This window comes from Alkalimonas amylolytica (genome assembly GCF_900107845.1).
Lineage (GTDB): Bacteria > Pseudomonadota > Gammaproteobacteria > Enterobacterales > Alteromonadaceae > Alkalimonas > Alkalimonas amylolytica.
This window is the reverse complement of the sequence record NZ_FNRM01000014.1, coordinates 1-56,675: the sequence shown is the minus strand read 5'-3', so window position 1 is coordinate 56,675 and position 56,675 is coordinate 1. Positions and strand designations below refer to the sequence as shown.

Genomic DNA, 56,675 nt, shown 5'->3' with positions numbered 1-56,675 from the left:
CAGCGGGTTGGCGTCCCAGCGACCGCAGGGAGCGAGTGGTGCGCCTTGTTAGGTGGCAACTGCTTAGTAAGCATTACTCTTCTCTATATTGAAATTTGTAAGATTTAGTAAGTACAAGCACATATCAACATAAGTTTCTGCTGCCTTCTCGCCACCAGGGCTCCAGAGGTTCCACGCTTGGTATCTATTACTGTTAGCCATTTCAAATATCCATTGAGCACCATCCATGCCGATAATTTCTTCATCGGGCTTATATACCCAATTATCGAGCCGCTCGGCGACACTTCTAAGTTTACTAGCCTCTTCTGTTGTAAGTTCACGCTTGTTTTTAAACTGTACATTCCCAGGCGAGTATCCACCTGCGCCAGATAACTGCTTAGCATTTAAAATACACTTCTCATTGCATTCGACTCGAACAATTATTGGTGCATGAAAACTTCGTAGCCAGGTAAACCTATATATTTCATTTTCAGTCGGTAGTGTTATCGGATTTTCTCGTGCTGCACGCAAATGTTCTGAAAACCACTCCCTTTTAAAGGAATCCAACTCCTTCCACTCAGGAAAATAGTCATTCTTTATCGCAGCGCAGCCGACTAAAAAAAGGCCCATACAGAACACTATGGTCAATTTCACATATCCACCTAACAGCTTAATAGTTTGGAAAATCCCTTCTTTTCACACGGGATTTTCCCTTCTATCTGTTTCCGATTGTTTCAATCTAACGAACACCTCTCGCTAAATCAACAACTTAATAACAGACTGGGGAATTGAAGGTGTAAAAAGCAGGGGTTTTCTTTGCTCGTCGCTTGATCACAGCAATTTAACCAACCGCAGTTTATTCATCAAAGTAGGTGGCGCCTGGCTTTGGCGCTGGTTACCCGGCCAGATGCAACTGCCACAACGAAATACTAAAAGCAGGCTGCTGGTACTGGCCGTGGTGCCGGTTGGCTGCTTGCAGCAAACCCTTATCGAGCGCGGTATCAAACAACAAACACCAGTCGCCCGCTGGCAGGCTGATCATTTGTTCATGCTGGGCGGCATTAAACACAAACAACAAGCTGGCACCATCACGCATATTGCGAATACTGAACAAACAGCAAAGCCGCTCCGGATCATGCCAGTCGTGGCTTTGTTTTAGCTCCCCGCTGGGCAAATACCATTGCACCTGATGCTTATCGCCATGCAATTGATACTGCTCATCCAGCAGCGACAGTTGCTGCAAACAGGGGTAGCGCTTACGCAGCGCCATCAGTTGCTGCACAAACTGCAGAAAATCCTTCTGCTCACTGTCCAGTTGCCAGCTCAGCCAGCTGATGTCGTTGTCCTGACAATAGGCATTGTTGTTGCCGCGCTGGCTGTGGCTAAGCTCATCCCCACCCAGCCAATGGATCATGCCCTGGCTCAGCAGCAAGGTCGCCGCCAGGTTGCGTTTGTGCTGATAACGCTTAGCCGTGATACTTGCCTCACGGCTTGGCCCTTCCACCCCATGATTGCAACTGAGGTTATGACCATGGCCATCGCGATTTTCTTCGCCGTTTAGCCAGTTGTGTTTCTTCTCATAGCTCACCAGGTCCTGCAAGGTAAAACCATCGTGGTAACACAGATAATTGACGCTGCAACTGGCCGGCATGCGGTGCTTTTGAAAGATATCGCGCGAGCCCAGCAGCCGGGTGGTAAATTCGGCCAGGCTGCCTTTATTGCCGCGCCAAAAAGCGCGGAAGCTGTCACGGCATTTGTCATTGAGCTCTGCCCAAATCGCCGGAAACTGCCCCAGGTGATAGCCAAAAGGCCCCACGTCCCAGGGTTCAGCGATTAACTTGGCTTCACTGATCACCGGATCTTGCGCAATGATTTGAAAAAAAGCGGCATACGGATTAAAGCGCTTGTGTTCACGCCCCAGCGTCACCGCCAAGTCAAAGCGAAAACCATCCACCTGCATTTCGGTCAGCCAGTAACGCAACGCATCCATCACCAGTTTCTGCATCACCGGCTGAGCCACATTCAACGTATTGCCGCAGCCGGTAAAGTTACAATAGCTCTGATAATCGGTGATATCGGCATGGTTATGAAACAGGTAATACTGCCGGTTGGCAAGGCCACGAAAGCTCAATATTGGGCCATCGTCGCCGGCTTCTGCACTGTGATTAAACACCACATCCAGAATGACTTCGATGCCATGCTGATGGAAGGTGCGCACCATGGTTTTAAATTCGCTGACCGCATCTTCCAGCTGATAGCGCGGATCAGGGGCAAAAAAATTGACCGGATTATAGCCCCAGTAATTGCTCAGCTGCATGGCTTCAAGTCGGGGTTCACTCATAAAACTGGCCACCGGCAACAACTGAATACTGGTAATGCCCAGTTGTTGTAAGTGCTTGATAATCGAAGGGTGACATAAACCAAGATAGGTACCGCGTAACTTTTCCGGCACATCAGGGTGCAGCATGGTTAAGCCTTTGACATGGGCTTCGTAGATGATAGTTTGTTCGGTCGGGATCTGCGGCTTAGCGACGCCTTGCCAGTCAAAGTCATGGTGTGCCAGCACCCCTTTGCTGATAAATAACGGGCTTTTTTGCTGATACAAGTGCGACTGAAAACGCTGGGGCCGGTTCAGGCGCTTGCAGTAAGGGTCTATCAGCAAGCGCTCTGCATCAAAGCGCAAGCCGTGCACCGGTTTGTTGTCACCGGACGCGGCCAGTGCATACAAGGTGCCCGCCGGAATACCGGCCACCGCCAGGTGCCAGATATCGCCGGTACGACCGGTAAACGCCAGTTCAGCGATGGGCTCTTCGGTGTCAGCCTGGAATAACCACAGGGTAAGGGCTGTCGCATCCGGGGCATAGACCGCAAAATTCCACTTGTTATTGGCCTGCAATGAAGGGCCGAGCGGTTTGGGCTGGCCAACCTGTGCTTTTAACAAAGGCACCTGGAGTCCCATCATCAACCCCGGCGCCGCAGATACAAAGTGGATAACGGCGGCAAGTCCAGCACCAAACTGGCGGGCTGCCCCTGATGAGACTGAGACACAGCCGGTATGACAGTGCCAACGGCAAAGTTGCTGCCCCAATAGTAGCTGCTGTCGGTATTTAGGATCACGTCAAAGTCTCCCTCTGTGGCAACACCTAACCGATATTGGTTACGCGGAACAGGCGTAAAGTTACTGACCACATAGATGCGCTCACCGGCTGCATCCTGCCGGTAAAAGCTTAGCACCGAATGCTCGGCATCGTTGTGATCCAGCCAGCCAAAGCCCCTGTTATCGTAATCCAGCTGATACAAGGGCGCACAGCGTTGGTAACTGAGGTTTAAATCGCGAAACAGTTGCTGAATGCCGCGGTGTTTGTCGTAATCCAGCAGGTGCCAGTCCAGGCTGCGCTGATGGCTCCACTCCGATGCCTGCGCAAACTCCATGCCCATAAAGTGCAGCTTTTTGCCAGGATGGGCAAACATATAAGCGATATAGGCCCGCAGGTTGGCGGCTTGCTGCCACTCATCGCCCGGCATCTTGTGCAGCAAACTGCCTTTGCCGTGCACCACTTCATCGTGCGATAACGACAGCACAAAATTTTCGTTGTAATGGTACACCATGGCAAAGGTCAAATCGTTGTGATGAAACTTACGATAAGCCGGGTCTTTGCTGATATAACGCAGGCTGTCGTTCATCCAGCCCATATTCCACTTAAAGCCAAAGCCAAGGCCGCCCTGATCCACCGGTTTGGACACACCGGCAAAGGAGGTCGACTCCTCCGCAATGGTGATGGCATTCGGGAACTGTCGGTAGACTTCGGTATTGAGCCATTGCAGTAAACTGATGGCTTCGTAGTTGTGATTGCCACCATCCACATTGGGGATCCACTCGCCCGCTTTTCGTGAGTAATCCCAGTACAGCATGGATGCCACAGCGTCGACCCGCAGGCCATCGATATGAAAGTGTTCCAGCCAGTACAAGGCGCTGGCAACCAGAAAATGCCGGACGGTGTCTTTGCCAAAATCGTAGATGCAGGAATTCCAATCCGGGTGCCAGCCCCGGCGTGGATCTTCGTATTCATACAGCGCGCTGCCATCAAACCGTGCCAGGCCATGGCCATCGTCCGGGAAATGCGCCGGCACCCAGTCGAGGATCACCCCGATACCAGCCTGATGGCAGGCGTCGACCAGGGCTTTAAGCTCATCCGGGCTGCCAAAACGCGAGCTGGGCGCAAACAAGCCCAGCGGTTGATAACCCCAGGAGCCATCGAAGGGATGCTCCATCACCGGCAGCAATTCAATGTGGGTGTAGCCCATATCCAGTAAGTACGGGATCAGCTGCTCTTTTAGCTCAAGGTAACTAAGCGGCTCGTTGTTGTCTTTGCGCCGCCAGGAGCCCAAATGCAGCTCATAAATACTCATCGGCGCCTGATAATGCGGTACTGGCTTCCGTTGTTGCCAATCCTGATCGTGCCACTGGTAACGACTATGGTCATACACCTGAGACGCATGGGATGGGTACTGATCGGCCAGAAAACCGACCGGATCGGCTTTATGCGGCAGCAGATGCCCTTGCCGGTCTTTGATTTCAAACTTATAACGCACCCCGGCAGCAATTTCCGGCATCACCAGCACCCAATGACCGCAGTCGGTTTTCTGCATCGGGTGGCAACGGCCATCCCAATCGTTCATATCGCCAATCAGGCTTACACTGCTTGCATTAGGCGCATAGACAGCAAAGCGGGTTGCCTTAAGCTGCTGCTTGCCCGGCTCCAGTTCAATCAGCTGCGCACCAAGCTGGCGGTACAGGTTTTGTGGCTGGCTGTGGACAAAATGCACCGCATGGTAGGCCTCCTGCTGAAACTGATAAGGGTCGACCAGACGGTACTGATGCTTACCCTGGGTTACCTGCAATTGGTAAGGCGTGGTTTTACGCTTGCGCGGCAGCACTAAGCTAAAGAGCCCTGCCACCTCGGGATCCGGCTGACAGACGCCAAGGGATTTCCCTGAGGCTAAATCCAGAACTTCTACCTGATCAGCCTTTGGCAGGTAACAGCGGATGAGCCAGCCTTTTTGCTGCTCTTGCTCCTTATTTGGCTGCCAGTTGGGCTGCCAGCCCAGTAAAGAAAATGGTTGTGCACAACGTACTGCTGCCAAGTCTAGCGCCTGAATCATCCTGCTTCCTTTTTCGTTATCCGTTATTCACATGGTTTACTGATAAAGCCAGTCACGCCGGGCCTGGCTAAGTTGTTGCATCAACGCCAGTTGGTCAGGCTGCTCTGCCAGCTGCTCGAGTGTCTGGCTGAGCTTACGCCGCCAGTTCGGGTACTCGTCGCTGGTGCCAGGTACATTCACCGGTTGGGTCATTTGCATCCAGTCTTCCAGCTGCAAACACAGTAACTGGCTCTGTCCTTTTGCCAGGTGTAATTGCAAGGCCCGGGCCAATACCGGCTCCATCCCCACCTGGTCGACTTGACTTGGATAATCCTGTGGTAAGACACCATGGCCGTGCAGAGAATCCAGAATGCGTTGCTTGTTGCGATGGCGCTGCTCAAACAACTGCTGCAATTGGGCCGAATCCGGATAGAGGCCAAGCTGCTCGCCAAGCTTTAAATCATCGCAATGCCAAAACCCTATCAGCGTTGGTAAGTCATGAGTACAAAGGGTGGCCATCGCCTGCTGTGGGTAATGGGCCGGGGAAATAAATCCGCCATCTTCGGCCTGCTCAAAGAAAAACACCCGGTACGAATAGACGCCGTGCTGCTGCAACAAATCGCGAATGCCATCCGGTACAGTGCCGAGATCCTCCCCTATCACCAGCACCTGATTGCGCTGACTCTCCAGTGCTAAAATGCCCAGCAAGTCCATGATCGGGTAATACAGATAAGCCCCGCCCCGCGCATCTTCAGCGACTTTGGGCACCCACCATAGTCGCAGCAAAGCCATCACATGATCGATGCGAAGTGCACCAGCATGCTGCATATTGCTCCGTAGCAGGTCAATAAATGGTTGGTAGCCTTGCTGAAACAACGGCAAGGGCGACATCGGCGGTAAGCCCCAGTTTTGGCCCTGCGGTCCCAACGGATCCGGAGGGGCTCCGATACTGGCATCACGGCAATACAGGTCCGGGTTAGCCCAAATGTCCATTGAGGCTTCACTGACTCCAACCGCCAAATCACGATAAATACCCAGCAACATACCTGCCTCTTTGGCCGCATGCTGGGCCGCTGCTAACTGCCGATCAGCACAAAACTGCAGGTACGCATAAAAATCCAGCGCACTGGCCTGCTCTTTCGCAAAGGCTTTGACCGCAGCAGAGGCTGGATCTTTGTACTCCTGCGGCCAACTCGGCCAACCCCAGTGCTGGCTACTTTGGGCATACAAATGGCCATGCAAAGCATCGTACAAGGACTGCTGGTACAAACTATCGCCGCCAGCCTGCTTAAAATCGGCAAATGCGGCTTGTTCATCCGCCTTGGCATGCTCAACAAACCACTGATACAAATCGTGCATCACCGGCAACTTTAACTGCATCACGGCGCTGTAATCGACCCAGTCGCGATTACGCTGTTCAGCCAGCTGCTCTTTAAAAGCAGGCGCATTGACCCGTTGCTGACATTCAGCAGATTCGGTATAACCTGGCATAGCAGTCACATCAAGATAAATGCAATTGAGCCAACGCCGGGAAGAAGGACTGTAAGGGCTGGCATGTTCCGGCATAGCCGGGTACAGCGCATGGATCGGATTCAGGCCAACAAAGTCTGCACCCTGCCCGGCCAACAATTGCAGCAGCTGTTGCAAATCACCAAAGTCGCCAATACCCCAGTTGCGCTCTGAGCGCAAACCATAAAGCTGGACACTGACCCCCCATTGCTTGTTATCAGCAAAAGCAGCTGGCTGAAAACAGCGGACCGGTGTCACAATGAGCGACTGCTCGCACTTCAGCGCTGCCGGACTGGTCACCCGCAGCCGGTGATAGCCTGGTTCAAGATGGACCGTGATGGCATGCTGGTAAAGATGGTATTCCTGTTCATCGTGCTGATAGACCTGCAGCAGCTCCCCATCGACCGGTGTGAGCGAAAAACGATGCTGCTTTCCCGCTTCAGTGATGAGATTCAGTTTCAGTACCTCATTGGCCAGCGCCAGCGGCACACGCAGCTCAAGATGCAGTGGCTGATCTTGCTGCTGCACCGAGACCGGCACTAAAAGTTGTTGCCACAGTGCTTGCTGTTGTTGCTGCAAACTCTGGCTCAGGCTTGCTTCATCCGAGACATCAAAGCCTTGCGCAGCCAGTAAGGCCAATAGATTGGCTTCAGTGACGTGAAGCAACTGGCCATAGGCATCGGTGTAACTGGCTTCAATGCCGGCAAATTCCAAAGCCTGCTGTACGAGCGCTTTATTCATGGCGTCCTTCCTGCTTATTTTCTTTGCTATGCTGAGAATACTCTGAATTCAGGCTTTTTGCGTTATTTAATTACAAGAATTCGTATGCAACTGCATTTATCGCTTGAATATTTCGCCAAATAATGTAATTTTACTACAAAATAACGTTTAACCAAGGGGTGCTCTATGACCATTCGTGTTGCTATTAACGGTTTTGGCCGTATCGGCCGTAATATCTTACGGGCTCTGTATGAAACGAATAAGTCGTACGACATTAAAATTGTCGCGATCAATGATTTAGGCGATGCCGCCATCAATGCGCACCTGCTGAAGTATGACACAGCTCATGGTATTTTTCCGGCTCAGGTTGAACATTCTGACAGCGCGATTTTCGTCAATAAAGATGAGATCCGTACTTTAAGTGAGCGTAACCCAGCTAATTTGCCATGGAAAGAACTACAGGTAGACGTGGTGCTGGAATGTACCGGCCTGTTCACAGATCGCAAGACCGCTGGGGCCCACCTGGAAGCCGGCGCCAAAAAAGTCATTATTTCAGCCCCGGCTAAAAATGTGGATGCAACCATTGTCTATGGGGTCAACCACGACATCATTACCCCGGATATGACCATTATTTCCAATGCATCCTGCACCACCAACTGCCTGGCTCCTATTGCCAAGCCGTTGAATGATGCACTTGGCATTGAATCCGGCCTGATGACCACCATCCATGCCTACACCAACGATCAACGGTTAAGCGATGTGTACCATACCGATGTCCGGCGTGCCCGGGCTGCGGCTATGTCGATGATCCCTACCAAAACCGGCGCCGCGGCAGCTGTTGGTTTGGTGGTACCTGAACTGCAGGGTAAATTTGATGGTTTGGCGGTACGGGTCCCTACCCTGAACGTTTCCCTGGTGGATTTATGCTTTATCGCCGGTCGCAACACCAGCATCGAGGAGGTCAACGATATCATCCGTAAGGCTGCGGCAACGTCGCCATTAAATGAAGCACTGGCAGTGAACGATTTACCACTGGTCTCAGTCGATTTTAACCACAATCCAATGTCGTCTATCTTTGATGCCAGCGAAACCCGGGTCAATGGTCGTCTGGTCAAAGTGATGTCCTGGTACGACAATGAGTGGGGCTTTAGCAACCGCATGCTGGACAACACCGTCCAGATGATGAAATAACAGGATAGCACTGATGCCAGGCAGCATCCGGCAACAGCATGGTTTTGCCCATCTGACCGACTTGCCTTGCTGGCAGTTGCAGTTTGGAGCTGCCAGTGCGGTTATCAGCAGCTATGGTGCCCAGCTGTTGTCTTACCAACCAAGTCCTGGCGATGAACTGTTATGGTTATCGCCCAAGGCAAACTGGCAGCAACAAGCCATTCGTGGTGGTATCCCGCTGTGCTGGCCCTGGTTTGGGCCGGCTGATCCCGCGGTTATTCCTGACGCTACTTCACAGCCAGCGCATGGCTTTGCCCGAACCCGCCACTGGCAACTGAAACAACAACAGTGTACCGAAACCTTCGCTTCACTCACACTGCACTGCCTTTTTACTGACTTACCGCACTGTGCTACCCCAACCGAACTGCGACTTAACGTCTGTTTGAACCAGGATACGCTGCAGATCACGTTAAGCTGTGACCAGGCACTGCCGCAACAGGCGGCTTTGCACAGTTACTTTCGCCTCAATCAGCTGGAGCAATTGAGCGTTCGTGGTCTTGGTACTCATTATCTGGATAAAGTCAGCCAGCAAACGCGCAAAGATGGCTGCGAGCCGGCCCGCCTGGAGGGGGAAACCGATCGCATCTACCTGCAAGCTGGAACAAAGCTGTTGCTGCAGGATGCTGGCCAAAGGGTCTATCTGCAGCAATCAGGCCATGACAGCTCGGTGCTGTGGAATCCTGCTGCAGCCAAAAGCCGTGCTTTAAAAGACGTAGCGGATGATGGTTATCAGCAGTTTGTTTGTGTGGAAACGACCCGGCTCGACTGGCAAGCGGCTCCTTTGCAGCTCAGACAAACCCTTTCTCGCAGCCCAGCAAGCCGCGGTTAACGCCAGCTGCTTTGAAACAGCTCCGTAATCAGCTGTTCACGACCATCCGTGTATTGTATGTGCAGCTCCAATCGCCACTTCATATTAGGATCGGTACAGGCCCCTAGTAAAAACTCTGCCTGCCATAAGCTTGCTTCGATTTGACGAAAGCGAATAGGCACTCGGCCCATGTACATGGAAACACCCGTCACCTCCGCTGTGATGGCAGCAATAGCTTCCACCGATTGCAGCTGTAAAGTAAGAATTGATTCGACAGGAATGCTGGCAGGGCTTATCGACAGCTGCTTTGCTGTGCTATCATAGAGCAAAAGCTCGGATTGATCAGTCACTTGCGCTGGTTGGCAGCCTATTGCATTTAAGATACAGCATAACAATATGCATACACGAAGCTGTGTGGCATTCACCATGGATGGTACCAAGCCCATTTGCTAAAGAAAGGCAGCTGATTCTACATCGAATACAGCAAGACGGCCAAGATAACCTACACTTGTTTACTTAGTAAACAAGGACTTTGTTCTAAATCATAAAAGCGGCGGATTCAACTATCTTTTGCAAAGTGAAAACTTTATCATCCGCACCCAGAATAGCCCAAAGTGGGTACTGCACAGTGACGTGTGTATCGGCTTTGAGTGATAAAAAAAGGGCCACTTCCCGCAAGTGGATATTTTGTAACCAGCGAAACTGCAGTGGAACTCGATATGAGCCAGACTAAATCGTTAGAAGTTGACTACAACTATAGCGTTGTCCGCCTCTTTACCCTTGCTACCATCCTTTGGGGCATTGTCGGTATGGCGGTAGGTGTACTGATTGCAGCCCAATTGTATTGGCCTGCCCTGAACTTTGACATTCCATGGCTGACTTACAGCCGTCTCCGTCCTCTTCATACCAATGCGGTCATTTTCGCTTTTGGTACCAGTGCCTTGATGGGGACTGCTTATTACATCGTGCAACGCACCTGTCAGGTCCGGCTCTTTGCGGAAAAGCTGGCTATGTTCACCTTCTGGGGCTGGCAAACGGTGATTGTACTGGCTGCCATCACCCTGCCACTTGGCATCACGCAATCAAAAGAATACGCTGAGCTGGAGTGGCCCATTGATATTCTGATTACCGTGGTTTGGGTATCGTTTGCAGTGGTATTTTTTGGCACCCTGGTAAAGCGTAAGACCAGCCATATTTATGTGGCCAACTGGTTCTATGGTGCTTTCATTATTACCGTGGCGGCACTGCATCTGGTGAATAATATGGTGATTCCACTGAACCTGGTGAAATCCTACTCCATTTATGCCGGTGCTGTCGATGCGATGATTCAGTGGTGGTACGGCCATAACGCCGTAGGCTTCCTGCTGACCGCGGGCTTCTTAGGGATGATGTACTACTTTGTGCCTAAACAAGCGGGTCGTCCGGTGTATTCGTACCGTTTGTCGATTGTGCACTTTTGGGCACTGATTGCGCTCTATATCTGGGCTGGCCCTCACCACCTGCACTACACCGCCTTGCCAGACTGGACGCAGTCGCTGGGTATGGTGATGTCTGTTATTCTGTTTGTGCCTAGCTGGGGTGGTATGATCAACGGGATCATGACGCTGTCAGGTGCCTGGCATAAACTGAAAACTGACCCGATTTTGCGTTTCCTGATTGTATCTCTGTCGTTCTACGGCATGTCGACCTTTGAAGGCCCAATGATGGCGATCAAGTCCGTGAATGCGTTGTCGCACTACACCGACTGGACTGTTGGGCACGTGCATTCCGGCGCTTTGGGCTGGGTTGCCATGATCACCATAGGTGCCACCTATTACCTGATCCCTACCCTGTTCAATCAAGGTCGGATGTACAGCATTAAACTGATCAATACGCATTTCTGGCTGCATACTATTGGCGTGGTGCTCTACATCGTTGCCATGTGGATCTCCGGTATTATGCAGGGCATGATGTGGCGTGCAGTGAATACCGACGGCACCCTGACTTACAGTTTCGTTGAGAGTGTTGAAGCCTCTATGCCGTTCTACCTGATGCGCTTTATAGGCGGTGTCTTTGTGCTGGTGGGTATGTTTGTTATGGCATACAACGCCTACAAAACCCTGCGTGCAGAGAACCACTCTCTGAAGCCTGTTGCTGAAGCTGTGGCCTAAGGAGCGAGCAATGTCGAATAAAAATCATCACGAAAAAATTGAGAAAAGTGTTGGCTTGCTGGGTATCTTTACCATCATCGCCATCAGCTTTGGTACCCTGGTACAGATTACACCCCTGATGTATCTGGAAGAAACCACCACCCCAGTGCATGGGCTACGTCCTTATACCGCACTGGAAATGGAAGGCAGGGATATTTATATCCGTGAAGGTTGTAATAACTGCCACAGCCAGATGATCCGACCTTTCCGTTCAGAAGTGGAGCGTTATGGCCACTATTCGGTTGCCGGTGAGCATGTCTGGGAACACCCACACTTGTGGGGTTCGAAGCGGACTGGCCCGGATCTGGCCCGTGTTGGTGGCCGCTACAGCGACGACTGGCACTATGCCCACATGATGGACCCACGCTCGGTAGTGCCTCAATCCAATATGCCGGCCTACCCTTGGTTAGCTGATCGTGTGCTGGATGGCCGCTATACCGCCCGTAAGCTCGAGATTTTCCGAAGCCTTGGCGTGCCCTACACCGACGAAGATATTGCCGGTGCAGCCGCAGCCGTTCAAGGTAAAACTGAAATGGATGCTCTGATTGCCTACCTGCAATCACTGGGCACACACTTGAAGTGATTACGATGGAATTTGCAACCTTACACAGCATTTTAACCGTCATTTTATTTGTAGGTTTTGTTGGCCTGATTATCTGGGCCTACGGCAAAGGCCGGAAAAAAGACTTCGATGAAGCAGCGAACCTGGTGTTCGATGATGAGCCGGAGCAAACAAAGCCAGAACAAAAACAAAAACAGGAGTCCGATCATGAGTAGCTTCTGGAGCGCTTGGATCATCATTTTCACGCTGGTTGTACTGGTTGGCTGCCTGGTGCTGCTGACCTGGAACCTGAAAAACTACGTCGGTGTGTCTGAAGATGAAACCACTGGCCATGAACACGATGGCATCTCGGAACTAAACAACCCTCTGCCGAAGTGGTGGACTTACATGTTCTACATCACTCTGGCGTGGTCGCTGCTCTATTTGGCGGCTTACCCAGGGCTTGGTAACTACAAAGGCTTTTTGAACTGGACCAGTTCGAATCAAGGCATTTTATCGCTGGAAGAGTCGGAACAAGCCACCATTGCAGCCCGCGAAGCTGGCATGAATGTGCAACTGGACCGCGAGATAGCCCGTGCCGATGAGGTCTATGGCCCGGTATTCCGCCAATTCGCTGAGCGCGATGTACTGGATCTGGCTTACGATCCGGAAGCACTGCGCATTGGTCAACGCTTGTTCCTGCAAAACTGTGCTCAGTGTCATGGTTCGGATGCGCGCGGTCAGCGGGGCTTCCCCAACCTGACCAACAACGACTGGCAATGGGGCGGCACGCCGGACAAAATCAAAGAAACCCTGTTGTATGGCCGTAAAGCCGCTATGCCTGGCTTTAAAGATGCGCTGGGTGAGCAAGGTATTCGTGAGATGACCGCTTTTGTGCTCAGCTTGTCTGGTCGTACTGTGAATCAGCGTGATGCCGAAGCCGGCCAGGCCAAGTTTGCCATGTGTGCAGCGTGCCACGGCAATGATGGTAAAGGCAGCGTGGCGCACAACCTACCATTCGGTGCGCCGAACCTGACCAACAACATCTGGCTGTATGGTGGCTCTGCTGCGGACGTGACGGAAACGCTGGTGCAAGGTCGCTACGGTGAAATGCCAGCCTTCCGCCATACCTTGGGCGAGGACAAGGTGCATATCCTAACGGCTTATGTCTATCGTTTATCGAACCCTGAGCCAAAACAGAACTGATCCATACCCTGGATTAGGATAGAATAAACCCCGGATTCGGGGTTTATTTTTACGAGGAGTCCCTTGATGCAAACCGATACCAAACCCTGGTATAAGCAACTCTGGCCGTGGATTTTGATTCTACTGCCAGCTATCGCCTTTGCTCGTGGTGGCTGGGCCTTTTACATCATGATGCAAAATCAGCCGGAAATGGTGGTCGATGATTATTACCGTGAAGGCCGTACCATCAACAACCGACTGGAAAAGTACCGTGAAGCTGCCCTGCGCAACCTGGAGGCGCATGTGCTGGTGATTGGTAACCGTGCTGTGGTGCGCTTTGCTGAAAATGCGGTGCTGGACGAGACCATCCACCTGGACTTCCACCATACCACCTTGGGCGCCAATGACTTCAAAGTTGAAGCTTCCCGCAGCGGTGAGTTGCTTTATGTCGCTACCCTGCCACATACACCGCGTGGACGCTTTCGACTGGTGGTATCGGACGACAGCCAGGAATGGCGTTTGCGTGTCACGCTGGATGTTCCTGCTGAGCAAGAAGTGAAATTGGGTTACTAAGCAGACCATGCCAACTGAACGCTGTTTTCACTGCCATGAGCCGATACTGACCGGCCAGCAGTTTGTGCTGGAATTTGAACAACAACAACGCACTTTCTGTTGTCTTGGCTGCCAGGCTGTAGCAGATACCATTATTCAACAAGGGCTCGGCGATTATTACCGCTTTCGGACCGAGCCTGCTACCAAAGCCGATGCCATGCCAGCGGATTTGGCAACAGAACTGGCCAGTTTTGACAGTCCGGATGTGCTGGCCGATTTGAGCAGCAAGCAAGGCGAACTCAGTAAAATTGAGCTGTCTGTCAGCGGCATCAGCTGCGCTGCCTGTGCCTGGCTGATAGAGCGGCGCTTAAAACAATTAACAGGAGTTGCCGGTATCACGGTGAACTCCGGTACTCAGCGAGCCCAAATTGAGTGGTTACCTGAGCAGCTGAAATTAAGCCGTATTCTGCAGGAAATCAGCAAGCTGGGTTATCAGGCCAGTCCCTTTGCTGCTGATCAGGAAGAAAAAATACACAAAGCAGAGCTTGGCCGCTACCTAAAGCGGCTGGCAGTGTCCGGTATCTTGTCAATGCAAGTGATGATGCTGGCAATCGCTCTCTATTTTGGTGAGTGGACTGGCATTGACCCTGAGCATCAGGATTACCTGCGCTGGATCAGCATGCTGCTCACCACTCCGGTAGCGTTTTACGCTGCCCTGCCCTTTGTCACCAGTGCCTGGCGCAGCATAGTTAACCGCAAAATGAACATGGATGTGCCGGTCAGTTTGGCCATCTACTACACCTACTTTGCATCGGCTTATGCCACCCTGACTGAGACCGGCGAAGTCTACTTTGAGTCGGTCTGTATGTTTGTGTTCTTTTTGCAGCTCGGCAAATTTTTTGAGTACAGGGCCAGAGCCAAAGCCAGGGATGCCACCAGCAACCTGTTAAAAATCATGCCGGTGACAGCAACCCAGCTGATCGACGGCCAACCGCAGAGCACTTCGGCCAGACGGCTGCTGCCAGGCGACCTGATTTTGGTGAAAGCCGGTGAAACCCTGCCAGCGGATGGTGAGGTTTTCGACGGCAACAGCAGTGTTGATGAGTCCATGCTAACCGGCGAATACCATCCCATTGCAAAAGCGCGTGGCGATGCCGTTCTGGCTGGCAGTGTGAATCATGATGGCGTGCTGCAGGTTAAGGTCAGCCAGCCGCTGGCTTTGTCCAGGCTGGGTCAGATCATTGCTTTGCAGCAAGATACGCTGAATCAAAAACCCAAACTGGCAGAGAAAACCGATGAGCTCGCGCAGTATTTTGTTGAGCGCTTGCTGCTGATCGCTTTGGCAACTTTTTTGGTTTGGTTCTTCTGGATTGATGCCAGCCGGGCTTTTTGGGTTACCTTATCCGTGCTGGTGGCCACCTGCCCTTGCGCACTGGCACTGGCCACCCCTACCGCCATCACTTGTTCACTGGCGCGCCTTAACCGTAAGCATATTCTGATTAAAAACAATCAGGTGCTGGACAGGCTACCCGACATTCAACAGATTGTGTTTGATAAAACCGGCACCCTGACACAGGGACGCTTTAGTGTACATCAAGTACATCTGCTGGCTACAGAGCACGATAACGCCAGCTTGCTGAACCTAATTGCCAATCTGGAGCGGCATTCCGAACACCCAATCGGCAAGGCTTTTCAGCCGTATTTACACCAGGCGCTGGAGCTCAGCGATGTACAAATTAGCATAGGCGCTGGTATTTCTGCCTTGTGGCAAGGTCAACGCGTTCAGGTAGGCAATGCTGCTTTTTGCCACGCCGAGCCCATCCCTGGCGCTATGGTCTATCTGAGCGTAGCAAACAAGGTTCTTGCGGCTATTGAGTTGCAGGATGATCTGCGGCCAGAGGTACCCGCCTTGCTGCAGGCACTCAAAGCCAAAGGTTATCAGTTGGGTTTGCTAACCGGTGACAGCTCCAGTCAGGCAGAACGGGTCGCGGAGCAGTTAGGGTTTGATTGGCTGGAAAAAGGCTGCAGCCCAGAGCAAAAGGTGACGGTGATCCAGCAACTGACCCGACAACAACAAAAAGTGATGATGATTGGTGATGGCATTAACGACAGCGCCTGCTTTCATGCCGCCGATGTTTCTGTCACCCTGCAAGGTAGTACCGATCTGGCCAAAAATCAGGCCGACGTGCTGATATTGCGCAATGATCTGAGCCTGTTGACCACCCTACTGAGCGGTGGCGAATTGGCAGCCCGTACCATCAAACAAAATCTGGCCTGGTCGGTTGGTTACAATGTGATCATCATCCCGCTGGCTGTGGTAGGCTTAGTATCACCCTACATCGCCGTGCTGGGTATGTCATTTAGCTCCTTGTTGGTGGTGTCCAACTCACTAAGGTTACTCAAGTCATGAGTGTGATTTATGTTTTGATCCCCATCGCCGTGCTTTTTGTGATGATAGGACTGGCCATATTTTTCTGGGCCGTCAAAAGCAAACAATTCGACGACCTGGATAAGCAGGGCTTTAGTATTTTATTTGATGATGAGCCTAAGGCTCCTGCCAACACAAAATTAACCGACCAGTCAGACGACACAACCAGCAACAGTGACCATGAACCCCGCTGATCTGATGGCAGCCCTGCTGATTGGCTTGATTGGCAGCAGTCACTGCCTGGTGATGTGTGGTGGTATTGTCGCTGCGCTGCAAATTTCTATGCCAGGTATGTCAGCACGACGCCGTTTTGCGTTCCAGTTGCTCCTGAGTCTTGGCCGTTTAACCAGCTATGCTTTTTTTGGTGCTCTGGTTGGCTACTTTGGCGTGGTTGCCATGCAAGTGGGCGGGGCTTCCATGGTCTGGCTGCGTTTGCTGGCAGGACTGCTTCTCATTGCCATGGCACTCTATATTGCCAGGCTGTCCACTGCCCTGGTGTATCTGGAGCGATTAGGGCAAGGCATTTGGCAGCGAATTCAACCTATCAGCACGAAGCTAATGCCGCTGAATACCCCCTACAAAGCCTTTGGTTATGGCTTATGCTGGGGCTGGTTACCCTGTGGTCTGGTCTACAGCACGCTCAGCTGGAGCCTGGCCAGTGGCAGCGCCACCGCCGGTGCTGGGATTATGCTGGCCTTTGGGCTGGGCACGCTCCCCGCGATTCTGCTCACTGCCACGCTAGCAGCGCGTCTGAATCAGCTAAAGCAACAAAGCTGGTTTCGCTACAGCACAGCCCTGCTGCTTGGCAGTTACGGTTTTTATACGGTTTATCTTGCCTTGGCGCGGCTAGTTTCTTAAGCTATCACCAATATAGCGACAACTATGGATGTCTTATGGCGCACTCTTCAATCAACTGTCAGGATTGTGGCTTCAGTCAGCTTTGTTTACCTTTTACACTGAATGACAATGAGCTGGATACGCTGGATGACATCATACAGCGCAAAAAGCCGTTGCATAAGGGCGACTTCTTATTCGAAGCTGGCCGGCCATTTCAAGCACTCTATGCCATCCGTACCGGGTCTTTTAAAACCTTTACACTGACGGAGCAAGGTGAAGAACAAATTACCGGCTTTCATTTGCCTGGTGATGTGCTGGGTTTTGAAGCCATCAACACCCAGCAGCATGTCAGTTATGCTCAAGCGCTGGAAACGGCCATGGTCTGTGAAATTCCCTACCACAATCTGGAGCAACTGCTGGGTGAGCTGCCGAAGCTTCGCCAACAAATGATGCGCTTGATGAGCCAGGATATTTCGGCCGATCAACAGCTGATGCTGCTGCTGAACCGAAAAAATGCTGAAGAAAAGCTGGCGGCATTTTTAACCAACCTGGCGCAGCGCTTTCAAAGCCGTGGGTTTTCCGGCAAAGAGTTTCGCCTAACCATGACCCGGGGGGAAATCGGCAACTACCTCGGCTTAACGGTTGAAACCATCAGCCGCTTACTGGGACGTTTTCATAAAGAAGAGCTGATCCATGTAGATGGTAAATTTATTACCATTGTCAACCACACAGCTTTAGCGGCGCTTGGTGGTATGGCAGCAATTGCCAGCTAGTATCCGATCTGAAACGGTACCTTACCGTTTCATTTTTATTTGCTTTCTGTTTGATACAACGCATGTTTTGAGTTCGGCAATGCTCTGAAAATTGACTACACTGATGAGTAGGCAATGCAGCAAAAGGAGCGATACTGTGTCCAAACCTCAACACATCATGGTGGTGATCGATCCCACCACTGAGCAACAAAAAGCCCTGCACCGGGCCGTCGAATATGCCCGCTATCAGGATTGCAGTCTGACCGCTTTTTTATCCATTTACGATTTCTCTTACGAAATGACCACCATGTTGTCCGGTGAAGAGCGCGAGTCGATGCGTCAGGCAGTGATTAAAGATCGCGAGCTTTGGATCAGTGAGCAGGTTGCACCCTATCGGGAAAAAGGCCTGGTAATTGATATTCATGTCGAGTGGCACAACCGGCCTTTTGAAGCCATGGTCAAAGCTGTACTCGAAGAAGGCTACGACATGGTATTTAAAGGTACACATGATCACGATGTGCTTAAATCAATGATCTTCACTCCGACTGATTGGCATCTGCTGCGCAAGTGCCCCTGCCCAGTCTTGCTGGTAAAAGATCATGACTGGCCTCAAGGTGGTAATGTGCTGGTGGCGGTGAATGCCGGCAGTGAACAGGACTACCATAAATCACTAAATAGTCGCTTGATTAACAAGGCAAAAGCCGTTGCTGGCATGCTGTCTGCGCAAGTGCACCTGGTCAATGCCTACCCAGGTACCCCGGTCAATATCGCCATTGAGATCCCGGAGTTTAATCCGGATGAGTACAACAGCACCATGAAACGCCACCATGTTGATGCTGTCAAAGAATTGGCTGGCCAGCATGGTATTGATGATGATCATACCCATGTACTGGAGGGCATGCCCGAGGATGTCATCCCAAAAGTTGCTCGCGAACTCGATGCAGAAATGGTGTTAATTGGCACCATAGGCCGCACCGGCTTTTCGGCTGCCATTATCGGCAATACCGCTGAGCATGTAATTGACCGGCTGGATTGTGATGTACTTGCAGTGAAACCTGAGAATTTTGTCAGCCCGCTGGAGAAATAACATTTAGCTAAACTCACCACTTTGGAAACGGCGCCGGATCCGCTATACTGAGCGCCGTTTTTTCCCAGGGTGGTGTTATGTCGCATTCTGCACAAGCCAAAGCACAGTACAGCCTAAATAAGCTGCACAAAAAACTCCGTCGCGGAGTCGGCCAGGCCATTGCCGACTTCAATATGATTGAAGCTGGCGATAAAGTTATGGTGTGTTTATCCGGTGGTAAAGACAGCTATACCTTGCTGGATATCCTGCTGAATTTACAATTATCAGCCCCAATCGATTTTTCCATTGTGGCAGTGAACTTGGATCAAAAGCAGCCCGGCTTCCCGGCCGAAGTGCTGCCGGGTTATCTTAGCCAGATCGGTGTCGATTTTAAAATCGTCACCGAAGACACCTACGCCATTGTGAAAGAAAAAATCCCGGAAGGGAAAACCACCTGCTCGCTCTGCTCCAGGCTTAGACGCGGTATCTTGTACCGCACCGCCAAAGAGCTGGGAGCTACCAAAATTGCCTTGGGCCACCACCGGGATGATATGCTGGAAACGCTGTTTCTGAACATGTTTTATGGTGGCAAAATGAAATCCATGCCACCAAAACTATTGAGTGATAATGGGGAGCATATGGTGATTCGGCCTCTGGCCTATTGCCGGGAAAAAGACATTGCCCGCTACGCAGAAGCCAAAGCCTTTCCGATTATTCCCTGCAACTTGTGCGGTTCGCAGGATGGCCTGCAACGTCAGGTGGTCAAAGAGATGCTGCAAGACTGGGATAAACGCTTTCCAGGCCGGATAGAGACCATGTTCCAGGCACTGCAAAATGTGGTACCTTCGCATTTAGCCGATGCCAACCTGTTTGATTTTAAGCAGTTGTCCAAAGCCGATGCAATTTACGCAGGTGATACGGCATTTGATCCTATCGCCCTACCTACACTCCCCCTGATGGTGGAAGATGACGAAACGACCACTGCATCAGGGAGCTTACAGATTGTGCAGCTAAGCTAAAAACCACAGCGCTGCTAGCAGCACCAGCAGCAACAAAAAAGCCAGCATTCGCTGGCTTTTGCTTTTTGGAGAGCTGTTTAGCAAGAAGGTGATATCGCCACCACTTGTTGAACTTCCAGCATAATGGGGCAGTTAAAGCGGATCATGCCGCTGATTTCAGCAATGTAATCCTCACCCCGCTCAGAATAGCGCAGCAACCCTTGAGCGAGATCCTCGCCCCGCACCGGCTTATTCCGACTACGCAATTGCGCCCGAATATCCCGTAGTTCTTCGTAACTGTGAAAAGTATTCAGATTGTAGAAATAACTACGAATGCTGGCAGCTGCAGATTCAAAGCGAGCCACTTCATGGAACTGATCTTCACCGCGGTACAAAGGTACCAAGCCGCAGCCTTCACGAAAGCACCACTGACCAAAGAAGTTAAGTCCTTCGACTGCAAAGCGGCTGGTACCCCAAGCCGATTCATTGGCTGCCTGCATCAATACCAAAGAAGCCGGTAGGACATCCACCCGGCGCAGCAGCTCGTTGAAACTGTCGTCATCGGTATGGGCTACGTCCATCCGAAACTCATCGTACAAGGCATACAAGAATGCATAATCCTGCACGGTAAGCGGCTGATGCTTTTCAATCTGGGCCTGCATTTCCAGCAGCTGCTTACGTAAAGCCCGTAAACGCGAATTCTCACGTGCTACATGAGGCCCAAGGTAAGCAAAAAACGCTTGTTTCTTTTCATTGATATCGGCAATAGCATCAAAATCCGGCAAGGGCTTTTTAGCAGGTGCTGGAGTTGGGTAAGCCAGCCGTTTGCGCACCTGCTCGGAGCGGACATACCCCATCACATCTGTTCGCAATGGATGTTCTAGTGGCTCATGCCAGACCAACGGCTCCTCTTCTGGTACTGCAGTATCCATAAAAGGAAAATACAGTGCATACAACACCAAGGCTGTTATTGCCATCAGTAAAGGGTACTTCAACAATCGCATCAATCACCTTTTCGCTGCTTAAATTTATCTGGCTGTTGCCTCTGGATACTAGCTTGTCAGCCAGGCCCTTTTGCTTTAACTTAAAAGCGTCAACAGCACTCTTGTGGTCTATTTTACCCTGAATTCATCAAATGCACGAACTATTCTGTACACTTGATGCGCAGTTTTCAGCCAAAAGTAGTACTACAGTGTTGATCTTAAATACAAATAAATTATTGGTATGATTCGTGCTTAAATGGTGTAAAACCATGCTTTTTTAAGCGCAAACCAAAGGAAATCACCATGAAAAGATTGCTGTTTATTACCTTGCTGCTGACTTTTTCAGTGACGCACACCGCCCTTGCTGATGAAAAACAACTTGAATTGGACATTGATGCCTCCGCTCTGACTCTGCTGGCTCTGGAGGTCGGTGTGGGCCAAATCCAAATTGATACCGCCAATACGGATCGCATCCAGCTTAAAGTCACGGTACGAGGTGAAAAGCGCTGGTGGTTTTTTAGCCATAAAGTCGGCGATGTTGAGCTTAAGCAGCAATGGCGTGATGATCGCTTGCATCTGAGTATTCCCAAAGATAACACCAAGCAACATTGGCAACTGACGCTGCCAGCCGAGTTGGCCGTTAAGGTAGAGCTTGGCGTTGGGCAGTTTTACGCCAACCGTATCCACAGCAGTTACGATGTGGATGTCGGTGTTGGTCAGATCAGCAGCAGCCTTAATGCGGAGCAGTTCCAACGTATTGAATTATCAGCTGGTGTCGGTAATGTTAATTTGCACAATGCTCCCAGCAGCTTTAAATCCGAGCGGCATCTGGTGGGGGGCAGCCTTGAATGGAGTGGTCCCGGTAGCACAGTTTTTAAGGCCAATGTTGGTGTGGGCGATATTAGTTTGACTCATAAGGATTAAAAAAACTTTTGCTTTACAGCCAAAAGCGATGCTTTTGGCTTTCTTTTGCCCTGCAACTTCAGGTAGTATCTGGCTATCCAGACGTATAAAAAACTGAAGCAAAAAGTCTATGAAGCCCATTCAGCGTTCAAGCAAACTTGAAGGTGTTTGTTACGATATCCGTGGTCCGGTGGCTCAAGAAGCTAAGCGGATGGAAGAAGAAGGTCACCGCATTTTAAAACTCAATATTGGCAACCCTGCTCCTTTTGGCTTTGAAGCACCGGATGAAATTTTAAAGCATGTGATCCACAATCTGCCAACCGCGCAGGGCTACTCCGACTCACAAGGCATCTACCCAGCACGGGTGGCTGTTGCTCAGTACTATCAACAGCGTGGCATTCGTGGTGCCGATGCCGATGATGTCTTTATTGGTAATGGTGTCTCTGAGCTCATACTGATGGCGCTGCAAGGCTTGCTGAATAACGATGATGAAGTCTTAATCCCCTCCCCCGATTACCCACTCTGGACTGCGGCCGTGAACCTGGCGGGAGGCAAAGCACGACATTATCGCTGCGATGAGCAACAGGACTGGGCACCAGATCTGGACGATTTGCGCAGTAAAATCAGCAAAAAAACCAAAGCTTTGGTACTCATCAACCCCAACAACCCAACCGGCGCAGTGTATTCCGATGAAGTACTGCTGGCCTTATTGGAAATTGCTCGACAGCACCAGTTGGTGGTGTTAAGCGACGAAATTTACGACAAAATTCTGTACGATGGTGCCCAGCATACCAGCACCGCATCCTTGTGTGATGATTTGCTACTGCTCACCTTTGGTGGTTTATCAAAAAACTACCGTATTGCCGGTTTTCGCGTTGGCTGGCTCTTTATCTCCGGCGCTAAGCGCCAGGCCCAGCATTATGTCGATGGTTTGCGCATTCTGGCTTCGATGCGTCTTTGTGCCAATGTACCCTGTCAGCATGCAGTACAGACTGCGCTGGGGGGTTACCAGAGTATTTTTGAACTGACCGCCCCGGGAGGCCGCCTGTACGAACAGATGGATGCTGCCTGGCAGCAAGTCAATCAAATACCAGGCTTAAGCTGCACCCGTCCCAAAGGGGCTATGTACCTGTTCCCGAAGATTGATCGCAGCAAAATAAAAGTGAAAGACGACGAATTGATGGTGCTGGATTTTTTACGCCAGCACAAAGTCTTGCTGGTGCATGGCCGGGCCTTTAACTGGCCCGAACCAGATCATTTTCGCATTGTGTTTTTGCCGCATAAAGAACAACTGGAGCAAGCCATCGGACGCCTGGCCCAGTTTTTAGGCAGCTATCAACAATAAGGCGTTAGCATGAATACTGAACCGGGATTTCGTCACGCCTTTGAGTGGTTTACCAACCAGTTATCCTCTGTGGTGTTCTATGCCATTCCGGTTGGTGGTGCCGAACTGCCGATGGTGGTGGTCTGGCTGATGGCGGGTGCCCTGTTCAGTACCTTTTATCTGGGTTTTATCAATGTGCGCGGCTTTGGTCATGCCCTCAAAGTGGTGTCCGGCCGCTACAAAGACCCACGCCAGCAAGGCGATATTACTCCGTTTCAGGCCTTATCGACTGCCCTCTCTGGTACGGTAGGTACCGGCAATATAGCCGGTGTAGCTGTGGCCATTACGCTGGGCGGTCCTGGTGCAACCTTCTGGATGATACTGGCCGGTATCCTCGGCATGTCACTGAAGTTTGTCGAGTGTACCCTGGCGGTCAAGTACCGCCATCAGGCTGCGGATGGCAGCTATTCCGGCGGTCCCATGTACTACATTGAAGTAGCGCTAAGCAAATTCAACTTGCCACGACTTGGCAAAGCCCTGGCGATTTTCTTTGCCATGGCCTGCGTCTTTGGCTCGGCCGGTTTTGTCCATGTGAACCAGGGCTATGCGCAGGTCAAAGGTGTGACCGGCTTTGATAATGCCTGGCTGTTTGGTGCTATCTATGCCCTGTTGGTCGCTGTGGTGATTATCGGCGGCATCAAAAGCATTGCCAATGTCACCAGCCGGCTGGTGCCTCTGATGTGCGCCATCTATCTGCTGGCGGCGCTTATCATCATTGGCAGCCATCTGGATGCGGTGCCTGCAGCCCTGATGACCATCGTCTATGGCGCCTTTGCCCCAGAAGCGGCCTATGGTGGTTTTATCGGTGTGCTGATTCAGGGCTTTCGCCGCGCCGCCTACTCCAATGAAGCCGGTATTGGCTCTTCCCCCATTGCCCATGCGGCGGCACAAACCCGGCATCCGGTCTCGCAAGGTTTTGTTGCCCTGCTGGAACCCTTTATTGATACCGTCGTGATTTGCACCATTACGGCTCTGGTGATCATTCTGACCGGCGCTTACCTTGGCAGTGATCTGGATGGCGTACGCCTTACCTCCAGCGCTTTTGCCAGCGTATTTGACTGGTTCCCGCTGGTGCTGATGGTAGCCTTACTGCTGTTTGGCTTTTCCACCGTGATCAGCTGGTCCTATTACGGCCTGAAATCCTGGAGCTATATCTTTGGTGAAACCAACCGGGTACAAAACCTGTTTAAAGTGCTGTTTTGTCTGGTGGTATCGATCGGGGCTGTGCCCAATATCCTGGCGGTGTTTGATTTTATCGACTCGATGATTTTCCTGATGGCGGTACCGAACATTCTGGCCATTTATCTGCTGATGCCCGAGGTAAAGCGCGACTTAAAGGAGTACTTGCGACAACTGAAATAATTCAGGCTCACTTTAAGTGAGCCCGGATTTTGGCCGATGCATAGTCCATCAGCCAGACAATGGCCGCAATCACAATCACCAACATGCCGACATCATTCCAGCGGGCCAGGCCCTGATACTGCATCAGCATGGTGCCGATGCCGCCGCCCCCAACCAAACCAATCACCGTCGCCATCCTGACATTAATATCCCAACGATAAATGGTATAAGACAAATACGGCAGCACAATTTGTGGCACCACACCGTACCAAATGATTTGGATCGGATGAGCTCCAGTCGCCGTCATAGCTTCAACCGGCCCATCCTGAATGGCTTCAATTTGTTCCGAATACAACTTAGTCAAAGAAGCAACCGAGTGCAGAAACAGAGCCAACATGCCTGAAAATGGCCCTATCCCCACCCACACTGAAAAAATAATAGCCCACACCAGCGGCTCGATAGAGCGGGTGAGATTCATTAGAAAGCGCAGTACTGCATAAATAGCAAAGCTTAAAGCCGAGTGTTTCATTAAGTTACGGGCGGCAAAAAAAGCCAGCACAAAGGCGACAGGAATAGCCAGAGCAGTGGCAATAAAAGCCATATACACCGTTTCAACAGCCGCAAACAGCGCCTCTTCAAGAATCGCAAAATTTGGGTTTAATAAGGCTGTAAAAATGCGTTGGGCACCAGCCAGGCCAGAGTCTGAAAAAAATTCCCGCATCGAAACCTGGGATACCTGCAAACCGGCAATAAAGGTCAACAACAGAAATAGCAGACCAAGCCGAACTGAAGCCGCACGAAATAAAGAGCGTCCTTCTTCAAAAGCAATCAGACCATAGCAAGCCTTGCCGACAGAGGCTTTGGTATAGCTCAACACGCTGGCTATCAGACCACCCAATAAAAGTGAATACAGTGGCTCAGACCAGGAAAAGTCGATATGGCGCAAGTCAAGCCACCAACTTTGATAACCTAGTTTGTAAAGCACCAGGAAGCTGTAGCTCCATAACAGCACATCAATGCACCAGGCTTTAATGCTGGCCTGGTAACGTTTGACCGGCATGGTCTGGGCCAATTGTTGTTCAGTGCTCATTGTATTATCCATCAGTTGATACTCACTTCGACGGCTTCTTCGCCATAAATGGTTTTAAACCATTGCTCATCGATATCTTCCGGCGCGCCCTGATACACTATCTTGCCATCTTTGAGCGCCAGCACCCGGCTGGCATAGGTGCGAACCAGGGATAGAAAATGCAGATTGCAAATCACCGTGACACCAAGCTCTCGATTGATTTTTTGCAGGTACTTCATCACCGAGTGGGAAGTAGACGGATCCAGACTAGCCACCGGCTCATCGGCCAACAGAATTTTCGGATTCTGCATCAATGCTCTGGCGATAGCGACGCGCTGCTGCTGCCCACCCGATAAATTGTCTGCCCGCACATAGGCTTTATGCTCCAACCCGACAATACGTAAATAAGCCAGGGCTTGCTGCTGTTGCTTTTTGCTGTACAGCCCCAATAAGGACTTCCAAATCGGGGTGGAAGCCAGGGCTCCGGCCAACACATTGGTCAGTACGCTTTTACGAGGGATTAAATTAAACTGCTGAAAGATCATGCCTATGCGACTTCGCTGCTGACGTAAAGCCCGGCCATGCAACTGATCCAGGCGTTGTTGTTCAAAGTGAATGGCACCACTGTTGATCGGATGCAGTTGATTAATGCAGCGCAGCAAGGTGGATTTTCCAGAGCCGGATAAGCCAATCACCACCAGAAACTCCCCTTCTTCGACACTGAAATTAATCTGACTCAGGGCCTGCGTGCCATTCGGATAGGTTTTGCAAAGATTTTCGCCACGAAGTAATGTCATGCCTGGCTCCTAAAGCAGCAGTCGGTTGGTATCAAGCTCAATGGCTCGGATCATCTCTCTGAGCGGATCGTAATCGGCATCCGAGGCATCCACTAAGCCCTCGACACTGTAGATATTGCGAAAGATGTCCTGCCCCTCGTCGCTGGCCAGAAACTTCTTAACTGCTGAAATAAAACGATCCCGGATCTCATCCGGTAAGTCTTTGCGAAAGACAAAGGGATCATTGGGGATTTTTTCAGTGACCGCTAAAATCCGTACCTGCTGCTCGACATCGGGAAATTGTGTCAGTACCCGCTGGCGTGCATCACGGATACTGCCATCAGCAGCCGGTGCCGAGTAATAGGCTGAGCCAGCATCTACCTGGCCCTGGTACACCATGGTAATTACATTGTCGTGCTTCATGGCAAAAGTTTCATTGCCCAAACGGATGCCGGCATCACGCAGCATTTTTAATGGGAAGAAGTAGCCGGAGGTGGAAGCCGGGTCGGTGAAAGCAAAGCGTCTGCCCTCCAAATCGGCCAGCGTCTCAATGCCACTGTCGGCCCGCACCACAATTTGCCCCTGATAATAATCAACCCCATGGCGGATCATTTTCAAATGCGCTCTGGCACCATAGCGCTCATTAGCCATCAGGTAACCAAAGGAATTCATGGCACCGATATCAGCCCGGCCAGATCCAAATGCTTCCACCACAGCAATGTAGCTGGTTGGAATGCCTGTGACATAATAATCACCGGTTTCTTGCTCCAGAAAGCGGATAAACTCCCGTGAATTGCTGGCAATCGTATCCGCATCGACCGAAGGGGTGAAATACAACCGAACCGGGTTATCCCGGCTGCCCAGCTCTCCCTTCGGCTGGCAGCCTGCCAGCAGCAGCATGGTACTTAACCAGAACAATGAAGATGCCATCCTGACTTTGAGCCCAGATCTCATTCAATTCATCCCTTATTTATCCGTTTCGGGCACTGTTGTAACAAGCGAATATGACCTGAAGATGACAATACCGTCATCCTTTTGTCTTAATTGGCGTGAAAAATGGCCATAGCTTGCTCGATCCAAAGTAGGCTTTGACGTAAGATAATCGCCTCAACATAAGGAAGATGGCATGAGTACATCCTGGCTGGAGCGGCGCTCCGACCGCTCGCTGAACCGGCAAGACGATCAACGCACCCCCTGGCAGCGCGATCGCGCCCGTATTCTGCACTCAGCAGCTTTTCGCCGCTTGCAGGCCAAAACCCAGATCATGGGGGTGGGCCAGAATGACTTCTACCGTACCCGCCTGACCCATTCACTGGAAGCTGCGCAAATAGGCACCGGTTTAGTGAATCAGCTAAAACGCCGCTATCAGCAACAGCCTGAGTTGGCCAATCACCTGCCGGAAGAAAGCCTGATGGAAGCTTTGTGCCTGGCTCATGATATCGGCCATCCTCCTTTTGGTCATGGCGGCGAAACGGCGCTGAACTACAAAATGTTGCATGCCGGAGGCTTTGAAGGCAATGGCCAGACCTTTCGTATTGTCAGCAAACTGGAGCCCTACACCGAACACCATGGCATGGATCTGACCCGCCGTACTCTGTTGGGTTTACTGAAATATCCGGTACTGCCGCCTGAGCAGCTGGGGGATAACAGCGAACCGTCACCGCTGAGCCTGATCCCTTGGAAGGCAGTCAAATCGGTCTTTCATGAAGATGCCGATGTACTGGATTGGGTGTTGGCTCCGCTTAGCACCACTGATCGCGCCTTATTTCAACAACTTGAACGGCTTGAACAAAGCCCCTGGCAAAAGTCGTGCTATAAATCGCTGGATGCCTCCATTATGGAGCTGGCCGACGACATCGCTTACGGTGTGCACGATTTGGAAGATGCCATTGTCACCGGCTATGCCACCGAAGAGCAGTGGCGTGCTCAAATTCCGGCGGCGGTTGATGCCCTGCCTGAAAATATGCAGCAGTTGATGCAGCCTGTGACGAAAGCGCTGTTTCGCCCTGAGCATCATCTGCGCAAAAATGCCATTGGCGCTTTGGTCAATGCCTTTATTACCTCAGCAGAGCTGTATGAATGCCTGCCGGATGCGAGCGCCCCCCTGATCCGCTTTAATGCCCAGCTGCCAGCACCACAGCAACGACTGCTGGAGTTGCTGAAAGGTTTCGTGTTTCGTAATGTCATCAGCCAACCCGATATTCAACAAGCACGTTTTCGCTGCCAAAACATGCTGCTGAAAATGTTTGACGCCTTTGCTTCAGATCCCAACCGTTTGCTACCGCAAAATACTCAGCAGCGCTGGCAACAGGCTCAAAGCGATGGTCTTGGCTTGCGGGTCATTTGCGATTACTTGTCTGGCATGACCGATGAGTATGCCGAAACTATGTATCAAAAGTTGTTCGGAGCTTTATGAGGTTACGCGTTCTTGCCGGACCAACGGCTCTGGCCCATATCCAGCAGCATGGGCTGACTGCCAGCGACATTCATACGCTGGTCGGTGCCAGCGGTGGCCCTAAATGGTTTAGTTTGTTTGGGCTGGATCAGTATTTAGCCGGTGAGTTTTTTAAAGGCCGTCAGCAGCCGCTGCAATTGCTGGGCAGCTCGGCCGGTGCCTGGCGTTTTGCCTGTTACGCTCAGCAGGATCCGGTAGCCGCCAGTCAGCGCTTTTGTGATGCCTACTCCACTTTGTGTTACCCGGCTAACGCCAGTAGCAAACAAATCACCACCATTTCAATGACGGTGATTGAACGCGTTTTTCCGGATGCTAACACCATCCAACAAGTCATCAGCAACCCGGTGTTTAAGCTGAATTTTACCGTTGCCCGCGCCAGAACCCTGACCCGTTCACGCCATAAACTCGGCCAACTAGCGGGTCTGAGCCTGACTGCGGCAGCAAATTTGGCCAACCGCCGCCATCTGCGTTTCTTCTTTGAGCGCTGTGTCTTTCATGCGCCTGGCAGTCAGCTGGTGCAAACGCCGCTGACTGACTTACCAAGCCGCTTGATAGAACTCACCGAGCACAACCTGCTGCCGGCCTTGCAAGCCAGTGGCTCGATCCCGCTGGTGCTGGATGCGGTGCAAAACATCCCGGGGGCCGGCAAAGGAGTGTTTTACGATGGCGGTGTTACCGATTACCATTTTGACTGGCCTTTTAGTCAGCAAGGCTTGGTGCTCTACCCGCACTTTTACCCGCACATAGCTCCTGGTTGGTTCGATAAATCGCTGCCATGGCGACGAACGTTTTCTGCGAATTACCACAATGTGGTGTTGCTGTGCCCTTCGCAAAGCTGGATAGCTTCACTCCCGGGCGGCAAGATCCCGGATCGCAAAGATTTCAGGCAGCCAGATGCAACACGGATCCGGCACTGGCAGGAAGTAATTGGCCGCTCATTCGAGCTGGCCGAGGATTTTAAAACCGGCAATTACCAATTGGAGCCACTGTACTGATTCTGACCAGGCTATAGCCTGGCTCCGACTTTGTGGCTCCAACTGAGCACCACGCTTTACCGGCTTTCCGGGCCAAGCTCTGTGATGCTGAAACGGCTTGGCACTACATCAAGCACAACAAAAGCAGCGCTGCTGTTGTCTTTCATGCCATCCAGATACTGCCAGTAGCCCTGGGTCTTCTCATCCTGACGAAAGCGCAGGGTAAAGCCTAAACCTTCGCCCTGATGAAAGTAACTGACTACTTCGCTTGCCCCTTTGTTATCCACCAGGTCAAAACCAATCAGATCTTTCAATCGGCTGTTGCGGCTAAACACACCGGAAACAACCACAGGTTCCGCAATGTTCAGATACTCCTGGCCAATGGTGGCTGATTTAGCCGGGTGCGGCGTGAAGCGATGTTCTGTTACATGGTAGCGATCACCCCCCTGAATAAAGCTGATACGGACATCCTTGATATGATAGCCATGAGGGTTGTTTATTTTGCGGGCTTCCCGCACATCGATAATGGTAACCCCACCATAGCCCAAGGCTTCAATTTCCTGTCGCTGTGGGTAGTACACCAAAGCGGCATCTTCATCAATACCATAGCCTACCGGGAATTGTTCTTTGTGTTGCTGTACCGCTACCAACAAGCGGCCGAAGCGCGATTTACGGTCAAAGTGCTGATCAATGATGCCATCTTTGAAAAAACCAAGCCCCTGACGCACGATCAAAGGGCCAACTTCCTGATCCTGCATGCCGTCGTACCGGTCACGTGGTGGTGCTGTTAGAGCATGCCAGGAGTCACCACCGGCAATCATCACTTCGCTCATCATAGCAGCACCGGCACTGGTGCCGGCCACCACGCCACCTCGCTGATACAAATCCCTCACCGCCGTTAAGACCGGGGTCGGCTTATTATCCGGCAATAAGGTGCGGGTAATGTTGGTTTGATCGCCACCTAAAAACCAGACGGCGGTGTATTGCGCTAATGATTGGGCCAACTGCTCATCATGGCCACCGAGTGCCCATTCACTTTCATCCACATCCGGCGTACTGCGATCATTGTTGACAGCAATCGGCAGCAAGGTGACCTGATCTTTGGTCAGGCCATAATGCACCATGTCGTCACGAAATTGCTCAAAATAACGCACTGGCTGACCACTGGCAGCAGGGATCACCGCTATCCGGGCCTGAATAGGCCCGCCGGCCAGCTCAATAAAACGCTGGTAAACAGCGGCATTTGAGGTGCTAAGCGAGCCACCAACCATCACCAGGGCGCCTTTTTCGTTGCTTCGAGGCTCTGGATCTTTTTTAGAACATCCGGCCACTGCCAGGCAGGCAGCCAGTATCAGGATTGAATACTTCACGTTTTTTGCTCCATTGTTATCTTTATGATTTAGCTACCCTGTTGCTTTTATTAGTGGGTATCGGCCTTTAGCCAGTCAAAATCTTAGCAAAAAAAACGGTGCACTTGCAGAAAAATCACGGTGCTCTTTTTGTGCGGATCTGATCAATACCCTTGCAAAGTGCTTTCGCACCAACCAGGCTGCGTCGACTAAAGCGGTACATCAAATCAGCGTCTACCGTCAGAAACTGCTGTTTTTGTACAGCTTCCAAGCTGGAAAACTGCTGCCATTGTCCAGTGGCTATAGGTCGAGCTCCTGTGGTTGGCTGAATGATTAACTCTGGATTGGCCAGTAGCAACTGTTCAGGCCCAAGCTGCGGATAATCATTGCGATTAACGGCAAAAGGGTTGTCCGCGCCACAGAGATCCAGCATCTGCTGGGGCCAGGCTTTATTCGCAATGGTTGACAGTGGCTGCTGCGACATGGCAAAAAACACCCGCACTGGCGCTTGCTGCTGATAACGACTACGAAGTGCAGCCAGCTCTTTCTCATAACGCTGGGCCAGTGCTTCTGCTTGCTGCAGATGGCCGGTTAAAGCTCCCAATTGTCGAAGCTCTTTCGCAACGTCCTCCAGCTGCAAAGGATCAGAATACACCACCGTGACACCCAGTTGTTGTAAGCGCAGCAGATCAGCCTGCGGATTGCCGGTACGCCAGGCAATCACCAGATCAGGCTTAAGTGCCAGTACGGCTTCCAATTGGATGTGCGCATAATTGGCGACACTGGGCAGAGCTTTGGCCGCTTCAGGGTAATCACTGAAATCACTCACTGCCACCAGTTGCTCACCTGCACCAATATCAAACAGCAGCTCGGTAATATGTGGCGCCAGTGCGATAATCCGCTCTGGCTTGGCCAGGACAGGTGTTGCCAGACCGATGGTCAGTAAGACCAATAAGAGCCGCATCACCAATCTACGCCCTGCTGCGCTCGAATGCCGGCATCAAATGCATGCTTGACCACCTGGATATCACTGACCGTATCGGCCATATCCAGCAAGCGCCGATGGCAGTTGCGGCCTGTTACCACCACATGCTGGCCTGCGGGACGCTGGCGAATGGAGGCCAGCACGTCGTCCAGATCCAGATAATGATAACTGAGCATATAGGTCAATTCATCCAGTAACACCAAGTCGATACGCTCATCGGCCAAAAATGCCTTCGCTTGCTGCCAAACACTTTGTGCAGCTGCCATATCTGCGGCTTTATCCTGCGTATCCCAAGTAAAGCCGGTAGCCATCACCACAAAGGGTACCCCATGTTGCTGCAACAAATTACGTTCACCACAGGCCCAGTCCCCTTTGATAAACTGCACTACCGCAGCTTTGTAACCATGGCCGACTGCGCGGGTAACGGTGCCAAAACCAGCGGTGGACTTGCCTTTGCCATTGCCGGTCAGCACCAACAACAAACCTTTATCGTCGGTTGCTTTGGCTACCGCCTGATCGACTTGTTCTTTTAATTGCTGCTGGCGTTGTTGATGGCGCTTTGCCTTGTAATCTTCCGTCATGATTTATCCAGGTTGTTGTCGTCTAAGTAACAGCAGAAAAAACACACTGCCGAGCATCGAAGTAATCACACCGAGCGGAATTTCCTGTTGCATCAGCAAACTACGGGCGAAATTATCCACCCAGATTAGAAAAATGCCTCCGACCAAGGCCGATCCTAGCAACAAAGGTAGCATGGTTACGCCAAACCATTGGCGAACCAGGTGCGGGATCATCAAGCCAACAAAGGCGATACCACCACACTGTGCCACGATAAAAGCCGTCACTGCCGAAGTACAAAGCAAAAACAGCAAACGGATCCGGTCTACAGATACCCCAAGCGTACGGGCACTTTCGTCATGCAACAGCATGGCATCCAACTGGCGACGAAACGCCAACGCCAGCAGTAGCAAAGCCAGCACGGCTGGGGCGACGATGGCCACGCCCTGCCAATCGCTGCGGCTTAAGCTACCCATCAGCCAAAAAATCACCCGGTTCGCTGCAAAAGGCTCCGCGAAGTACAAAATAAAACTACTGATGGCACTTAGCATAAAGGACACCGCCACCCCAGCCAGAAGCATCACCTGCAGCTGCTGCCAGCCATGACGAATACACACCAGTACCACTAAAAATACCGCCAGACTGGCGCCAGCAAAAGCCGACAACGCAAGCGGCAGTTGCTGCTCGGGAAAAACAATCATGGCTAAACTGGCACCAAGGCCTGCCCCGGCAGTCAGTCCAAATAAATAGGGGTCGGCCAGCGGGTTGCGACTCATGTTTTGCAGCAAAGCGCCACAGATCGCCAGCCCGGCTCCGGCAAAAAATGCCATAGCAATGCGTGGCAAGCGAATTTGCCATACAATTGCGTCAAAAGTTGGGTCCGCTGCAGTCCCGCTCAGCAGCTGCCAAAGTTGGCCATAGGAAATAGCAGCACTGCCCAGACGAATGCTCATTAACAGGGTTATGATCAGCAGCATCAACGCCAGCAACCAGCGCCAGGGGCTTTGCTTAGTCATGGCCATCTCCCCGCAGCTTCGGGTAAAAGTGAATAACCGGTCGAGCTAACTCGTCGTGTGCTAACAGCAAGCAAGGCTGCTGAAATACCCGCGTTAATCGCTTCGGTGTTAACACCTGCTCAGCAGGGCCAAAGGCTTGTACCCTGCCCTGATCCAGCAACAGAATATCGTCGCAATAACTGGCCGCCAGGTTCAAATCATGCAGACAGCAGACAATGGTCAAATTGAGCTGTCTTATCAATTGCAGAATTTGGTGCTGGTAATGCACATCCAAATGATTGGTGGGCTCGTCCAGTAGCAGCACCTTGGCGTTTTGCACCAGTGCCCGGGCAATAAAAGCTCGTTGTAGCTCACCACCTGACAGCTCAGCTAGCTTTTTGCTTCGAAGCGCCAGTAGACCGGTCTTTTCCAACGCCAGTTGCAACTGATGATGATCCTGACTGGTGGTTGGATCAAACCAACGCTTGTGGGGCACCAGCCCGAGCATCACCATTTGCTCAGTGGTTAAGTTAAACACCGGCACAGGGCTTTGCATCACCACCGCCATCTGACGTGCCAGCTCGGCCCGGCGATAGGTGTTGATCACTTTGTTATGAAACAGCACCTGACCTTGGCTCGCCTGGATCTCACCATACAATAACCGCAATAAGGAGCTCTTGCCGGCACCATTGGGTCCAACAATACCAAGCGTTCTGCCTGTTGTAACGCTGCAGCTCACCTGTTCGAGCACGGTACGCTGCCCCAGCTGCAAGGATACATTGTGCAATTGCAACACTGCCGCCACAGTAGGATCCATGATTGAGTTAAGTTGACGGATTGTAACAGAAAACAGTTGAAACAGGGTGTCGTTTTCAGAAACGAAAAAACCAGCCGAAGCTGGTTTTGTTATAAAAAACGCGGTTCATTAATTCAATACAGACAACAGCGTTTCATCCAAGCCTTCAGTGCTTAGAATTTGCACAATAGCCTGGCAATGATCGACAGTGAAATCATTGTCTTCAATCTGTTCATTGAGCATGGCACGTCGACGCATCACGATACCCGACAACATGGCTGAATCAAAATCATTCGATGCCTCGATTCGGGTTTGTAGTTTTTCCAACCAGGGGTAAAGCTGTGCTTCAGCCTGATAAGCCGATTGCCGTACGGCTGGGTGGAAATCCTGACAAGCATTTAAATTCAGCAAATAAAAATTAAGGTACCCTGCTACTGTAAGCAACCGGTAATCCTTCGTCGAGGCTTCGACCTGCCAGCTTGCTGCAGCCATTGCTCCGAACACCATCGCTATCAACCATCTTTTCATCGTACGTCATCCCTTGCTTATTGCTGTAGATTCAATCTAAACAGAAATCCGCACTTTTTCAATGTTGCCGGCTAAATAACCATATTTTTTATAACTCAAGCCGTGATTTAGATCATCCCAAGGCAAAATATCGTAAATTTTTCAATACAGTACATTTAACAATGTTGCCGCCACTTTATTGCCTTATTCTTACCTTTCACTATTATTTTCCTTGATGCGCTATTTTTAGTGACATTAATTTATTCATTAAATTTATAACAACAAACAACGATAACAATTCGGAGGAATCATGCGTTATAAGTACAGTGGTGTCTTTATGGCATTAGCGGCTTTAGCCGCTATACCAAGCAGTGTTCTGGCCCAGGAAAGCGTTCAGGCTGCTGATGTTGAGCGTATTCAGGTAACCGGTAGCCGCATCCGGCAATCTGAGCTCGAAGGGCAAAATCCAGTCCAAGTACTGGATCGTGATTACATTGATCGTTCCGGTATGAGCTCTATCGGTGACTTGCTGCAGTCCATCACCGCATCCGGCTCAGCCTTGAATACCCGCTTTAACTCCAGCGGTAACTTTGGCTTTCCACCCGATGGTGGTGGCGTTGGCGCTGGAGCCACCACCGTTGATTTAAGGCACCTGGGTACCCAACGGGTACTGGTATTGGTGGATGGACTACGCTGGGTCAATGAAAGCTCTGCTTCCGGTGTCGGTGGTGTCGTGGATTTGAATACCATTCCAATGGCCATCGTAGAGCGCATTGAAGTGCTGGAAGATGGTGCCTCCTCGATTTATGGTTCTGATGCCATTGCCGGAGTGGTCAATATCATTACCAAACAAGCACAGACCGGAGCAACCTTAAATGCCCGCTATGGTCAATTTACCAAAGGCGATGGTGATCAAAGTCAGGTTGAGCTGAGCTTTGGTGGCGAGTCGGACCGTCACAGCTTCTTTATTTCTGCCAGCTATTATGATCAAAAAACCGTGGCCTCCAATAGCCGCGAGCAGTCGAGTCTGCCAGTTCCCGGCACCGGCAGCGCTCTTGGCAGTGCCGCCATTCCGGCAGGTCTTATCAATTTTATCGATCCGAATACTGGCCAACAGCAAACCTTGTTTCCAAATGCTAGCAACCCAGTCTACAACCCGGCACTCACTGGCTGCGAACGCAGTGATGACTTTCGTTGTTTCAGCAACGACAGGCGCTTTAATTACGCCAACTACAACCTGCTACAAACCCCCAATAAGCGCGCATCCTTATTTGCCCAACAACAATACCGCTTAACCGACAGCACTCAGTGGTATCTGCGGGGATTGTACAACCAGCGTAAAAGCACCAACCAGGCTGCAGCCGAGCCATTCTTTATTGGTACTGCCGTTCCGACCAATTTCTGGGCCGATAATCTGACCATTGCAGCCGACAATCCTTATAACCCTTTTGGCTTTGACTTGGTTGCCGGTGGAGATAACCCTAACTTACTGATGCTGGCTTACCGACCATTAGAAGGTGGCCCACGCCGCTTTGAACAAACGGTGGACACTTTTTATATTGCCAGTGGATTTAGCGGCAACTTTAGCCATGGCGATCGCTGGTTTAATTGGGACATGAATGCCGCATACAGCACAAACCGCGCCGAGCAACTGAACTTTGGCAGCTACAACGCCAGACGACTGGCAACGGGCTTAGGCCCTTTAGCCACCTGTCAGGCGGAAGCTGGCTGTGTGCCGCTGAACCTGTTTGGTGCTAACAGCCTGACGCCTGAAATGCTGGCTTATATCCAGCCCGTTGTCAGGGATAACAGCGAAAACACGCTGAATCTGTTCTCTGCCAACCTGACTGGCGATCTGCTCTCTTTGCCAGCCGGTGAGCTGGCCTTTGCCACTGGCTGGGAGTACCGTAAATACCGTGGCAGCTATCGCCCCGATGGTCTGACCGTCGCTGGTGAATACAACGGTGTAGTGTCCTCGCCGACAGCAGGCAGCTACGATGTGAATGAAGTCTATGCAGAGTTCAGCATTCCGCTGCTACGCGATGTCGCGCTGGCAGAACAACTGGATTTGAGTGTGGCCAGCCGCTTCTCAGATTACTCCACGTTTGGTAGTGAGATCACCAGCAAAGCCGGCTTGCGCTGGCAAGTTTCCCGCGAGTTGTTGCTGCGAGGCAGTTGGGCTGAGGGCTTCCGTGCTCCTAATATTGGTGAGCTATTTGGCTCCGCCAGTGGTTTTGATGCGGTATTAAATGATCCCTGCTCCGAACCCAGTGATGCCAGCACGCAAGCCAACTGTAGCGCCCTCGGTGTACCAGCCAGCTATGTGCAACCCAACCCACAAATTGGTGTGATCACCGGCGGCAATCGGGAGCTGGAACCCGAAACATCGACCAGTCATAACCTCGGTTTTGTTTACAGCCCTGAGTTTGCCAGCCAAACCAGTTGGTCCGAGCGGATGGATTTTAGTGTCAGTTGGTATCAACATAAGTTAAAAGGTGCTATTCAGGCACTGGATGCTCAAACCCAGCTCAACCTGTGCGTACAAACATTGAGTGATGATTTCTGTGGTGGTATCCAGCGCAACGCTCTGGGGGCCATCGATAACTTCAGCAATGCACTGACCAATATCGGTCGCATCGATACCTCCGGCGTTGACTTTGATATCAGTTGGTTACAGCCGGCCACCGACATTGGTCAACTCAGTGTCAACTGGCGCACCACCATGATGAATTATCACCGGGTGTTTGATGCCAACAATGAACGCCAGCCAAGAACCGTTGGCGTAGAAGTGAACAACAGCGGTATCCCACGCTTTAGCAGCAATCTGAACCTTGCTTTTGGCAACGACAGTGTGCAAGCCAGCTGGACCATGCGTTATCTCAGTGAGCTGACAGAAAGCTGCGGCAGTGCCGCCAGCTTTGCTATCTGTCAGAATACCCCTGAAACCGGCCAAAACCGTCTGGGCTCAGTGGTGTATCATGATGTGCAGTTAAGCTGGCAAACCGACGCCATGCTGAATGGCGTGCAAATCGTTGTTGGTTTAAATAACCTCTTCAGCAAAGAGCCACCAATTTGTCTGTCTTGCACCTTAAATGGCTATGATCCATCGAACTACGAGATGCCAGGCAGCCGCTTCTGGTACTTGCAAACCCGTCTGCAGTTCTAAGCTTTATCAACCCAGGGGGCCATAGGCCCCCTTTTTAAAGCCGGTCAAACACCGAGCCCATATCCGGGCTAAACACTTTGTGGTACAACTTAATCGCATAACTGTCGGTCATACCGGATACGTAATCACAAATCACCCGCTCTTTGTATTCAGACTGCTGGTAGCGCTTTAGCACCGCAGGGGGCAATAAGCGTTCCGGATTATCCCTGAGCACCGCAAAGAGTTTCAGTACTAACTGCTGCCCTTTGTACTCCAGAGTCTGCACTTCTGGCCGGCGGATCACATGCTTGTAAACAAAGTCTTTTAGAATCTGCAATGTGGTTTGCGCTTCTGCTGATAGTTGCACCTGCAAGTCCAGCAAAGGTGTGGCAAACCGTTGCTGCGCTGCAATGGTTATTTCTGGCAAAAAATAACGGATTAACTTACTGATGGCATGTTTACGTTCGGTGCTCGACTCTGAGAACAGCTTACGGTTGTAGAAATCCAACGCGCGGGAAATCACATCATCGCCACTGAGTTTGCTAAGCACATCGTCCTGCCAGGCACGCTCAGTCACCAACCGAAGCGCCAGCACATCTTCTAAGTCATGCACGCCATAGGAGATATCATCAGCCAACTCCATAATGGCGGTATCAAAGCCTTTAAAAGCAGCTTTGCGTTTATCTCCCTGTTGCTGCGTGCTACGAAATAACTGGATATCTTCGTCAGGCAAACCAGATAGGATCCATGCCAGCACAGCTTCATCCTCATCATGGATGCACTTGGGTGGTTTATAGCTGTCAATATTACTGGTCGTTTCCGCCAACTCTATCGGATAGTTAGCGACTTCCCGGTGCAACACCGGGTATTTAAGTACGCCCAGCATGGTTCGCCGGGTTAGATCCAGCCCATGGTGCGGTGAGTACTCACCTAGATGCGCCATAATACGCAATGTCTGACCATTGCCTTCAAAGCCCCCCTGCGACTGCATGTAATAATTCAGTGCGACTTCACCGCCATGGCCAAAAGGTGGATGACCAATATCGTGCGCCAGACAAATTGCTTCAATCTGGCTCATACTGGGCAGCCACTTAAGATAATCCGTGTTGGCAGCATAACGTTCACGCAGCTGTTCACAAATACCGGAACCTATTTGTGCCACTTCCAGCGAGTGCGTTAGGCGGGTTCGGTAAAAATCGTGCTCGCCCACGCCGAGCACCTGGGTTTTTGCTTGCAAACGTCGAAAAGACTCGCAATGAATAATACGGGCTCGATCACGCTGCGCTGCGCTGTCACTGGCACCGGAGTGAAATTGACTGAGCTCATTGCCATCCGGCTGACTTCGCCTGGCTGTCCACATAATGTCGTCCATCCTGTTTTTTAAGCCATTTCCAGCCTGACACAGGCAACCAACTTTGGCAACTGCCGCTATTGCAACGGAAAGCTACCATCAGCCGGATTTATGCGGCCAGCTACCGCTTGCGATGATAGGCTTTATGCAGTTAATTTGTTAACCTTGCTAACAAACAACCACAATTGGAGTCCACCATTTTATGAAGTATGCCGTCCCTCTGCTTACTGCCGCACTGTTAACTGCTTGCGGTGGTGGCCAATCCGTCTCGACGGAACACCATCAGCAAGCGCGCAGCCACAACCTTACCTACCCAGACACAGCTCGTGGCACTGTGGTTGATAACTATTTTGGCCGGCAAATTGCCGACCCGTACCGCTGGCTGGAAGATGATCGCAGCAGCGAAACCGAAGCCTGGGTCAAAGCTCAAAATGAACTGACCTTCTCGTATTTGGAGCAGATCCCCTATCGCAGCACTATCCGGCAACGCTTGCAGGACTCCTGGAATTTCGAGCGGCTGGGTGCTCCTTTTAAAGAAGGTGATTACACCTATTTTTACCGCAACGATGGCTTGCAAAACCAGTTTGTGCTGTACCGGCAAAAAGATGGCGGCGAACCGGAAGTGTTTCTCGACCCCAACACCTTCAGTGCCGATGGCACCACCTCGATGGCGACCATTCGCTTCTCACGCGATGGTAGCCTGGCAGCCTACGCCATCTCCGAAGGTGGCAGCGACTGGCGCAAAATCATTGTCATTGATACCAAAACCGGCGAACAAATCGGTGATGTGCTGGTCGATATCAAGTTCAGTGGCATCAGTTGGTTCGGCAATGAAGGCTTCTATTACTCCAGTTACGACAAGCCGGATGGCAGCGAGCTATCGGCCATGACCGATCAGCACAAGCTGTATTACCACAAGCTCGGCACACCGCAATCGGAAGACCAGGTGATTTTCGGCGCTGCAGACGGTGAGCAGCACCGCTATGTCGGCGCCACCGTCACTGAGGACGACCGTTACCTGTTGGTCTCAGCCGCGGTATCAACCTCAGGCAATAAACTGTTTATCAAAGATCTAACCAAGCCGGATGCCGGTTTTACCACCATCGTGGATACCACCGCAAACGATGTCAACTTCCTGACATCCAAAGAGGATCAACTGTTTCTGGTCACCAACCGCGATGCACCCAATCGTCGGGTGGTTGTGGCCAATGCCGCCAAACCACAGCCAGAACACTGGCAGGAGCTGATCCCTCAAACGGAGCATGTGCTGCGTGCCAGTACCGGTGCCGGTTATATTTTTGCCAATTACATTGTCGATGCAGTGGCGAAGGTGAAGCAATTTGATTACAACGGCAAACTGGTTCGCCAAATCGATTTGCCAGGGGTAGGCAGTGCCGGTGGTTTTGGTGGTAAAACCGATGCCGACACCCTGTATTTTAGTTTTACCAACTACATCAGCCCGGGCAGTATTTATCAACTGGATCCGCACAGTGGTGAAACCGAGTTGTACAACCGGCCGGAAACCGGTTTTGATCCGGCCAACTACACCTCGGAGCAAGTGTTCTATACCTCCAAAGATGGTACTCGCATTCCGATGATCATCAGCTACCGCAATGATATCAAGCGTGATGGCAGCAACCCGACCATTTTGTATGGTTACGGAGGCTTTAATGTCAGCCTGACACCATCGTTCAGCGTCTCCAATGCGGTATGGATGGATATGGGCGGCATTTATGCCGTAGCCAACATCCGTGGTGGTGGTGAGTACGGCAAAGATTGGCACGATGCCGGCCGTCAGATGAACCGTCAAAATGTATTTGATGACTTCATAGCTGCCGCTGAGTACCTGATTGACAGCAACTACACCAGTGCAGAAAAGCTGGCCATTCGTGGTGGCTCCAACGGTGGCTTGCTGGTCGCGGCAGCCTCTACCCAGCGCCCTGAGCTGTTCCAGGTCGCCATCCCGGCTGTTGGGGTACTGGATATGCTGCGTTACCACACCTTCACCGCTGGTGCTGGCTGGGCCTACGATTACGGCACCGCTGATCAGAGTAAGGAAATGTTCGAGTACCTGCTTGGCTACTCGCCGGTACACAATGTACGTGAAGGCGTGAATCATCCGGCAACCATGGTAACCACCGCCGATCACGATGATCGGGTAGTGCCAGCACACTCGTTCAAATACGTGGCAGAACTGCAAGCCAAAGATGGTGGCAAGCATCCGCAACTTATCCGCATAGACGTAAGAGCAGGCCACGGTGCAGGTATGCCGGTATCGATGATCATTGATCAGGCGGCCGATGTGTTCTCTTTTATTCTGTACAACATGGGCTATGACGAACTGCCCAGGCAGTAACAGCTGACCCAGCTACAAGAAAATGGCGCCTGAAGGCGCCGTTTTTTTAGGTCAGCAGCAGCTGCCCCTGCAAATACGTCCGTGCCTGACCGGATAACTGTACCCGCTGCCCTTGCAGCGCACAGCGCACTTCACCACCCCGCTTAGAGAGCTGCCTTGCTAACAATTGCTGTTTTTGTAATCGTTCAGCCCAGTACGGTGCTAGTTGACAATGGGCTGAGCCGGTCACCGGATCCTCGTTCACGCCAAGCTTTGGCACAAAAAAACGGCTGACAAAATCCACACCATCGGTGCCTGGTGCTGTCACGATCACACCCCGTTTTTCCAGACGGGCTAATAAAGCAAAATCTGGAGTCAGGGCTGAAATAGCAGTCGCATCCGGATACACGACCAGATAATCTTCAGCAACCAGCACCTGTTCGGGCGTAGCCCCAAGCGCCTCTGCCAGAAGGGGTGGCTCATCGCTTATTTGTGGCATGCTGGATGGAAAATCCATCCGCAACCAGTCACCATCCTTTTGCACTCTCAGCTCACCACTTCGGGTGTGAAATAATATCTGTTCATTTGTATAGCCAAGGTGGGCAAATAGCACATGGGCACTGGCTAAGGTGGCATGGCCGCATAAATCCACTTCTGCCAGCGGGGTAAACCATCGCAGCTGATAGCCATCGGCTACGGGCACAAAGAAGGCGGTTTCCGATAAGTTATTTTCTGCTGCTATCTGTTGCAGCAAAACATCGTCCGCCCAGTATTCGAGTGGACAGACAGCAGCCGGATTACCTGTAAAAAGTCCGGCTGCAAAAGCATCGACGATAAATTGTGGTTGCATCTGATGTCCTGATTTGTGTTGAGTGAGGCTACCATACGAAGCCTGACGCAACAGCGCAAGCTCGGATCGCCAGCATGCCGGCAAAGGCAGTTTAACTGCGTTTGCAGTGGATCTACGACTGGCTTTACGGCATGCTAGCGGCCGTGAACAATCAGGATACCGGAACACCTGCATGCTGTACTTATGGGCCATTACCCTACTCTGGGCTTTTTCTTTTTCGCTGATTGGCGTTTACCTGGCCGGTCAGGTCGATGCTTATTTTGCCGTGCTAAGCCGGGTCGTGCTAGCCGCGGTGGTGTTTTTGCCCTGGTTGCTGCGGCATAAAGTCGCCCCAAAAATTGCCGCTCAACTGATGGGCATAGGTGCCATACAGCTCGGGCTAATGTATTTGTTCTACTATCAGTCGTTCTTGCTGTTGTCGGTACCTGAAGTGCTGATTTTCACCATTTTCACCCCGGTGTACATCACCCTGTTGCATGATCTGCTGGAGGGCCGCTTTCACCGCCGCTATTTATTCAGTGCATTGCTGGCCATAGCGGGTGCCGCCGTGATGCGCTGGAACAGCCTGAATGAAGACTTCTGGTTGGGCTTTTTGGTAGTGCAAGGAGCCAACCTCTGCTTTGCCAGCGGCCAGGTGCTGTACAAGTACCGGCTGGCGCACTGGCCTGCTGCAACACAACCAGCGCAACATGCCATTTTTGGTTGGTTTTATGTCGGTGCCCTGTTGATAGCCCTGCCGGCCTGGCTGCTGCTCGGTGCCCCTCAGTACCCTACCACAGAGCTGCAATGGGGCATCTTGCTCTGGCTGGGGGTGGTGGCATCAGGCCTTGGCTATTACCTGTGGAACCTGGGTGCAACCAAGGTCAACAGTGGCCAATTAGCCACCATGAACAACGCCCTGATCCCGGCAGGCCTCTTAGTCAATCTCGTGCTCTGGAACCGGGATACCGATTTGCTGCGCCTTTTGGTGGGAGCCAGTATAATGCTGTTTGCGCTCTGGTTGGTAAGCAGGAAGTAGCCTTACGATAGATCACAGTCCCTCACTAACACAGTCTGCTTTTTTGCGGAGCTAAACCTTGGCAAATGAGTCATTTGTCAGCATCTTTTTTGTCGATTTTTTTCTTCTGAGAGCGACCAAAAGCTATACCGATAGCTATTCCGACACCGATACCAACCGCTAAATTGCCAATGGCCAAACCAACCCCCGAACCAATTGCCAGCCCAATCCCCAAGCCAAAGGCCATGGGCTTTTTCACAGCCTCGTTTTTTTGCCATCCACGCATGCGTTTCCTCCCTCAAAGCAAACAACATTCAACCCGTATAATTTCATGCCTCAGAGTAGCACTCAACTTGTTGTGAACTCAACCAACGAGGCCACATGGGACTTTTCTTTGGGGTGAAAGTGATCACATACTCGTGGCTGCCTGGCGTCACCCTTACAACGAACCAGCGGCCGAAACATTATTTAACAGCAGCTCTGGTAAAGGCACGTAAAAGGATTTAGTGTATTTGTATGTTAAGGCCTTGTTCAGCCCTTGTCTTCAATGTCCGTTGACAACCGCTTCATCAGCCATAGAAACCCGGAGCAGATATGGGTTCCACGCTATACAGCAAATATTGGCCCCTTGCAGTCACGGCTCTGTTTGGATCTTTGTTGCCCCTGAGCGTTCAGCCGCAAGAACCGGTTCTCCCTTACCAAAACTGGACCGATGTAGTGCGCAGCAAGCCCTATGCCGAAAGCCAGGGTGTCTATGAGAATGTGATGAACGTCAGGCGCTGGATCCTGACCCGGTCGGGTCACTGCACTGAGCGCAATCGTCATCTCCTGTTTGATATGCGCGGTAACTTCCTGGAGTTTATTGAAGACGCAGCAGACTCAATGCAAACCCAGTTATTACTGAATCAAACCCGTCAGGGCATGGCACAACAAGGGCGGGTTCATGCCTGGGTGGAAGGCAACAGCCAGACCCTTGGCTACCCTTTTGCCATTCGCTGTCATCAACCCTCCGTTGATCTGCCGCTGGCTATAGCGCGCTATTTAGGGGAGCACCCGGACGGACGTCTGTCTGGCAACTGGGACGGCATCTCAGTCGGTAGTCCTAAACATCAAGCATCCCTGCATGACGCTCTGCGTCTAGTCTATGCCCGCAGGGCTCAGCAGAAGCGCATCAGCCTGCCAGACGACCTACTAGCGGATTTAGCTGGCATGTTGATTATTGAAAGTGGTGGTGTGCGCGAAGCTCACTCGAAAGCCAATGCCAGAGGCATCCTGCAGCTAACACCGCAGGCATTGAAAGATTGCGGAATACCGCACAATAGACAACTGCACCGTATTGCTCAGGTAGATTGCGCACTTTGGTTGTTTGAACGAAATCACCGCATGCTCCGGCCGGTGTTTCTGACGCGCTTTTCACATCTGCCTGATGAGAAGCAGGAACACATTTATCGGCTGTTACTGATCCAGGCTTATCATGGCGGTCCTGGCCGTGTACGATCACTGCTGATAGATGAAGAGCTCAGCAAGCCCGCAGCCTATTTTGCCGAACACCACCACGACTTTAGTGCCGGCGATATTGCCTTTGGCATGGTGTTCCATAACCTTGGCCGCAATCGCCTTGGCTTCGCCTCACTCTATTACACTGCCGATATTCGGATTGCACTACAGCTACTGGAGTCCAAACAGAGTCATTAAGGTGCTGCTATTAAACGTATTGGTTCGCTCTTATAGCCAAGTAGAAAACTGGCAGTTTGGATGCTGTAATCCGCGGCCGCTCATACCGACCTCTGATTCGGCTGGCACAGAATTTGGAACACCCTTGCGGAACGAAATTAAGCAATTTGTTATGCGTTACTTCCCGCTGCATAGATCCAACACTCTGCTCCAGACTTTAGGTTAGCCGCAACACGCACATAATCTTCAACTTCATAGTCATCCGCCTTTGCAAGCTCTAAATCAGTGATTTCGAAGACGGTACCGTCCACTGCATCCATAGAGTTACCAGTAAAGCGCAAAATTGGATGAATGGCCTTACCGCTCTCCCGGATGACGCGCTCATCAGTAATTTCGATTTCACCGACCACGTAGCACTCTAACGTGTCTTTGTTGCCCGTTAATGCACGACCGAAATTGGCGATCTGTACTTCCTCTTGCTGTAATGTTCCGTATGAAAATAATAGTGGCATTGTTACTCCAATCTTTGAACGCACTTAAGCGCGTAACGCCCACCACACGCGAGCAACTTGTTGCGAGTCGAGCGCCCAATGGGCGCGCTTTTGATGGCGATTGTTATGCGCAGCTAAACCCAAAACTGCCACCATTTTTTATTCGCCCTTTTTAGACGCTGTGTTGCAACGTAATTTGCAATATTTTGATTTACATCGCTTTGGTTTTCGAACTGTTCCGTATTTTTAGCTTCGTTTTTTTGGTCTAAGTATGCTCTTTGTGCCTTATGGTAATCACGAAACCAATACAACGGAGCCATATTAACAAAGGCAACAGGAATGATTAAGGTTTTGTATAGAACTTCAAAGTAAATGAGAACTACACAAATAAGCAGTGTCAGCACGAATATTACTGCGTAGTCCCTGTGATAATTTTTCGGTTTTTCAGGCTCGCTAATCATGGATTACCTTTAAGCAAAACGCATTGCTAATGGGCTGCCGCAGCGTAGCTTAGGCAGTCCCGTGGAGACCATGCTTTTTGTGGCCGGAACGGAATTAAGCAACTTGTTAGACTGTAGCTACACTGCACACTCATACGACAAAAGGTGTCCGATATAAAAGCAGACAAACAACAGATGCTCTTGAACCTATTCGAGTTTCGCTTTATGTAACATGGCTGCTCCTATCGCGACAAACGCAGCTCCAATACCAAAGAAGCCATAGAAAACAGACTCCTGGGCGATGACAACACCCACAAACCCGGCGATGAGAAAAATACCGCCAGCGGACATAAGTGTATAACCGCTAAGTTTCTTATTCTGAACAATTGACATATCTTGATGACTCCATTTTTTGTCTAACGCCCAAAGTAGCTGTGCGGCAGGCGTCAGACGCCTTTGCTTGTTAGAGTTTTACTCAACAGCTTCATATAACACGCCCAAGAAGGACTTGTTACCTACAACAGTATATTCACTTGTTTCACGCTCACTTCCTAACCCTCCGAGCCAAAAATATACTCTGTCGCCCTCTTTCATTTTTGATTTATAGCGAGTGGCATACCACGTGTCAGATTTGCCTATTTCTACGATTTTATCATCGCGGAGATCGTATCTGTCTACAACAGACTGAAATATCCAATAATTCAAAATAAGTCTCCTTTAACTCGACTTATGTGTAACGCCCCGCACATGGGCGACGAGCCGCACAGCGGGTTGGCGTCCCGGGGAGCGCAGGGAGCGAGTGCTGCGGTTTGTTATTTGCCATTATTTGCGATCTGCCGGATGGTTTACACCATCGTTAGTCGGTACATTTGGTATTTTCAATGGGTTAACTCCCTCAAGGCAAGCAACATTAAAGCCATACTGTGTTGGATTTGACCTGCGTTGATGGTGAGTATAAATACCACAGTTACTACAAAAATAATGCTTAGCTGTCTTTGTATTGAACTGATAAAGCTTTAAAAAGCTCTCACCTTTTAGAATTTTTATACCTGATAAAGGAATTGAAGCCGCTATTGCTCCACGCCTCCGGCAAAGCGAACAATCACAGCGCCGTAATTCAACCAAACCATCAGGCAAATCAAGCTCAAACTCAACAGAACCACAGTGACAGGTGGCTTTATGTTTAGCTTTGATTGGAACGCCATCAACTTCTTTCAAATTTAATGCCATACTTTGTTCCTTGCGAGCACATAACGCCTTGCTCACCGGAAAATTGCGAGCCCAGTGAGTAATTTTTCCGCGTGCTGTAACTTGTTAGCAGCCCACACCAAATTTGCGCAGCTTGCCGCCATGTAATGTTGAGCAACAACACCGTAATTAAATTAAAAAAGCCATCTAATTACAATATAAGCAAGCTCATTAAATCTCATTCTTTATTATAAGAACTGCAAAATAATTGATGCCGTAAAAATTGCTGCTCCTGACCAGAACAAGAAGTTGTTATCTCTAAATCTACCTAAGGCGACAATCAATAAGCCCATACTACCAGCTAGATATAGATAATCATGACTCCAAAAGAGAAAATACGCCAAAAATAAAATAGCCACGAAAACCCAGAAATATACAGAAAATTTAACGTCTTTTTTCATTGTGAAACTGTTCCCTTGTTAATGAAGCTGCTAACGCCGCAAGCAAAGGCGCGCGTTAGCGCGTCCAACCCGCAGGGCGATTTTGCCTTGCCTTGTTAAATGTTTGACTAGCACTTTGCTGCCACCATTGCGCCATTATCTTTGTCTATGTATTCCTCTAGCCAATTCTTGGGGTCACCAAGATAGCTGTATTGGAGAGACGGATATGACTTTTTATATTTATCTGTGAGTGGATTTTTAAACCACACATTTACTTCTGGCATAGGCCACTTGCTTGATATTTCTACCATCTTGTTGCCTGCTGCGATTTCGGCATCCAGGATTTCCCTCAGCGGGCCTTGAAGCCTTGGAAGGATTTCTTTTAAATCGTACTCGTAGATCATAGGCATTTAACGCCCGCCACAAACGCGAGCAACTTGTTGCGAGTCCAGCGGCTGAAAGCCGCGATGCTTTAGGCGTTTGTTAGGGAATATGTTACTACGCATGCTTAACAAAACTCGTACGCCACAGCAAATATGCTGACCCTAAACAAAACCCGAAAAACAATGTTTGAAGCTGCAATGACCAAGCATCCGAAATAACGCCTAGCGAGTAATAGGCGATAGAGTTAACTAGGACATTACTAAACATAATTGTTAGCGTAAGCAAAATCCCTTGCAACCGATACTTGAGTAGTAAAAAAACAGCTAGTAAATCCAAAACGCCTAACGCGGACCAGTAAATATTGAGCCATAACGGCGCAAATTTGTATGGCAGTAAACCAAAATAAACATTATCGAAAATGTGTGTAGCACCACCAACAATTAAACATGCGCACCAAATACCAAGGATAATTTTTACCACAGGTCTAACTTCCATATTCCCTAACGCAAAGCACACGGGTGACAGACCGCACAGCGGGTTGGCATCCCAGCGACCAACGGGAGCGAGTGATGCGTATTGTTATGTTTTTTTGAGCAATACATCCACGTCCTCTATTGCTTCTTTTAAATTTGCACCTGTGATTTTTCGATAAAGCCTAAGGCTTTTAATCTATGGCCTTCATCTAGCGCCTTACGCACTTCAGGAGGGACAAAAGTGGGGTCATTTAACTCAATACCAGAAAGCTTAATGAGTGCACCTAATGTGATCTCCAAGTAACGAATTCTTTTTTGATACTGCACAAATTGCCATAACAGCAGAAATAAACCTACAACCATCAGTACTGGGGCAAAAAAATCAAAAAATATAGACAAGCCGTCCTTCAATGCTGTGTAAAAAGATTCTAAATAAACAGCCAAATCGTCTATTCCTTAAAATACATAACGCCGCATTCACCGGCTTGTCCGGTGCAATGCCTTGTTCAGCTTATTCTGCACCTGCATTGACAAGCGCAATTCTTGCCTATAGCCTACGACACACACACACACACACAAATACAGGACCTGCTCAGATGGCCGGAAAAACATGTCCAAAATGCGGCAAACAAACTTTTTTTAAGACCCCTACTGGAAGGGAATGTACTCAATGCGGCTGCACGATGAGCCTCCCTGCTAATGGTGGTCGAGGAGGTCGCGGTTCACGATGCGCCAACTGCGACAAGCTGCAGGTATTTGGCGGAAAATGCAGGAACTGTGGTGCAACTTACTCATAGCCAGTTACTTTCCATCTGTCCACATTCAGCTGAACGCTCAAAGCAGCTGCGCCTGCTGTTTGGCGTCGGCTGCCTTTGCTTGTTATATTGTTTGCTCACTGTACAAAAACACCTTTTGCACGTTGTTAAAATATACTTCATTTACATCAAAGTTATTAATAAAAGGGTCGTCACTTCCCATTTTCTTATATAAGTAAACCATCTTGCAGATGGTTGCAGCGGCTAACTTGGAAATCGAGTCATAGAAAACCGAAGGGACATCTTTTTCATACCCATACCTCGTAGATACAAAGAAATTCCTGTTCTTTTCTAGAGTTTGGATATCACGTTCATTGAACAAATACTCCACGTACTTAGAGTCTACAAGGTTTAGAAGCTCAATTAAATCATGTGATTTTTTTCCGCCCAAGCTTTTTATATGCTTGTTAGGCTTGTAATTTTCGTTAATTTTTCCTTCGTTACCAGAAACCTCTGAGTTAAAACTTTTCAAAATAATTTCAATCGCGAGACAGCTTAAACTCGCTTGTATGTATCCTTTGTTTGAAACTCCATGATGTGCAACTTCATAGTAATCCCACGCAGTTTCAATCATATATTCCCGAAAATCAGGCTTCTCAAGTTCCTCAGAAATTTTTGGGCAAAATTCAAGCATATTGAAAAGTACTCTTGACTGATTAAACCAATATAACGCACCGCGCATGCGCGCGAACTTGTGAGCGTCGCAGGGGCCGTAGGCCCCGAATGGCGCGGTTTGTTATGCTCTCTTTGCATGGTTAAAAACTAACACCGGATGACAAAATTTAAAATCACCCAGTTTTGTCATTGAATATATTCTTTGCGAACAACATTTGATAATTTAGGCATCAAGCTTTGCTGTAATGGAGTATTAGTCACGTACATTAAAACCACACCGTCATCAATATAATTATATATATCCATATCAAAGAAATCGTTGGCGCCACCATGATTGATTATTCTTCGCGTACCAGCCTGATTCGCCCTAACCATCCAGCCATACCCATAAAATACTCCCGACGTCACCTCAACATACGGCGAATACAGTTTATCTTTTGAAGCTTCAGACAAAATCGAGTTGTTTGCAAGAGCCAAGTACCAAAGGTGGAGATCATTTAGAGTGGACAGTAAGCCACCGTTGCCATGCAGAGACCACCAAGGTCCATCTTTTGCCCAAGATTGCTCAACAGGCGTTCCCCACCGGTCGCTTATTCCAAAAACAGAACCGACACCAGCCAGCAATCGATGATGACGATAACGAGAGTCTCTTTGGTAACCAACAATGAAGTCTTGCTCACTCCATGAAGGAATTCGATAGCCTGTATCCTTCATACCTGCAGGTAAAAATAGATGTTCATGCAAAAAAGCCTCATAGCTTTGATTACTCGATTTCTCAATAACAAGAGCTAGCAAGCTGTAACCAATGTTTGAGTAATTAAAGGCTTCACCAGGCCTTGAACGAAGTCGCGAGTTAAGGGCATGCTGCTCAAGCTGTTGACGGGTTGCTGGTGTGTAATCGCTTTTGTAGTTTGCTTTTAAGCCTGCAGTATGAGTTAAAAGTTGATGCAGTGTAATACCTTGTTTTTCAGCAGGCACATTATGAAAGAACTGCTCAAGGGTATCATTCACTGACAGTGCACCTTGCTCTTCGAGCTTTAGAATGGCTGCTGCAGTAAACTGCTTCGTCATAGATAAGATATCGACAACAGTATCAGCAGTAAAAGGCCGTTTATCTTCCTTGTCGGCATACCCAATGCCTTGCTCAAACAACTTCGCTTGACCTTTAGCTACAAGGACCATACCAGAAAAACCAGAAGCCTTAGCTTCTTCATACCAGTCAATGAAAGGCTGGCGGGTGTCAACGTTTGATGGTGTGCTTGCAATCATTCGATCACTTTCGCGCTCATCAATCTTGCTTTTAGCTATAGAACACGAAGCAATTAGTGTTAGTGATAGCAGACCGATCACAATTCTCAATGCTGACTCCTTTTGCATAACGCTTTAGATAATAGGCGCCACACCGGCGTAAAAAAACACCCTTACTTCAGGATGCACCACAAAACCAGAAAGCGCCTTTTCATCGCCTTGTTGGACTGCCGCACTCCGCCCTGTGGAATACTAGCGATGCGCCAGAACTGCCAAGCCTTTTCGTTACGTTCATTTAAACGATTTTATTACCCTGTCGCAACCATTTTTTCTTTTCATCGCTATCATGGGCCTGTTTTACGCCCACACCTGTGCCCTCCAGCCCATAGAGCAAGAGTTGTCCCATCTTGTTAGTGCGTCATTTTTTGACGCTCAACTATAGGCTGTAGAGCGCATCCACACAGAGCACAGCGCGCTGGCTCACCAAAACGCCGAATAAAACTCAGCCAATCCAACGTAGCTGGCTCGCTAACCGGCGACTGCCCCAACTGCTCCCGCGCCTGATCCAGTGACGCCTGGCTACTTCCATGGTAAAGCCCATAGTAACGCAACATCGGCTTGCCCGGTGCTGGCAGGTGCAGCAACAGGCGGCGGATAAACTCATCCACTGCGCAGCTGGTGATTTCACGTTGCTGAGTCCGGTGATCACGATAACGAAATCGCACCCGACCATCATTCACACTCAGCAACTGGCTGTTACGAAAGGCACCGCCACTGACATAGCGTGCAAGGTATTTGGCAACACCACGTCCATGCTCGTACGGCTTGCAACAATGCACCACCCAGCTCATCCGGCCCAGTCGATTGCAAAGGTTCTGCCAGTGTTGCACACCCTGGACGTCGGGTAAGCGCAGTTGCCCTGCGGACAAGGCCTGCCGAAGTCGCGCCAATAACTTGCCCCGTACCAGTTGCGCCATCACCCGCGCTGGCAGAAAGCGGTCTCGCTTGGGCTTACGCCAGCGACCAGCCTCATCCAGGCCACCACCTGCTATCAGGCAATGCAGGTGCGGATGCAGATCCAGTTTACGGCCCCAACTGTGTAGAGCCAGCAGGAAGGCTGGTTTGGCACCAAGATAGACAGGATCTGCCACCAACTGCTTCACCGTTGTGCTCACCGAAGCAAATAACGCATCCTGAAACCAGCCCCGGTTGAATTGCCATCACGGGTTCAGTTGATGCGGCAAGGTGAAAATCCAGTGATGATGCACGCTATCAAGTAACATACTCTCTCGGGAAACAAGCCAACGCTCACGGCTTAGCGCCTGGCATTGCGGGCAGGCTCTGTGGTGGCAACTGTTGTAATACACGCCCTGCAAGTGCCCGGCTTCGCAGTACTGGGCATGGCTGCCCATCCGCGCCGTACGGCACTGCATCAGGCTTCGCACTGCCTTATGTTGGTGTAGCGTCATGCCGTGTTGCTGCCGGTAGCCATCAAGATGCTCCTGCAGCAGGCGCTGAATGCTCCATCTGCTCATGGAGATAAGCGTAGATAAGCACTGTTGATTTATCCAGTTCTATAATTAAAAAGATGAAGGACGGGAGGGCTTCTCCGGGCTCCGCCCGGCAGGTCCAACGCCCAAAGCAACCGCGCTGCTGTTTGGCGTCGATTGCCTTTGCTTGTTAGTGTTTGTCCAGCTTTTGCATCAGTACTAAAAGCTCATTTAAAACCAATTCTGGTTCATCAAACTGCACATAATGACCACTTTTTTCAGTCAACACAGATTTACCCTGTGGGAAAGCACTAGCCCACCCCTGCCATAGCTCACCCCACATTTGTCTGCCCTGATCCGTGAAAAACAAATTGGCCGGGCTATCTACTTTTCTTACAGAGGCAATCACCGTTACGGGCATATCTTTGATTTGTGGATAATCAGGTAGCGGCCTTTTACTCCAGAAATCCAGATATTGGTTCGACATACCATCGGCCATGTCATCCAGTTTGATCTGAGCAATTTCTCGATTACCTTTTTCTAAATCAATAGCACGCACTATATCAACATCATGTTCGGAGGACGGGTCTAACATTAACAGTGCTTTTATTTGTTTTGGGTAAGCTGCGGCGAACTCTCTCGCAACGCTGCCACCATATGAATGAGCAACTAAAATGACCGGCTGGTTAACATCTAATGCAACTAAAAGCTCGCTGGCGTATTCTGCATAATCACGCGATGTAAAATGCCTCTTAATCGCTGTGGAGTTGCCATTTCCAACTCTAGAATAACGAATAACCGTGACATGCTCGGCAATTTGGTTAAAAACTGGCTCCCAGTCAGACATGCCTGCACTACCACCAGCCTCCAAAAGAACTATATGCTTACCGTTACCTGCAACTTCATACTCAAGTTCAAATTCATTGACATTGATAAGTGCCGGTTGAGCTGAAACAGTAAAAGATAATGCAATACCAATAAACGCGATTAACTTCAAAATTACTCCTTAAAACACTAACGCCCCGCGCATGCGCGCGAACTTGTGAGCGTCGCAGGGGCCGTAGGCCCCGAATGACGCGGTTTGTTATGTTTGTGGTTGTTTATAAGCATAATATTTGAACAACACAGCCTGAATTAAAGCAAAGAATCCGTATATTGCCGCAACCTCAATCACCCCAAAAACCAAATAAATTAGGGCAGTAAATAGAACTGCGGCAGCAATATAGAAAAAGTAACTTCCACTACTGTACTTACAAATTAACCAGTGGACAGGAAAACCAATTAACAGCCAGCCAATAAGTGAAAATAAAAAATACACGCTAATAAACAACATGGCAAACATACCGAACCCAGCAAGACTATCGAAATCAGGTGGAAGGAGAATTTCGTAGATTGCATACAACAGCACTAAAAAAGCAGACATAAATACGCTTTTAAAAACTGCTGTGTCCCATCTTCCTAGACTCATCGGTTAATCTCAGAAAACATAACGCAAAGCACACGGGCGACGAACCGCGCAGCGGGTTGACGTCCCAGCGACCAACGGGAGCGAGTGATGCGTTTTGTTAGGGCGGTGTCTGCTCATCATCACTTGGCGGATCTCCTGATTCTTGTTTGCGTTTAACCTGCTCTTGCTTAATACGTTGTAACTTTTTTATTTCCGCTGGCGGTATCGGAAATAGTGAAATCAAGGGAAATAACGCCAATATAAGGTAAGCGCCAGCAGGCATTCTATTAGCCCAACGAACAAGCTTTGCCAACCCCCACAACAATAAAACAAAGACCACACCGGCAATAGAGTAAAGTAAAAGATACTCCAAGCCACCGAATTGAATACCGAAATCCATTTTCTTAACCCGTTAATTTAATGTGATAAGTTAATTGGGTGTTGAACTCGCAATATCAAGTAGCCTGTTCTTACCCATAAAAAGTAGACACTCGGTTATGCGCATTTGCGCTCAAACTCAGCCGGGCTGACATAGCCTATCGCTGAGTGCCTACGGACACGGTTATAAAATATCTCTATGTACTCGAAGATACCTGACTTAGCACGCTCAATCGAGTCGTAATTCTCGGCATAAATCAGTTCTACTTTTAGCCGACTGAAGAAGGCCTCCATCGCTGCATTGTCCCAACAATTTCCTTGTCGGCTCATACTCGGTACACAACCCGCATTCATCAATGCATCCTGATAAGCCGTCGAGCGGTATTGCACACCTCGGTCTGAATGCACTATCAAGCCTGGTTTCGGCTGCCTTCGGGCCAAGGCCATCTTCAAAGCCTGCGTTATCAACCGCTCAGTCATGCTTGTATCCAGCGACCAACCTACTATCGCTCTGGAGTATAAATCCATTACTGTTGCCAGATATAACCATCGGTCTTTTAGCCAGATGTAGGTGATATCTGTGGTCCAGCGCTGGTTAGGTTTCTTGGCTTCAAATCGTCTTCTAAGCAGATTATCCGCCACATTTGTCATCGCTTCGGTGCGTGGGCTGTAGCGAAACGCTTTGCCGTTACGTGCCCGTATACCTCTGGCTTTAAGGATTGTTGCCACTGTATTCTGGCAGCATTTCACCCCTAAAGCATTCAGCTCTTTGACCAATCGTGGCGCACCATAGCGCGCTTTGTAGCAGGCAAAGCTATCCAGCACCTGCTGCTCTAACTTCTCGTGCTTTAGACTGCTTTGGCTGGGTTTACGGCCTCGCCAGCGGTAAAAACCGGAGGCGGATACCTCCAACACCCGGCACATCAGCCGGACCGTATACTGCCCTACATACTCGCTGATCAGGGCGTACTTTACTCTTGCTGCTTGGCAAAGTACGCAGCTGCCTTCTTTAGAAATTCATTTTCCTTTTTCAGCGTATCCAGCTCGCGTTTCAACTGTCGGACTTTTTCGCTTTCATCCTTGGAATAATCCACCCCGTTCAGACTGTTAAACTGCTTATCTGACAAGCGGTTAAACTGCGCTCGCCAGTTGTAAATCTGATTGGGATGTATGCCCAGTTCCTGGGCAACAGACGTTGCTGTTTTATCGGGTAAATCAGACAGTCTTACGGCTTCTCGGCGAAACTCTTCGGAGTACGCTTGGGTTTTATGTCTGGCCATCTTGCACCTCAGTGTCAGGTACCATACCTAACTATAGAAGGTGTCTACTGATCATGGGTAACTCGGCCGGCTAACGCTCCGCGCATGCGCGCGAACGTGTGAGCGTCGCAGGGGCCGAAGACCCCGAATGCCGCGGCTTGTTATAACTGATTGCGCTCATGTTTCTTCCAGACTAAGTCTTTACTACCTTCTTTTTTGACACACTGCATAACGCTATCAGCCTGCTTCATGATAGCTCCTGCAGAATATTCAACGTCTGCGTAATAACAAAACTTGGTATGATCAACTGGCTTTTTTTCAGTAACTTCAGTTGCAGTCTCTGCGTTAACGCTTGTTACTACAAGTACTGATACAATGCCAAATAATAATCCTTTCATTATTCTATCTCCTTACTTATGTTTGATGTTTAAACTAATGCCTGATGAAGTTATAACGCCCGCCACAAACGCGAGCAACTCGTTGCGAGTCGAGCGCCCAACGGGCGCGTTTTTGATGGCGATTGTTAGCGCATCTGAACTCGAATACATACTAAGTAAACAAAGCCTCAAGCTGTGCTTTTTGTTCAGGGCTAAGCTCATTTAACGTCTTCAATGCATCTTTAAGTGCTGCTTTGGCATCTTCTG

57 protein-coding genes and 1 pseudogene are annotated in these 56,675 nt (G+C 50.2%); 22 read left to right on the top strand and 36 right to left on the bottom strand.

Features of this window, described 5'->3' with window-relative positions; genetic code table 11:
- Positions 1 to 63 precede the first annotated feature (63 nt).
- The 4 genes from BLW37_RS17870 to malQ all read right to left on the bottom strand — a co-directional run bounded on the left by BLW37_RS17870 (position 64) and on the right by malQ (position 7,371).
- Entirely contained in the window at positions 64 to 633 is a 570-nt protein-coding gene (locus BLW37_RS17870; RefSeq protein ID WP_139243632.1) for a hypothetical protein, read from the bottom strand.
- Between the two features lie 241 nt (positions 634 to 874).
- Positions 875 to 2,938 (bottom strand): glycogen debranching protein GlgX, encoded by a 2,064-nt coding sequence (gene glgX / locus BLW37_RS17865; RefSeq protein ID WP_091345359.1) that lies wholly within the window; start codon positions 2,936 to 2,938, stop codon positions 875 to 877.
- 2 nt (positions 2,939 to 2,940) lie between these two features.
- Positions 2,941 to 5,142: a 1,4-alpha-glucan branching protein GlgB gene (gene glgB, locus BLW37_RS17860; protein WP_091345357.1), complete on the bottom strand. Its 2,202-nt coding sequence runs from the start codon at positions 5,140 to 5,142 to the stop codon at positions 2,941 to 2,943.
- A gap of 36 nt (positions 5,143 to 5,178) precedes the next feature.
- The gene (gene malQ, locus BLW37_RS17855) at positions 5,179 to 7,371 is read right to left on the bottom strand and encodes a 4-alpha-glucanotransferase (RefSeq protein ID WP_091345355.1); all 2,193 of its coding nucleotides are present in this window, start codon (positions 7,369 to 7,371) and stop codon (positions 5,179 to 5,181) included.
- Between the two features lie 165 nt (positions 7,372 to 7,536).
- On the opposite strand from malQ, the gene gap reads away from it, so the two are divergent.
- Both gap and BLW37_RS17845 read left to right on the top strand, forming a co-directional pair.
- Entirely contained in the window at positions 7,537 to 8,541 is a 1,005-nt protein-coding gene (gene gap, locus BLW37_RS17850; protein WP_091345353.1) for a type I glyceraldehyde-3-phosphate dehydrogenase, read from the top strand.
- A gap of 13 nt (positions 8,542 to 8,554) precedes the next feature.
- A complete protein-coding gene (locus BLW37_RS17845; protein ID WP_091345352.1) occupies positions 8,555 to 9,409 on the top strand; it encodes a D-hexose-6-phosphate mutarotase in 855 nt (284 codons plus the stop codon).
- On the opposite strand, the gene BLW37_RS17840 is transcribed toward BLW37_RS17845, so the two are convergent.
- Positions 9,406 to 9,738: a hypothetical protein gene (locus tag BLW37_RS17840; RefSeq protein WP_139243752.1), complete on the bottom strand. Its 333-nt coding sequence runs from the start codon at positions 9,736 to 9,738 to the stop codon at positions 9,406 to 9,408. The two genes, BLW37_RS17845 and BLW37_RS17840, sit on opposite strands and share 4 nt — an antisense overlap.
- Positions 9,739 to 10,107: 369 nt before the next feature.
- Here BLW37_RS17840 and ccoN point away from each other — a divergent pair, with 369 nt between their 5' ends.
- From ccoN to ttcA, 11 genes are all read left to right on the top strand, one after another.
- On the top strand, positions 10,108 to 11,538 hold the full coding sequence (ccoN, locus tag BLW37_RS17835) for a cytochrome-c oxidase, cbb3-type subunit I (RefSeq protein ID WP_091345348.1): 1,431 nt from the start codon (positions 10,108 to 10,110) through the stop codon (positions 11,536 to 11,538).
- A gap of 10 nt (positions 11,539 to 11,548) precedes the next feature.
- Entirely contained in the window at positions 11,549 to 12,160 is a 612-nt protein-coding gene (gene ccoO / locus BLW37_RS17830) for a cytochrome-c oxidase, cbb3-type subunit II (RefSeq protein ID WP_091345347.1), read from the top strand.
- Between the two features lie 5 nt (positions 12,161 to 12,165).
- Positions 12,166 to 12,354: a cbb3-type cytochrome oxidase subunit 3 gene (locus tag BLW37_RS17825; protein ID WP_091345345.1), complete on the top strand. Its 189-nt coding sequence runs from the start codon at positions 12,166 to 12,168 to the stop codon at positions 12,352 to 12,354.
- Positions 12,347 to 13,324: a cytochrome-c oxidase, cbb3-type subunit III gene (ccoP, locus tag BLW37_RS17820; RefSeq protein ID WP_091345344.1), complete on the top strand. Its 978-nt coding sequence runs from the start codon at positions 12,347 to 12,349 to the stop codon at positions 13,322 to 13,324. The genes BLW37_RS17825 and ccoP overlap by 8 nt, the downstream gene beginning before the upstream one ends.
- A gap of 66 nt (positions 13,325 to 13,390) precedes the next feature.
- Positions 13,391 to 13,876 (top strand): FixH family protein, encoded by a 486-nt coding sequence (locus tag BLW37_RS17815; RefSeq protein WP_091345342.1) that lies wholly within the window; start codon positions 13,391 to 13,393, stop codon positions 13,874 to 13,876.
- Positions 13,877 to 13,883: 7 nt separating this feature from the next.
- Entirely contained in the window at positions 13,884 to 16,265 is a 2,382-nt protein-coding gene (locus BLW37_RS17810) for a heavy metal translocating P-type ATPase (RefSeq protein ID WP_091345340.1), read from the top strand.
- The gene (ccoS, locus tag BLW37_RS17805; RefSeq protein WP_091345339.1) at positions 16,262 to 16,477 is read left to right on the top strand and encodes a cbb3-type cytochrome oxidase assembly protein CcoS; all 216 of its coding nucleotides are present in this window, start codon (positions 16,262 to 16,264) and stop codon (positions 16,475 to 16,477) included. The genes BLW37_RS17810 and ccoS overlap by 4 nt, the downstream gene beginning before the upstream one ends.
- Positions 16,464 to 17,141 (top strand): sulfite exporter TauE/SafE family protein, encoded by a 678-nt coding sequence (locus BLW37_RS17800; protein ID WP_091345336.1) that lies wholly within the window; start codon positions 16,464 to 16,466, stop codon positions 17,139 to 17,141. The genes ccoS and BLW37_RS17800 overlap by 14 nt, the downstream gene beginning before the upstream one ends.
- 35 nt (positions 17,142 to 17,176) lie before the next feature.
- Positions 17,177 to 17,893 (top strand): fumarate/nitrate reduction transcriptional regulator Fnr, encoded by a 717-nt coding sequence (fnr, locus tag BLW37_RS17795; RefSeq protein ID WP_091345335.1) that lies wholly within the window; start codon positions 17,177 to 17,179, stop codon positions 17,891 to 17,893.
- 103 nt (positions 17,894 to 17,996) lie between these two features.
- Positions 17,997 to 18,959 carry a universal stress protein UspE gene (gene uspE, locus BLW37_RS17790; RefSeq protein ID WP_425426638.1) on the top strand — a complete coding sequence of 321 codons (963 nt, stop codon included), beginning with the start codon at positions 17,997 to 17,999 and terminating at the stop codon, positions 18,957 to 18,959.
- A 77-nt stretch (positions 18,960 to 19,036) separates the two neighbouring features.
- Positions 19,037 to 19,957 carry a tRNA 2-thiocytidine(32) synthetase TtcA gene (ttcA, locus tag BLW37_RS17785; RefSeq protein WP_091345331.1) on the top strand — a complete coding sequence of 307 codons (921 nt, stop codon included), beginning with the start codon at positions 19,037 to 19,039 and terminating at the stop codon, positions 19,955 to 19,957.
- Between the two features lie 77 nt (positions 19,958 to 20,034).
- On the opposite strand, the gene BLW37_RS17780 is transcribed toward ttcA, so the two are convergent.
- On the bottom strand, positions 20,035 to 20,940 hold the full coding sequence (locus BLW37_RS17780) for a glucosaminidase domain-containing protein (RefSeq protein WP_245785776.1): 906 nt from the start codon (positions 20,938 to 20,940) through the stop codon (positions 20,035 to 20,037).
- A gap of 282 nt (positions 20,941 to 21,222) precedes the next feature.
- On the opposite strand from BLW37_RS17780, the gene BLW37_RS17775 reads away from it, so the two are divergent.
- The 3 genes from BLW37_RS17775 to BLW37_RS17765 all read left to right on the top strand — a co-directional run bounded on the left by BLW37_RS17775 (position 21,223) and on the right by BLW37_RS17765 (position 24,568).
- Entirely contained in the window at positions 21,223 to 21,843 is a 621-nt protein-coding gene (locus BLW37_RS17775) for a hypothetical protein (RefSeq protein ID WP_091345330.1), read from the top strand.
- A gap of 109 nt (positions 21,844 to 21,952) precedes the next feature.
- Positions 21,953 to 23,167, top strand: coding sequence for a pyridoxal phosphate-dependent aminotransferase (locus BLW37_RS17770; protein WP_091345328.1), 1,215 nt, complete (start codon positions 21,953 to 21,955; stop codon positions 23,165 to 23,167).
- A 9-nt stretch (positions 23,168 to 23,176) separates the two neighbouring features.
- A complete protein-coding gene (locus tag BLW37_RS17765; RefSeq protein WP_091345327.1) occupies positions 23,177 to 24,568 on the top strand; it encodes an alanine/glycine:cation symporter family protein in 1,392 nt (463 codons plus the stop codon).
- Between the two features lie 7 nt (positions 24,569 to 24,575).
- Here the strand turns inward: BLW37_RS17765 and phnE are convergent, their stop codons facing one another.
- Genes phnE through BLW37_RS17750 form a run of 3 tightly spaced genes read right to left on the bottom strand, consistent with a single transcriptional unit; the run spans position 24,576 to position 27,346 of the window.
- Positions 24,576 to 25,637 carry a phosphonate ABC transporter, permease protein PhnE gene (gene phnE, locus BLW37_RS17760; protein ID WP_245785775.1) on the bottom strand — a complete coding sequence of 354 codons (1,062 nt, stop codon included), beginning with the start codon at positions 25,635 to 25,637 and terminating at the stop codon, positions 24,576 to 24,578.
- 11 nt (positions 25,638 to 25,648) lie between these two features.
- Positions 25,649 to 26,413, bottom strand: a complete 765-nt coding sequence (gene phnC, locus BLW37_RS17755; protein WP_091345325.1) for a phosphonate ABC transporter ATP-binding protein — start codon at positions 26,411 to 26,413, stop codon at positions 25,649 to 25,651.
- Positions 26,414 to 26,422: 9 nt separating this feature from the next.
- Positions 26,423 to 27,346 carry a phosphate/phosphite/phosphonate ABC transporter substrate-binding protein gene (locus BLW37_RS17750; protein ID WP_091345323.1) on the bottom strand — a complete coding sequence of 308 codons (924 nt, stop codon included), beginning with the start codon at positions 27,344 to 27,346 and terminating at the stop codon, positions 26,423 to 26,425.
- A gap of 172 nt (positions 27,347 to 27,518) precedes the next feature.
- On the opposite strand from BLW37_RS17750, the gene BLW37_RS17745 reads away from it, so the two are divergent.
- Positions 27,519 to 28,808, top strand: a complete 1,290-nt coding sequence (locus tag BLW37_RS17745; RefSeq protein ID WP_091345313.1) for an anti-phage deoxyguanosine triphosphatase — start codon at positions 27,519 to 27,521, stop codon at positions 28,806 to 28,808.
- Positions 28,805 to 29,842, top strand: a complete 1,038-nt coding sequence (locus tag BLW37_RS17740) for a patatin-like phospholipase family protein (protein WP_091345311.1) — start codon at positions 28,805 to 28,807, stop codon at positions 29,840 to 29,842. The genes BLW37_RS17745 and BLW37_RS17740 overlap by 4 nt, the downstream gene beginning before the upstream one ends.
- Positions 29,843 to 29,898: 56 nt before the next feature.
- Here BLW37_RS17740 and BLW37_RS17735 read toward each other — a convergent pair whose 3' ends face one another.
- The 6 genes from BLW37_RS17735 to BLW37_RS17710 all read right to left on the bottom strand — a co-directional run bounded on the left by BLW37_RS17735 (position 29,899) and on the right by BLW37_RS17710 (position 35,032).
- Positions 29,899 to 31,191, bottom strand: coding sequence for a cyanophycinase (locus BLW37_RS17735; RefSeq protein ID WP_091345309.1), 1,293 nt, complete (start codon positions 31,189 to 31,191; stop codon positions 29,899 to 29,901).
- A 115-nt stretch (positions 31,192 to 31,306) separates the two neighbouring features.
- Positions 31,307 to 32,134: a cobalamin-binding protein gene (locus BLW37_RS17730; RefSeq protein WP_091345307.1), complete on the bottom strand. Its 828-nt coding sequence runs from the start codon at positions 32,132 to 32,134 to the stop codon at positions 31,307 to 31,309.
- Complete coding sequence (gene cobO, locus BLW37_RS17725) at positions 32,134 to 32,736, bottom strand: cob(I)yrinic acid a,c-diamide adenosyltransferase (protein WP_091345305.1); 603 nt, start codon at positions 32,734 to 32,736, stop codon at positions 32,134 to 32,136. Before cobO ends, BLW37_RS17730 begins: the two co-directional genes overlap by 1 nt.
- Positions 32,737 to 32,739: 3 nt before the next feature.
- Positions 32,740 to 33,729: a FecCD family ABC transporter permease gene (locus tag BLW37_RS17720; RefSeq protein ID WP_091345363.1), complete on the bottom strand. Its 990-nt coding sequence runs from the start codon at positions 33,727 to 33,729 to the stop codon at positions 32,740 to 32,742.
- A complete protein-coding gene (locus BLW37_RS17715; protein WP_171907675.1) occupies positions 33,722 to 34,513 on the bottom strand; it encodes an ABC transporter ATP-binding protein in 792 nt (263 codons plus the stop codon). The genes BLW37_RS17720 and BLW37_RS17715 overlap by 8 nt, the downstream gene beginning before the upstream one ends.
- A 120-nt stretch (positions 34,514 to 34,633) precedes the next feature.
- Positions 34,634 to 35,032, bottom strand: a complete 399-nt coding sequence (locus tag BLW37_RS17710; protein WP_091345301.1) for a hypothetical protein — start codon at positions 35,030 to 35,032, stop codon at positions 34,634 to 34,636.
- A gap of 289 nt (positions 35,033 to 35,321) precedes the next feature.
- Here BLW37_RS17710 and BLW37_RS18975 point away from each other — a divergent pair, with 289 nt between their 5' ends.
- Positions 35,322 to 38,177, top strand: a complete 2,856-nt coding sequence (locus BLW37_RS18975; RefSeq protein ID WP_091345299.1) for a TonB-dependent receptor plug domain-containing protein — start codon at positions 35,322 to 35,324, stop codon at positions 38,175 to 38,177.
- A 34-nt stretch (positions 38,178 to 38,211) separates the two neighbouring features.
- Here BLW37_RS18975 and BLW37_RS17700 read toward each other — a convergent pair whose 3' ends face one another.
- On the bottom strand, positions 38,212 to 39,528 hold the full coding sequence (locus BLW37_RS17700; RefSeq protein ID WP_425426637.1) for an anti-phage deoxyguanosine triphosphatase: 1,317 nt from the start codon (positions 39,526 to 39,528) through the stop codon (positions 38,212 to 38,214).
- 181 nt (positions 39,529 to 39,709) lie between these two features.
- On the opposite strand from BLW37_RS17700, the gene BLW37_RS17695 reads away from it, so the two are divergent.
- Positions 39,710 to 41,863, top strand: a complete 2,154-nt coding sequence (locus BLW37_RS17695) for a prolyl oligopeptidase family serine peptidase (protein ID WP_091345295.1) — start codon at positions 39,710 to 39,712, stop codon at positions 41,861 to 41,863.
- A 46-nt stretch (positions 41,864 to 41,909) separates the two neighbouring features.
- Here BLW37_RS17695 and BLW37_RS17690 read toward each other — a convergent pair whose 3' ends face one another.
- Positions 41,910 to 42,692 carry a PhzF family phenazine biosynthesis protein gene (locus tag BLW37_RS17690; RefSeq protein WP_091345293.1) on the bottom strand — a complete coding sequence of 261 codons (783 nt, stop codon included), beginning with the start codon at positions 42,690 to 42,692 and terminating at the stop codon, positions 41,910 to 41,912.
- A gap of 172 nt (positions 42,693 to 42,864) precedes the next feature.
- On the opposite strand from BLW37_RS17690, the gene BLW37_RS17685 reads away from it, so the two are divergent.
- Positions 42,865 to 43,710 (top strand): EamA family transporter, encoded by an 846-nt coding sequence (locus BLW37_RS17685; protein ID WP_091345291.1) that lies wholly within the window; start codon positions 42,865 to 42,867, stop codon positions 43,708 to 43,710.
- A gap of 70 nt (positions 43,711 to 43,780) precedes the next feature.
- Here BLW37_RS17685 and BLW37_RS17680 read toward each other — a convergent pair whose 3' ends face one another.
- Positions 43,781 to 43,975 (bottom strand): glycine zipper domain-containing protein, encoded by a 195-nt coding sequence (locus tag BLW37_RS17680; RefSeq protein WP_091345289.1) that lies wholly within the window; start codon positions 43,973 to 43,975, stop codon positions 43,781 to 43,783.
- 308 nt (positions 43,976 to 44,283) lie between these two features.
- Between BLW37_RS17680 and BLW37_RS17675 the strand changes: the two genes are divergently transcribed.
- The gene (locus BLW37_RS17675; RefSeq protein ID WP_091345288.1) at positions 44,284 to 45,384 is read left to right on the top strand and encodes a transglycosylase SLT domain-containing protein; all 1,101 of its coding nucleotides are present in this window, start codon (positions 44,284 to 44,286) and stop codon (positions 45,382 to 45,384) included.
- A gap of 149 nt (positions 45,385 to 45,533) precedes the next feature.
- Here BLW37_RS17675 and BLW37_RS17670 read toward each other — a convergent pair whose 3' ends face one another.
- The 18 genes and pseudogenes from BLW37_RS17670 to BLW37_RS17580 form a co-directional block, all read right to left on the bottom strand.
- Positions 45,534 to 45,875: a gamma-glutamylcyclotransferase family protein gene (locus BLW37_RS17670; RefSeq protein ID WP_091345286.1), complete on the bottom strand. Its 342-nt coding sequence runs from the start codon at positions 45,873 to 45,875 to the stop codon at positions 45,534 to 45,536.
- 113 nt (positions 45,876 to 45,988) lie between these two features.
- Positions 45,989 to 46,315, bottom strand: a complete 327-nt coding sequence (locus BLW37_RS17665) for a hypothetical protein (protein WP_091345285.1) — start codon at positions 46,313 to 46,315, stop codon at positions 45,989 to 45,991.
- A gap of 186 nt (positions 46,316 to 46,501) precedes the next feature.
- On the bottom strand, positions 46,502 to 46,687 hold the full coding sequence (locus BLW37_RS17660) for a hypothetical protein (RefSeq protein WP_091345283.1): 186 nt from the start codon (positions 46,685 to 46,687) through the stop codon (positions 46,502 to 46,504).
- A gap of 78 nt (positions 46,688 to 46,765) precedes the next feature.
- Positions 46,766 to 46,999, bottom strand: a complete 234-nt coding sequence (locus tag BLW37_RS17655) for an EVE domain-containing protein (RefSeq protein WP_091345281.1) — start codon at positions 46,997 to 46,999, stop codon at positions 46,766 to 46,768.
- 117 nt (positions 47,000 to 47,116) lie between these two features.
- Positions 47,117 to 47,524 carry a GFA family protein gene (locus BLW37_RS17650; protein WP_091345279.1) on the bottom strand — a complete coding sequence of 136 codons (408 nt, stop codon included), beginning with the start codon at positions 47,522 to 47,524 and terminating at the stop codon, positions 47,117 to 47,119.
- Positions 47,525 to 47,730: 206 nt separating this feature from the next.
- Positions 47,731 to 47,943: a hypothetical protein gene (locus BLW37_RS17645; protein ID WP_091345277.1), complete on the bottom strand. Its 213-nt coding sequence runs from the start codon at positions 47,941 to 47,943 to the stop codon at positions 47,731 to 47,733.
- Positions 47,944 to 48,050: 107 nt separating this feature from the next.
- The gene (locus BLW37_RS17640; protein ID WP_245785774.1) at positions 48,051 to 48,332 is read right to left on the bottom strand and encodes a hypothetical protein; all 282 of its coding nucleotides are present in this window, start codon (positions 48,330 to 48,332) and stop codon (positions 48,051 to 48,053) included.
- A gap of 597 nt (positions 48,333 to 48,929) precedes the next feature.
- The gene (locus BLW37_RS17630) at positions 48,930 to 49,223 is read right to left on the bottom strand and encodes a hypothetical protein (protein WP_091345274.1); all 294 of its coding nucleotides are present in this window, start codon (positions 49,221 to 49,223) and stop codon (positions 48,930 to 48,932) included.
- Between the two features lie 435 nt (positions 49,224 to 49,658).
- The gene (locus BLW37_RS17625; RefSeq protein WP_091345272.1) at positions 49,659 to 50,276 is read right to left on the bottom strand and encodes a hypothetical protein; all 618 of its coding nucleotides are present in this window, start codon (positions 50,274 to 50,276) and stop codon (positions 49,659 to 49,661) included.
- 119 nt (positions 50,277 to 50,395) lie between these two features.
- The gene (locus BLW37_RS17620; RefSeq protein WP_245785779.1) at positions 50,396 to 51,559 is read right to left on the bottom strand and encodes a serine hydrolase domain-containing protein; all 1,164 of its coding nucleotides are present in this window, start codon (positions 51,557 to 51,559) and stop codon (positions 50,396 to 50,398) included.
- Between the two features lie 308 nt (positions 51,560 to 51,867).
- A pseudogene (locus tag BLW37_RS17615) lies at positions 51,868 to 52,662 on the bottom strand (IS91 family transposase); the annotation flags it as partial.
- A 15-nt stretch (positions 52,663 to 52,677) separates the two neighbouring features.
- Positions 52,678 to 52,992, bottom strand: a complete 315-nt coding sequence (locus tag BLW37_RS17610) for a transposase zinc-binding domain-containing protein (RefSeq protein ID WP_091345267.1) — start codon at positions 52,990 to 52,992, stop codon at positions 52,678 to 52,680.
- 145 nt (positions 52,993 to 53,137) lie between these two features.
- A complete protein-coding gene (locus BLW37_RS17605; RefSeq protein WP_091345265.1) occupies positions 53,138 to 53,944 on the bottom strand; it encodes an alpha/beta fold hydrolase in 807 nt (268 codons plus the stop codon).
- Positions 53,945 to 54,031: 87 nt separating this feature from the next.
- Positions 54,032 to 54,370, bottom strand: a complete 339-nt coding sequence (locus BLW37_RS17600; protein WP_091345263.1) for a hypothetical protein — start codon at positions 54,368 to 54,370, stop codon at positions 54,032 to 54,034.
- A 142-nt stretch (positions 54,371 to 54,512) separates the two neighbouring features.
- Positions 54,513 to 54,794 (bottom strand): hypothetical protein, encoded by a 282-nt coding sequence (locus BLW37_RS17595; RefSeq protein WP_091345261.1) that lies wholly within the window; start codon positions 54,792 to 54,794, stop codon positions 54,513 to 54,515.
- A gap of 95 nt (positions 54,795 to 54,889) precedes the next feature.
- Positions 54,890 to 55,732 (bottom strand): IS3 family transposase, encoded by an 843-nt coding sequence (locus tag BLW37_RS17590; RefSeq protein WP_245785778.1) that lies wholly within the window; start codon positions 55,730 to 55,732, stop codon positions 54,890 to 54,892.
- A gap of 11 nt (positions 55,733 to 55,743) precedes the next feature.
- On the bottom strand, positions 55,744 to 56,052 hold the full coding sequence (locus tag BLW37_RS17585) for a transposase (RefSeq protein WP_216351835.1): 309 nt from the start codon (positions 56,050 to 56,052) through the stop codon (positions 55,744 to 55,746).
- A gap of 140 nt (positions 56,053 to 56,192) precedes the next feature.
- On the bottom strand, positions 56,193 to 56,429 hold the full coding sequence (locus BLW37_RS17580) for a DUF1496 domain-containing protein (RefSeq protein ID WP_091345257.1): 237 nt from the start codon (positions 56,427 to 56,429) through the stop codon (positions 56,193 to 56,195).
- Positions 56,430 to 56,675: the final 246 nt, after the last annotated feature.

Excerpts from the sequence above, each read along its gene's own strand:
- glgX (WP_091345359.1), bottom strand. The coding sequence starts at position 2,938 with ATGGGACTCCAGGTGCCTTTGTTAAAAGCACAGGTTGGCCAGCCCAAA.
- BLW37_RS17625 (WP_091345272.1), bottom strand. The coding sequence starts at position 50,276 with ATGCGCGGTGCGTTATATTGGTTTAATCAGTCAAGAGTACTTTTCAAT.
- ttcA (WP_091345331.1), top strand. The coding sequence starts at position 19,037 with ATGTCGCATTCTGCACAAGCCAAAGCACAGTACAGCCTAAATAAGCTG.
- BLW37_RS17640 (WP_245785774.1), bottom strand. The coding sequence starts at position 48,332 with ATGCCTATGATCTACGAGTACGATTTAAAAGAAATCCTTCCAAGGCTT.
- phnC (WP_091345325.1), bottom strand. The coding sequence starts at position 26,413 with ATGACATTACTTCGTGGCGAAAATCTTTGCAAAACCTATCCGAATGGC.
- BLW37_RS17825 (WP_091345345.1), top strand. The coding sequence starts at position 12,166 with ATGGAATTTGCAACCTTACACAGCATTTTAACCGTCATTTTATTTGTA.
- BLW37_RS17660 (WP_091345283.1), bottom strand. The coding sequence starts at position 46,687 with ATGTCAATTGTTCAGAATAAGAAACTTAGCGGTTATACACTTATGTCC.
- BLW37_RS17780 (WP_245785776.1), bottom strand. The coding sequence starts at position 20,940 with ATGCGATTGTTGAAGTACCCTTTACTGATGGCAATAACAGCCTTGGTG.
- BLW37_RS17745 (WP_091345313.1), top strand. The coding sequence starts at position 27,519 with ATGAGTACATCCTGGCTGGAGCGGCGCTCCGACCGCTCGCTGAACCGG.
- BLW37_RS17845 (WP_091345352.1), top strand. The coding sequence starts at position 8,555 with ATGCCAGGCAGCATCCGGCAACAGCATGGTTTTGCCCATCTGACCGAC.
- cobO (WP_091345305.1), bottom strand. The coding sequence starts at position 32,736 with ATGACGGAAGATTACAAGGCAAAGCGCCATCAACAACGCCAGCAGCAA.
- BLW37_RS17600 (WP_091345263.1), bottom strand. The coding sequence starts at position 54,370 with ATGTCTGCTTTTTTAGTGCTGTTGTATGCAATCTACGAAATTCTCCTT.
- BLW37_RS17815 (WP_091345342.1), top strand. The coding sequence starts at position 13,391 with ATGCAAACCGATACCAAACCCTGGTATAAGCAACTCTGGCCGTGGATT.
- BLW37_RS17775 (WP_091345330.1), top strand. The coding sequence starts at position 21,223 with ATGAAAAGATTGCTGTTTATTACCTTGCTGCTGACTTTTTCAGTGACG.
- BLW37_RS17710 (WP_091345301.1), bottom strand. The coding sequence starts at position 35,032 with ATGAAAAGATGGTTGATAGCGATGGTGTTCGGAGCAATGGCTGCAGCA.
- ccoP (WP_091345344.1), top strand. The coding sequence starts at position 12,347 with ATGAGTAGCTTCTGGAGCGCTTGGATCATCATTTTCACGCTGGTTGTA.
- BLW37_RS17765 (WP_091345327.1), top strand. The coding sequence starts at position 23,177 with ATGAATACTGAACCGGGATTTCGTCACGCCTTTGAGTGGTTTACCAAC.
- glgB (WP_091345357.1), bottom strand. The coding sequence starts at position 5,142 with ATGATTCAGGCGCTAGACTTGGCAGCAGTACGTTGTGCACAACCATTT.
- BLW37_RS17670 (WP_091345286.1), bottom strand. The coding sequence starts at position 45,875 with ATGCCACTATTATTTTCATACGGAACATTACAGCAAGAGGAAGTACAG.
- ccoO (WP_091345347.1), top strand. The coding sequence starts at position 11,549 with ATGTCGAATAAAAATCATCACGAAAAAATTGAGAAAAGTGTTGGCTTG.
- phnE (WP_245785775.1), bottom strand. The coding sequence starts at position 25,637 with ATGAGCACTGAACAACAATTGGCCCAGACCATGCCGGTCAAACGTTAC.
- BLW37_RS17740 (WP_091345311.1), top strand. The coding sequence starts at position 28,805 with ATGAGGTTACGCGTTCTTGCCGGACCAACGGCTCTGGCCCATATCCAG.
- fnr (WP_091345335.1), top strand. The coding sequence starts at position 17,177 with ATGGCGCACTCTTCAATCAACTGTCAGGATTGTGGCTTCAGTCAGCTT.
- BLW37_RS17720 (WP_091345363.1), bottom strand. The coding sequence starts at position 33,729 with ATGACTAAGCAAAGCCCCTGGCGCTGGTTGCTGGCGTTGATGCTGCTG.
- BLW37_RS18975 (WP_091345299.1), top strand. The coding sequence starts at position 35,322 with ATGCGTTATAAGTACAGTGGTGTCTTTATGGCATTAGCGGCTTTAGCC.
- BLW37_RS17680 (WP_091345289.1), bottom strand. The coding sequence starts at position 43,975 with ATGCGTGGATGGCAAAAAAACGAGGCTGTGAAAAAGCCCATGGCCTTT.
- uspE (WP_425426638.1), top strand. The coding sequence starts at position 17,997 with ATGAGTAGGCAATGCAGCAAAAGGAGCGATACTGTGTCCAAACCTCAA.
- BLW37_RS17700 (WP_425426637.1), bottom strand. The coding sequence starts at position 39,528 with ATGGACGACATTATGTGGACAGCCAGGCGAAGTCAGCCGGATGGCAAT.
- BLW37_RS17585 (WP_216351835.1), bottom strand. The coding sequence starts at position 56,052 with ATGGCCAGACATAAAACCCAAGCGTACTCCGAAGAGTTTCGCCGAGAA.
- BLW37_RS17610 (WP_091345267.1), bottom strand. The coding sequence starts at position 52,992 with ATGAGCAGATGGAGCATTCAGCGCCTGCTGCAGGAGCATCTTGATGGC.
- BLW37_RS17580 (WP_091345257.1), bottom strand. The coding sequence starts at position 56,429 with ATGAAAGGATTATTATTTGGCATTGTATCAGTACTTGTAGTAACAAGC.
- gap (WP_091345353.1), top strand. The coding sequence starts at position 7,537 with ATGACCATTCGTGTTGCTATTAACGGTTTTGGCCGTATCGGCCGTAAT.
- BLW37_RS17595 (WP_091345261.1), bottom strand. The coding sequence starts at position 54,794 with ATGGATTTCGGTATTCAATTCGGTGGCTTGGAGTATCTTTTACTTTAC.
- BLW37_RS17810 (WP_091345340.1), top strand. The coding sequence starts at position 13,884 with ATGCCAACTGAACGCTGTTTTCACTGCCATGAGCCGATACTGACCGGC.
- BLW37_RS17650 (WP_091345279.1), bottom strand. The coding sequence starts at position 47,524 with ATGGCATTAAATTTGAAAGAAGTTGATGGCGTTCCAATCAAAGCTAAA.
- malQ (WP_091345355.1), bottom strand. The coding sequence starts at position 7,371 with ATGAATAAAGCGCTCGTACAGCAGGCTTTGGAATTTGCCGGCATTGAA.
- BLW37_RS17665 (WP_091345285.1), bottom strand. The coding sequence starts at position 46,315 with ATGATTAGCGAGCCTGAAAAACCGAAAAATTATCACAGGGACTACGCA.
- ccoN (WP_091345348.1), top strand. The coding sequence starts at position 10,108 with ATGAGCCAGACTAAATCGTTAGAAGTTGACTACAACTATAGCGTTGTC.
- BLW37_RS17730 (WP_091345307.1), bottom strand. The coding sequence starts at position 32,134 with ATGCGGCTCTTATTGGTCTTACTGACCATCGGTCTGGCAACACCTGTC.
- BLW37_RS17695 (WP_091345295.1), top strand. The coding sequence starts at position 39,710 with ATGAAGTATGCCGTCCCTCTGCTTACTGCCGCACTGTTAACTGCTTGC.
- BLW37_RS17750 (WP_091345323.1), bottom strand. The coding sequence starts at position 27,346 with ATGAGATCTGGGCTCAAAGTCAGGATGGCATCTTCATTGTTCTGGTTA.
- BLW37_RS17645 (WP_091345277.1), bottom strand. The coding sequence starts at position 47,943 with ATGAAAAAAGACGTTAAATTTTCTGTATATTTCTGGGTTTTCGTGGCT.
- BLW37_RS17690 (WP_091345293.1), bottom strand. The coding sequence starts at position 42,692 with ATGCAACCACAATTTATCGTCGATGCTTTTGCAGCCGGACTTTTTACA.
- BLW37_RS17770 (WP_091345328.1), top strand. The coding sequence starts at position 21,953 with ATGAAGCCCATTCAGCGTTCAAGCAAACTTGAAGGTGTTTGTTACGAT.
- BLW37_RS17685 (WP_091345291.1), top strand. The coding sequence starts at position 42,865 with ATGCTGTACTTATGGGCCATTACCCTACTCTGGGCTTTTTCTTTTTCG.
- ccoS (WP_091345339.1), top strand. The coding sequence starts at position 16,262 with ATGAGTGTGATTTATGTTTTGATCCCCATCGCCGTGCTTTTTGTGATG.
- BLW37_RS17800 (WP_091345336.1), top strand. The coding sequence starts at position 16,464 with ATGAACCCCGCTGATCTGATGGCAGCCCTGCTGATTGGCTTGATTGGC.
- BLW37_RS17675 (WP_091345288.1), top strand. The coding sequence starts at position 44,284 with ATGGGTTCCACGCTATACAGCAAATATTGGCCCCTTGCAGTCACGGCT.